Source organism: Pantoea dispersa, from assembly GCF_035783935.1.
Classification (GTDB): domain Bacteria; phylum Pseudomonadota; class Gammaproteobacteria; order Enterobacterales; family Enterobacteriaceae; genus Pantoea; species Pantoea dispersa_C.
The window spans coordinates 1-55,791 of sequence record NZ_JALKOV010000001.1 but is presented as its reverse complement, the minus strand read 5'-3'; the positions used below and the strand labels follow the sequence as shown (position 1 = coordinate 55,791).

59 protein-coding genes and 1 pseudogene (1 of these 60 only partly in view) are annotated in these 55,791 nt (G+C 55.6%); 32 read left to right on the top strand and 28 right to left on the bottom strand.

The window, feature by feature from the left end; genetic code table 11:
• From mrdA to MXF20_RS00265, 8 genes are all read left to right on the top strand, one after another.
• A protein-coding gene (mrdA, locus tag MXF20_RS00300) for a peptidoglycan DD-transpeptidase MrdA (RefSeq protein WP_325966994.1) crosses the window boundary here: on the top strand, positions 1 to 822 show its final stretch. 1,083 nt of this gene lie to the left of the window's left edge; the window shows 822 of its 1,905 coding nt (coding positions 1,084–1,905); its start codon lies off the left edge, out of view; it ends in the stop codon at positions 820 to 822.
• An 8-nt stretch (positions 823 to 830) separates the two neighbouring features.
• Positions 831 to 1,943, top strand: a complete 1,113-nt coding sequence (gene mrdB / locus MXF20_RS00295) for a peptidoglycan glycosyltransferase MrdB (RefSeq protein ID WP_325967915.1) — start codon at positions 831 to 833, stop codon at positions 1,941 to 1,943.
• A 10-nt stretch (positions 1,944 to 1,953) separates the two neighbouring features.
• The gene (gene rlpA, locus MXF20_RS00290) at positions 1,954 to 3,042 is read left to right on the top strand and encodes an endolytic peptidoglycan transglycosylase RlpA (protein WP_325966993.1); all 1,089 of its coding nucleotides are present in this window, start codon (positions 1,954 to 1,956) and stop codon (positions 3,040 to 3,042) included.
• Between the two features lie 118 nt (positions 3,043 to 3,160).
• Complete coding sequence (dacA, locus tag MXF20_RS00285) at positions 3,161 to 4,372, top strand: D-alanyl-D-alanine carboxypeptidase DacA (protein WP_021508587.1); 1,212 nt, start codon at positions 3,161 to 3,163, stop codon at positions 4,370 to 4,372.
• 93 nt (positions 4,373 to 4,465) lie between these two features.
• Entirely contained in the window at positions 4,466 to 4,729 is a 264-nt protein-coding gene (gene ybeD, locus MXF20_RS00280; RefSeq protein ID WP_010618866.1) for a DUF493 family protein YbeD, read from the top strand.
• Between the two features lie 69 nt (positions 4,730 to 4,798).
• Entirely contained in the window at positions 4,799 to 5,449 is a 651-nt protein-coding gene (gene lipB / locus MXF20_RS00275; protein WP_325966992.1) for a lipoyl(octanoyl) transferase LipB, read from the top strand.
• Between the two features lie 176 nt (positions 5,450 to 5,625).
• On the top strand, positions 5,626 to 6,591 hold the full coding sequence (lipA, locus tag MXF20_RS00270) for a lipoyl synthase (RefSeq protein ID WP_058781252.1): 966 nt from the start codon (positions 5,626 to 5,628) through the stop codon (positions 6,589 to 6,591).
• Positions 6,592 to 6,747: 156 nt separating this feature from the next.
• A complete protein-coding gene (locus MXF20_RS00265) occupies positions 6,748 to 7,791 on the top strand; it encodes a hypothetical protein (protein ID WP_325966990.1) in 1,044 nt (347 codons plus the stop codon).
• Positions 7,792 to 7,870: 79 nt separating this feature from the next.
• Here the strand turns inward: MXF20_RS00265 and tatE are convergent, their stop codons facing one another.
• From tatE to MXF20_RS00235, 6 genes are all read right to left on the bottom strand, one after another.
• Positions 7,871 to 8,074: a twin-arginine translocase subunit TatE gene (tatE, locus tag MXF20_RS00260; RefSeq protein WP_325966988.1), complete on the bottom strand. Its 204-nt coding sequence runs from the start codon at positions 8,072 to 8,074 to the stop codon at positions 7,871 to 7,873.
• A 97-nt stretch (positions 8,075 to 8,171) separates the two neighbouring features.
• Entirely contained in the window at positions 8,172 to 8,942 is a 771-nt protein-coding gene (locus tag MXF20_RS00255; protein ID WP_325966986.1) for an amino acid ABC transporter ATP-binding protein, read from the bottom strand.
• Positions 8,939 to 9,898, bottom strand: a complete 960-nt coding sequence (locus tag MXF20_RS00250) for an amino acid ABC transporter permease (RefSeq protein ID WP_325966985.1) — start codon at positions 9,896 to 9,898, stop codon at positions 8,939 to 8,941. Before MXF20_RS00250 ends, MXF20_RS00255 begins: the two co-directional genes overlap by 4 nt.
• Positions 9,895 to 10,782: an ABC transporter substrate-binding protein gene (locus MXF20_RS00245; RefSeq protein WP_325966982.1), complete on the bottom strand. Its 888-nt coding sequence runs from the start codon at positions 10,780 to 10,782 to the stop codon at positions 9,895 to 9,897. Before MXF20_RS00245 ends, MXF20_RS00250 begins: the two co-directional genes overlap by 4 nt.
• A gap of 22 nt (positions 10,783 to 10,804) precedes the next feature.
• Positions 10,805 to 11,599 carry a deaminated glutathione amidase gene (locus tag MXF20_RS00240; RefSeq protein WP_325966979.1) on the bottom strand — a complete coding sequence of 265 codons (795 nt, stop codon included), beginning with the start codon at positions 11,597 to 11,599 and terminating at the stop codon, positions 10,805 to 10,807.
• 2 nt (positions 11,600 to 11,601) lie between these two features.
• Positions 11,602 to 12,561 carry a nitrate ABC transporter substrate-binding protein gene (locus tag MXF20_RS00235; protein ID WP_325966978.1) on the bottom strand — a complete coding sequence of 320 codons (960 nt, stop codon included), beginning with the start codon at positions 12,559 to 12,561 and terminating at the stop codon, positions 11,602 to 11,604.
• Positions 12,562 to 12,697: 136 nt separating this feature from the next.
• Between MXF20_RS00235 and MXF20_RS00230 the strand changes: the two genes are divergently transcribed.
• A complete protein-coding gene (locus MXF20_RS00230; protein ID WP_325966977.1) occupies positions 12,698 to 14,053 on the top strand; it encodes an aminotransferase class I/II-fold pyridoxal phosphate-dependent enzyme in 1,356 nt (451 codons plus the stop codon).
• Here the strand turns inward: MXF20_RS00230 and MXF20_RS00225 are convergent.
• From MXF20_RS00225 to pagP, 3 genes are all read right to left on the bottom strand, one after another.
• Complete coding sequence (locus tag MXF20_RS00225) at positions 14,037 to 14,462, bottom strand: GNAT family N-acetyltransferase (RefSeq protein WP_325966975.1); 426 nt, start codon at positions 14,460 to 14,462, stop codon at positions 14,037 to 14,039. The two genes, MXF20_RS00230 and MXF20_RS00225, sit on opposite strands and share 17 nt — an antisense overlap.
• Before the next feature lie 358 nt (positions 14,463 to 14,820).
• Positions 14,821 to 15,030 (bottom strand): transcription antiterminator/RNA stability regulator CspE, encoded by a 210-nt coding sequence (gene cspE / locus MXF20_RS00220; RefSeq protein WP_010615627.1) that lies wholly within the window; start codon positions 15,028 to 15,030, stop codon positions 14,821 to 14,823.
• A gap of 150 nt (positions 15,031 to 15,180) precedes the next feature.
• Positions 15,181 to 15,753 carry a lipid IV(A) palmitoyltransferase PagP gene (gene pagP, locus MXF20_RS00215; RefSeq protein ID WP_418936818.1) on the bottom strand — a complete coding sequence of 191 codons (573 nt, stop codon included), beginning with the start codon at positions 15,751 to 15,753 and terminating at the stop codon, positions 15,181 to 15,183.
• A 957-nt stretch (positions 15,754 to 16,710) separates the two neighbouring features.
• On the opposite strand from pagP, the gene MXF20_RS00210 reads away from it, so the two are divergent.
• Both MXF20_RS00210 and MXF20_RS00205 read left to right on the top strand, forming a co-directional pair.
• Positions 16,711 to 16,956, top strand: coding sequence for a hypothetical protein (locus MXF20_RS00210; RefSeq protein WP_325966973.1), 246 nt, complete (start codon positions 16,711 to 16,713; stop codon positions 16,954 to 16,956).
• Between the two features lie 102 nt (positions 16,957 to 17,058).
• A complete protein-coding gene (locus tag MXF20_RS00205) occupies positions 17,059 to 18,141 on the top strand; it encodes a malate/lactate/ureidoglycolate dehydrogenase (RefSeq protein WP_325966972.1) in 1,083 nt (360 codons plus the stop codon).
• Positions 18,142 to 18,175: 34 nt separating this feature from the next.
• Here the strand turns inward: MXF20_RS00205 and gntT are convergent, their stop codons facing one another.
• Positions 18,176 to 19,492, bottom strand: a complete 1,317-nt coding sequence (gene gntT / locus MXF20_RS00200; protein ID WP_021508602.1) for a gluconate transporter — start codon at positions 19,490 to 19,492, stop codon at positions 18,176 to 18,178.
• Positions 19,493 to 19,769: 277 nt separating this feature from the next.
• Here gntT and MXF20_RS00195 point away from each other — a divergent pair, with 277 nt between their 5' ends.
• A complete protein-coding gene (locus MXF20_RS00195) occupies positions 19,770 to 20,915 on the top strand; it encodes an iron-containing alcohol dehydrogenase (RefSeq protein ID WP_325967913.1) in 1,146 nt (381 codons plus the stop codon).
• 34 nt (positions 20,916 to 20,949) lie between these two features.
• On the opposite strand, the gene MXF20_RS00190 is transcribed toward MXF20_RS00195, so the two are convergent.
• The 3 genes from MXF20_RS00190 to MXF20_RS00180 form a co-directional block, all read right to left on the bottom strand.
• Positions 20,950 to 21,777, bottom strand: a complete 828-nt coding sequence (locus MXF20_RS00190; protein WP_325967912.1) for a Cof-type HAD-IIB family hydrolase — start codon at positions 21,775 to 21,777, stop codon at positions 20,950 to 20,952.
• A 109-nt stretch (positions 21,778 to 21,886) separates the two neighbouring features.
• Positions 21,887 to 22,348 carry an RcnB family protein gene (locus MXF20_RS00185; protein ID WP_325966970.1) on the bottom strand — a complete coding sequence of 154 codons (462 nt, stop codon included), beginning with the start codon at positions 22,346 to 22,348 and terminating at the stop codon, positions 21,887 to 21,889.
• Between the two features lie 777 nt (positions 22,349 to 23,125).
• Positions 23,126 to 23,365, bottom strand: a complete 240-nt coding sequence (locus tag MXF20_RS00180; protein ID WP_325966969.1) for a DUF1272 domain-containing protein — start codon at positions 23,363 to 23,365, stop codon at positions 23,126 to 23,128.
• A gap of 200 nt (positions 23,366 to 23,565) precedes the next feature.
• Between MXF20_RS00180 and yhfZ the strand changes: the two genes are divergently transcribed.
• The 11 genes from yhfZ to MXF20_RS00125 all read left to right on the top strand — a co-directional run bounded on the left by yhfZ (position 23,566) and on the right by MXF20_RS00125 (position 32,818).
• Positions 23,566 to 24,459: a GntR family transcriptional regulator YhfZ gene (yhfZ, locus tag MXF20_RS00175; protein WP_325966967.1), complete on the top strand. Its 894-nt coding sequence runs from the start codon at positions 23,566 to 23,568 to the stop codon at positions 24,457 to 24,459.
• Positions 24,460 to 24,470: 11 nt separating this feature from the next.
• Positions 24,471 to 24,836: a PRD domain-containing protein gene (locus tag MXF20_RS00170; RefSeq protein WP_325966966.1), complete on the top strand. Its 366-nt coding sequence runs from the start codon at positions 24,471 to 24,473 to the stop codon at positions 24,834 to 24,836.
• Between the two features lie 51 nt (positions 24,837 to 24,887).
• Entirely contained in the window at positions 24,888 to 26,054 is a 1,167-nt protein-coding gene (locus MXF20_RS00165) for a YhfX family PLP-dependent enzyme (protein WP_325966964.1), read from the top strand.
• The gene (locus MXF20_RS00160) at positions 26,047 to 27,294 is read left to right on the top strand and encodes a phosphopentomutase (protein ID WP_325966963.1); all 1,248 of its coding nucleotides are present in this window, start codon (positions 26,047 to 26,049) and stop codon (positions 27,292 to 27,294) included. Before MXF20_RS00165 ends, MXF20_RS00160 begins: the two co-directional genes overlap by 8 nt.
• Before the next feature lie 18 nt (positions 27,295 to 27,312).
• On the top strand, positions 27,313 to 27,675 hold the full coding sequence (locus MXF20_RS00155) for a DUF2620 domain-containing protein (protein ID WP_166719951.1): 363 nt from the start codon (positions 27,313 to 27,315) through the stop codon (positions 27,673 to 27,675).
• Between the two features lie 66 nt (positions 27,676 to 27,741).
• Positions 27,742 to 29,022 carry a YhfT family protein gene (locus tag MXF20_RS00150; protein ID WP_325966962.1) on the top strand — a complete coding sequence of 427 codons (1,281 nt, stop codon included), beginning with the start codon at positions 27,742 to 27,744 and terminating at the stop codon, positions 29,020 to 29,022.
• Positions 29,023 to 29,138: 116 nt separating this feature from the next.
• A complete protein-coding gene (locus tag MXF20_RS00145) occupies positions 29,139 to 30,242 on the top strand; it encodes an AI-2E family transporter (RefSeq protein WP_325966961.1) in 1,104 nt (367 codons plus the stop codon).
• A gap of 284 nt (positions 30,243 to 30,526) precedes the next feature.
• On the top strand, positions 30,527 to 31,687 hold the full coding sequence (locus MXF20_RS00140) for a diguanylate phosphodiesterase (protein ID WP_325966959.1): 1,161 nt from the start codon (positions 30,527 to 30,529) through the stop codon (positions 31,685 to 31,687).
• Positions 31,688 to 31,806: 119 nt separating this feature from the next.
• Positions 31,807 to 32,100 (top strand): hypothetical protein, encoded by a 294-nt coding sequence (locus MXF20_RS00135; protein ID WP_325966957.1) that lies wholly within the window; start codon positions 31,807 to 31,809, stop codon positions 32,098 to 32,100.
• A gap of 167 nt (positions 32,101 to 32,267) precedes the next feature.
• Positions 32,268 to 32,528, top strand: a complete 261-nt coding sequence (locus tag MXF20_RS00130) for a hypothetical protein (protein WP_325966955.1) — start codon at positions 32,268 to 32,270, stop codon at positions 32,526 to 32,528.
• A gap of 92 nt (positions 32,529 to 32,620) precedes the next feature.
• Positions 32,621 to 32,818 (top strand): hypothetical protein, encoded by a 198-nt coding sequence (locus tag MXF20_RS00125; protein ID WP_325966952.1) that lies wholly within the window; start codon positions 32,621 to 32,623, stop codon positions 32,816 to 32,818.
• A 32-nt stretch (positions 32,819 to 32,850) separates the two neighbouring features.
• Here the strand turns inward: MXF20_RS00125 and MXF20_RS00120 are convergent, their stop codons facing one another.
• The 3 genes from MXF20_RS00120 to ycgZ form a co-directional block, all read right to left on the bottom strand.
• Entirely contained in the window at positions 32,851 to 33,117 is a 267-nt protein-coding gene (locus MXF20_RS00120) for a biofilm development regulator YmgB/AriR family protein (RefSeq protein WP_325966950.1), read from the bottom strand.
• Positions 33,118 to 33,252: 135 nt separating this feature from the next.
• Positions 33,253 to 33,522 carry a hypothetical protein gene (locus tag MXF20_RS00115; protein ID WP_325966949.1) on the bottom strand — a complete coding sequence of 90 codons (270 nt, stop codon included), beginning with the start codon at positions 33,520 to 33,522 and terminating at the stop codon, positions 33,253 to 33,255.
• 100 nt (positions 33,523 to 33,622) lie between these two features.
• Complete coding sequence (gene ycgZ, locus MXF20_RS00110; protein ID WP_325966946.1) at positions 33,623 to 33,865, bottom strand: regulatory protein YcgZ; 243 nt, start codon at positions 33,863 to 33,865, stop codon at positions 33,623 to 33,625.
• A 391-nt stretch (positions 33,866 to 34,256) separates the two neighbouring features.
• Here ycgZ and MXF20_RS00105 point away from each other — a divergent pair, with 391 nt between their 5' ends.
• Positions 34,257 to 34,496 (top strand): biofilm development regulator YmgB/AriR family protein, encoded by a 240-nt coding sequence (locus MXF20_RS00105; protein WP_325966945.1) that lies wholly within the window; start codon positions 34,257 to 34,259, stop codon positions 34,494 to 34,496.
• A 218-nt stretch (positions 34,497 to 34,714) separates the two neighbouring features.
• On the opposite strand, the gene MXF20_RS00100 is transcribed toward MXF20_RS00105, so the two are convergent.
• Positions 34,715 to 34,975, bottom strand: a complete 261-nt coding sequence (locus MXF20_RS00100) for a hypothetical protein (RefSeq protein ID WP_325966944.1) — start codon at positions 34,973 to 34,975, stop codon at positions 34,715 to 34,717.
• Positions 34,976 to 35,139: 164 nt separating this feature from the next.
• Positions 35,140 to 36,603 carry a sugar porter family MFS transporter gene (locus tag MXF20_RS00095; RefSeq protein ID WP_325966942.1) on the bottom strand — a complete coding sequence of 488 codons (1,464 nt, stop codon included), beginning with the start codon at positions 36,601 to 36,603 and terminating at the stop codon, positions 35,140 to 35,142.
• A 342-nt stretch (positions 36,604 to 36,945) separates the two neighbouring features.
• On the opposite strand from MXF20_RS00095, the gene MXF20_RS00090 reads away from it, so the two are divergent.
• Complete coding sequence (locus MXF20_RS00090; RefSeq protein ID WP_325966941.1) at positions 36,946 to 37,521, top strand: TetR/AcrR family transcriptional regulator; 576 nt, start codon at positions 36,946 to 36,948, stop codon at positions 37,519 to 37,521.
• A gap of 23 nt (positions 37,522 to 37,544) precedes the next feature.
• Here MXF20_RS00090 and MXF20_RS00085 read toward each other — a convergent pair whose 3' ends face one another.
• Together MXF20_RS00085 and MXF20_RS00080 are read right to left on the bottom strand one after the other, a co-directional pair.
• Complete coding sequence (locus MXF20_RS00085; RefSeq protein ID WP_325966939.1) at positions 37,545 to 38,324, bottom strand: BPL-N domain-containing protein; 780 nt, start codon at positions 38,322 to 38,324, stop codon at positions 37,545 to 37,547.
• Between the two features lie 199 nt (positions 38,325 to 38,523).
• Positions 38,524 to 38,979 carry a MarR family winged helix-turn-helix transcriptional regulator gene (locus tag MXF20_RS00080; protein ID WP_325966937.1) on the bottom strand — a complete coding sequence of 152 codons (456 nt, stop codon included), beginning with the start codon at positions 38,977 to 38,979 and terminating at the stop codon, positions 38,524 to 38,526.
• 77 nt (positions 38,980 to 39,056) lie between these two features.
• Between MXF20_RS00080 and MXF20_RS00075 the strand changes: the two genes are divergently transcribed.
• Together MXF20_RS00075 and MXF20_RS00070 are read left to right on the top strand one after the other, a co-directional pair.
• A complete protein-coding gene (locus MXF20_RS00075) occupies positions 39,057 to 40,136 on the top strand; it encodes an NAD(P)/FAD-dependent oxidoreductase (RefSeq protein WP_325966934.1) in 1,080 nt (359 codons plus the stop codon).
• A 400-nt stretch (positions 40,137 to 40,536) separates the two neighbouring features.
• On the top strand, positions 40,537 to 43,770 hold the full coding sequence (locus MXF20_RS00070) for an autotransporter domain-containing protein (protein ID WP_325966932.1): 3,234 nt from the start codon (positions 40,537 to 40,539) through the stop codon (positions 43,768 to 43,770).
• Positions 43,771 to 44,028: 258 nt separating this feature from the next.
• Here MXF20_RS00070 and MXF20_RS00065 read toward each other — a convergent pair whose 3' ends face one another.
• From MXF20_RS00065 to MXF20_RS00055, 3 genes are all read right to left on the bottom strand, one after another.
• On the bottom strand, positions 44,029 to 44,250 hold the full coding sequence (locus tag MXF20_RS00065) for a hypothetical protein (protein ID WP_325966931.1): 222 nt from the start codon (positions 44,248 to 44,250) through the stop codon (positions 44,029 to 44,031).
• 150 nt (positions 44,251 to 44,400) lie between these two features.
• Entirely contained in the window at positions 44,401 to 44,826 is a 426-nt protein-coding gene (locus MXF20_RS00060) for a cell envelope integrity TolA C-terminal domain-containing protein (RefSeq protein WP_325966929.1), read from the bottom strand.
• A gap of 363 nt (positions 44,827 to 45,189) precedes the next feature.
• Positions 45,190 to 46,734, bottom strand: coding sequence for a methyl-accepting chemotaxis protein (locus MXF20_RS00055; RefSeq protein WP_325966927.1), 1,545 nt, complete (start codon positions 46,732 to 46,734; stop codon positions 45,190 to 45,192).
• Between the two features lie 810 nt (positions 46,735 to 47,544).
• Here MXF20_RS00055 and MXF20_RS00050 point away from each other — a divergent pair.
• Positions 47,545 to 47,714 (top strand): annotated as a pseudogene (locus MXF20_RS00050) (integrase); the annotation flags it as partial.
• Positions 47,715 to 48,748: 1,034 nt separating this feature from the next.
• Positions 48,749 to 48,967 (top strand): hypothetical protein, encoded by a 219-nt coding sequence (locus tag MXF20_RS00045; protein ID WP_152391266.1) that lies wholly within the window; start codon positions 48,749 to 48,751, stop codon positions 48,965 to 48,967.
• A gap of 56 nt (positions 48,968 to 49,023) precedes the next feature.
• Here MXF20_RS00045 and MXF20_RS00040 read toward each other — a convergent pair whose 3' ends face one another.
• Together MXF20_RS00040 and MXF20_RS00035 are read right to left on the bottom strand one after the other, a co-directional pair.
• Positions 49,024 to 49,707 carry a VIT1/CCC1 transporter family protein gene (locus MXF20_RS00040; protein ID WP_136545616.1) on the bottom strand — a complete coding sequence of 228 codons (684 nt, stop codon included), beginning with the start codon at positions 49,705 to 49,707 and terminating at the stop codon, positions 49,024 to 49,026.
• 42 nt (positions 49,708 to 49,749) lie between these two features.
• A complete protein-coding gene (locus MXF20_RS00035) occupies positions 49,750 to 50,331 on the bottom strand; it encodes a cytochrome b/b6 domain-containing protein (protein ID WP_136545615.1) in 582 nt (193 codons plus the stop codon).
• 665 nt (positions 50,332 to 50,996) lie between these two features.
• Between MXF20_RS00035 and MXF20_RS00030 the strand changes: the two genes are divergently transcribed.
• Positions 50,997 to 51,680 (top strand): winged helix-turn-helix domain-containing protein, encoded by a 684-nt coding sequence (locus MXF20_RS00030; protein WP_168926244.1) that lies wholly within the window; start codon positions 50,997 to 50,999, stop codon positions 51,678 to 51,680.
• A 475-nt stretch (positions 51,681 to 52,155) separates the two neighbouring features.
• Complete coding sequence (locus MXF20_RS00025; protein ID WP_325966924.1) at positions 52,156 to 52,458, top strand: DUF1203 domain-containing protein; 303 nt, start codon at positions 52,156 to 52,158, stop codon at positions 52,456 to 52,458.
• Between the two features lie 579 nt (positions 52,459 to 53,037).
• On the opposite strand, the gene MXF20_RS00020 is transcribed toward MXF20_RS00025, so the two are convergent.
• Entirely contained in the window at positions 53,038 to 53,505 is a 468-nt protein-coding gene (locus MXF20_RS00020; protein ID WP_325966921.1) for a hypothetical protein, read from the bottom strand.
• A 319-nt stretch (positions 53,506 to 53,824) separates the two neighbouring features.
• Between MXF20_RS00020 and MXF20_RS00015 the strand changes: the two genes are divergently transcribed.
• On the top strand, positions 53,825 to 54,274 hold the full coding sequence (locus tag MXF20_RS00015) for a carboxymuconolactone decarboxylase family protein (protein ID WP_136545611.1): 450 nt from the start codon (positions 53,825 to 53,827) through the stop codon (positions 54,272 to 54,274).
• Between the two features lie 449 nt (positions 54,275 to 54,723).
• Here the strand turns inward: MXF20_RS00015 and MXF20_RS00010 are convergent, their stop codons facing one another.
• On the bottom strand, positions 54,724 to 54,954 hold the full coding sequence (locus tag MXF20_RS00010; RefSeq protein WP_058759805.1) for an EexN family lipoprotein: 231 nt from the start codon (positions 54,952 to 54,954) through the stop codon (positions 54,724 to 54,726).
• Between the two features lie 42 nt (positions 54,955 to 54,996).
• A partial coding sequence (locus tag MXF20_RS00005; RefSeq protein WP_325966918.1) for an MFS transporter occupies positions 54,997 to 55,791 on the bottom strand: 795 nt, incomplete at its 5' end.

Sequence of the window (55,791 nt, the reverse complement as noted above, 5' to 3'; positions counted from 1 at the left end):
CCCGGTTCGGAGAAGCGTTACCGCGACTGGAAAAAATGGGGCCACGGCCGCCTTAACGTCACTAAATCACTGGAAGAGTCGGCGGATACCTTCTTCTATCAGGTGGCCTATGACATGGGCATCGATCGCCTGTCGGAGTGGATGACCAAATTCGGCTACGGCCACCGTACCGGTATCGATCTGCCGCAGGAGAGTCCCGGCAACATGCCGACACGCGAATGGAAGATGAAGCGCTTCAAAAAGCCGTGGTATCAGGGCGACACCATCCCGGTCGGTATCGGTCAGGGCTACTGGACGGCAACGCCGGTGCAGATGAACAAAGCGCTGATGATCCTGATTAACGACGGCGTGATCAAGGTGCCGCACCTGCTGCGTGCCACCCGTGAAGGCAACACCATGGTGCCGTATCGCCAGCCGCCGGATGCGCCAATTGGTGACATTCACTCCGGCTACTGGGAACTGGCCAAAGATGGCATGTATGGCGTGGCCAACCGCGCCAACGGTACCGCGCACAAGAGCTTTGCCGATGCCCCGTACAAGATTGCGGCGAAATCCGGTACCGCACAGGTGTTTGGCCTGAAAGAGAATGAGACTTACAACGCGCATAAAATTGCCGAACGGCTGCGTGACCATAAGCTGATGACCGCCTTCGCGCCGTACGACAAGCCGCGCGTCGCCGTCACCATGATTCTGGAAAACGGCGGTGCCGGCCCGGCGGTCGGCACCGTGATGCGCCAGATTCTCGACCACATTATGCTGGGCGACAACAATACCGTGCTGCCTGAAGCGGCACCGATGCCGCCCGGCTACGAAGGTGAATAACGATGTCGATGAACGATAGTCCCCAGAAAAGAACGATCTGGACGCGTATCCATATCGACCCGCTGTTTATGCTGATTATCATCAGCCTGCTGGCCTACAGCTCCATTGTTATCTGGAGCGCCAGCGGCCAGGATCCGGGCATGATGGAGCGTAAGCTCGGACAGATTGCCATGGGCACCATCATCATGCTGGTGATGGCGCAGGTGCCGCCGCGCGTGTATGAAAGCTGGGCGCCCTATCTCTACATCGTCTGCGTGATCCTGCTGGTGGCGGTTGATGCCTTCGGCCACATCAGTAAAGGGGCGCAGCGCTGGCTGGATCTTGGTTTTGTGCGCTTCCAGCCGTCGGAAATTGCCAAAATCGCCGTGCCGCTAATGGTGGCGCGCTTCATCAACCGCGATGTGTGCCCGCCGACGCTGAAGAACACCGGCATCGCGCTGGTGCTGATTTTCATGCCGACGCTGCTGGTGGCGGCGCAGCCGGACCTTGGCACCTCAATCCTGATCGCCGCCTCCGGCCTGTTTGTGCTGTTCCTCTCGGGCATGAGCTGGAAGCTGATTGGCGTAGCCGTGCTGCTGGTGGCGGCGTTCATCCCGATTCTGTGGTTCTTCCTGATGCACGACTATCAGCGTGATCGCGTGATGATGCTGCTCGATCCGGAGAGCGATCCGCTCGGTGCCGGCTACCACATTATTCAGTCCAAAATCGCTATCGGCTCCGGTGGCCTGCGCGGTAAAGGCTGGCTGCACGGCACCCAGTCGCAGCTGGAATTCCTGCCCGAACGCCACACCGACTTTATCTTTGCGGTTCTGGCGGAAGAGCTCGGCCTGGTGGGCGTCCTGCTGCTGCTGGTGCTTTATCTGCTGCTGATCATGCGCGGGCTGGTGATTGCCGCCCGCGCGCAAACCACCTTTGGTCGCGTGATGTCCGGCGGCCTGATGCTGATTCTGTTTGTGTATGTTTTCGTTAACATTGGCATGGTTAGTGGTATCTTACCGGTGGTTGGCGTGCCGCTGCCGCTGGTGAGCTACGGCGGATCGGCGCTGATTGTGTTAATGGCCGGATTTGGCATCGTGATGTCGATCCACACTCATCGAAAAATGTTATCTAAAAGCGTTTAAGAGGCTGCACATGCGTAAGGACTGGCTTGGGGTTGCTCTGGCATCACTGGTACTGGCTGCCTGTTCCACACCGGAACAGCAGACGAACACGGCACCGCCGCAGCCGGCCTATAATGGTCCGGTGGTGGAGATTCCCGGCGTGGAGCCGCGCTATGAGCCGATCAATCCTTCTACCAGCCAGGACTACAGCGTCAACGGCAAAACCTACCGGGTGATTAAAGATCCGTCCAACTACAGCGAAGTTGGTCTGGCAACGTGGTACGGTGAAGAAGCACAGGGCAACCGCACCGCGCTGGGTGAAACCTACGATCCGGACGCGCTGAGCGCCGCACACCCGACCCTGCCGCTGCCGAGCTACGTGCGCGTCACTAACCTGGCCAACGGCCGACAGATTGTGGTGCGCGTCAACGATCGCGGCCCTTATACGCCGGGCCGGATTATCGACCTGTCGCGCGCCGCAGGCGATCGCCTGAATATCTCCAATAACACCCGCGTGCGGGTGGATTACATCAAAGTGGCGCCGGACGGTTCAGTATCCGGCCCGGGCACCATCGGCACCACCGTGGCTAAACAGAGCTATGCGCTGCCGGCGCGGCCGGATCTCAGCGGTGGCATGGTGATGACCGGTGCCAGCAGCGCGCCAGCGCCTGCCGCACAGGATGTCCGCGCGGTGGATAACAGTTCACTGCAGAGCAACGGTAACATCGGCGCACCGGTGCAGAGCAGCGGCTTTCTCGGCGCGCCGCAGCCGTTAGCCAGCGGCGTGCTGGAAGGTAGCGCCCCGGCGGCGGCACCCGTTGCTGCCGCGCCGGCTGTGGCAGCCAGCCCGGCGCCGGTCAGCCATAACGCCAGTGCCCATGCCGGCAGCGGTTTTGTGGTGCAGGTTGGCGCACTGAATGATGCCGCGCGCGCACGGCAGATGGCAGATAGCCTTGGCCAGCGTTTCGGCGTGCCGGGCGCGGTGGAAGCCAATGGCAATGTTTATCGCGTGCAGCTTGGCGGTTTCAGCAGCCGGGCTGAAGCCGCCGCGCTGCAGCAGCGCCTGAGCAATGAAGCGCAGATTAACTCCTTTATTACCACGGCCCGTCCGTCGATGTGACGCGCCGTGCCCTTACCTGCTGATACTGATGCGTAAAGCCTGATGTCGCACGATGGCCGCTTTGCTATAGTAAGGCACTTTTTTCACTCTTAACCCCACGGATGTTGTAGTCCTGAACATGAATACGCTGAAACCTTCTCGTTTTCTGAAACGCCTGACAGTGGGATCACTGGTCGCTCTTTCTCTCAGCCACGTTGCCTTTGCAGATGATGTTAATCTGAAAACCATGATTCCGGGCGTGCCGGACATCGATGCCGAAGCTTACGTGCTGATCGACTATAACTCCGGCAAAGTGCTGGCAGAAAAGAACGCTGACGCGCGCCGCGATCCGGCCAGTCTGACCAAAATGATGACCAGCTACGTCATCGGCCAGGCGGTCAAAGCGGGCAAAATCCATCAGGATGATATCGTTACCGTCGGTAAAGATGCCTGGGCCACCGGCAATCCGGTGTTCAAAGGCTCTTCGCTGATGTTCCTCAAGCCGGGCGATCGCGTACCGGTCTCCCAGCTGACGCGCGGTATCGTGCTGCAATCCGGTAATGACGCCTGCGTGGCGATGGCCGATTATGTTGCCGGCAGCCAGGACGCGTTCGTTAACCTGATGAACAACTATGTGGGTGCACTGGGCCTGAAAAATACCCATTTCCAGACCGTGCACGGTCTGGATGCTGACGGCCAGTACAGCACGGCGCGTGATATGGCGCTGATTGGTCAGGCGCTGATTCGCGACGTGCCGGATGAGTACGCGGTCTACAGAGAGAAAGAGTTCACCTTTAATAACATCCGCCAGATGAACCGTAACGGCCTGCTGTGGGATACCAGCCTGAACGTCGACGGCATCAAAACCGGCCACACCGAAGCTGCCGGTTATAACCTGGTGGCATCAGCGACCGAAGGCCAGATGCGTCTGATCTCGGCGGTGATGGGCGGTCACACTTTTAAAGGCCGTGAAACCGAAAGTAAAAAGCTGCTGACCTGGGGCTTCCGCTTCTTCGAAACCGTGGCACCTCTGAAAGCGGGCAAAGAGTTTGCCTCTGAGCCGGTATGGTTCGGTAACAGCGATCGCGTGCAGCTCGGCGTGGAAAAAGATGCCTACCTGACGATTCCGCGCGGCCGCATGAAAGATCTCAAGGCCAGCTATGTACTGAACAATACCGAACTGCACGCGCCGCTGCAGAAAAACCAGGTGGTGGGCAGCATCAATTTCCAGCTGGATGGTAAAACCATTGAACAACGTCCGCTGGTGGTGCTGAACGAAGTGCAGGAAGGCGGTTTCTTCAGCCGCATCATCGACTATATCAAACTGATGTTCCATCACTGGTTCGGCTAAGGCGCGCTTGAAAAATCGCCAATCCGTCCCCAGATAAGCTACTATATTGCTCCCGCTTCGGCGGGAGCCTGTTTTTTATGCACCGGAGTTAATATGAAAACCAAACTGAATGAACTGCTCGAATTCCCGACGCCTTTTACCTACAAAGTGATGGGCCTGGCGCAACCGGAGCTGGTTGATCAAGTGGTTGAAGTGGTGCAGCGTCATGCGCCCGGCGACTACAGCCCTGACGTAAAGCCCAGCAGCAAAGGCAATTATCACTCGGTCTCGATCACCATTAACGCGACCCACATTGAACAGGTGGAAACCCTGTACGAAGAGCTGGGCAACATCGAAATCGTGCGCATGGTGCTGTAATGCTGACGCTGGTAAAGGCCACTTTGCCAGCGTTATACTCTGCCCTCCACCCGCTACCGGACTTCTGCTTTGTCTGCTAATACGCTTCTTGTTCGTCAGCTTGGCCAGCGCGACTGGCAGCCCGTCTCCGATGCCATGCATCACTTTACCGATCGGCGCGACAGCGCCACCGCCGATGAAATCTGGCTGGTGGAACACCCTGCGGTGTTTACTCAGGGCCAGGCGGGCAAAGCCGAACATCTGCTGGTGCCCGGTGATATTCCGGTGGTACAGAGCGATCGCGGCGGCCAGGTAACCTATCACGGTCCGGGCCAGCAGGTGATGTATGTACTGATTGACGTTAAACGCCGCAAGCTGGGCGTGCGCGAGTTGGTGACGGCGCTGGAAGAGACGGTGATCGCCACGCTGGCCGATTACGCCATCAGCGCGCGCGCGCGCGCGGATGCGCCCGGCGTCTATGTCGATGAGGCCAAGATCTGTTCGCTCGGCCTGCGCATTCGCAAAGGCTGCTCGTTTCACGGACTGGCGCTCAACGTGGCGATGGATTTGTCGCCCTTCCTGCGCATCAATCCCTGCGGCTATGCCGGCATGCAGATGACGCAAATCAGCGCGTTCCAGCCTGGGGTTACGCCAGCGGATGTACAGCCGCGCCTGGTGCAGCATTTCGCGCGCCTGACCGGCTTTACCGACACGGAATGGCACAATGAAGCCACGAACTGACCTTGACTGTACGTGCGTATTTACAAAATTGTAACTTCTGCCACCGCTTATCGGCTGCTTCTGCCCCGGCGAGATGATATAATTTTTGCAATTTTTTCAAATAAAGTTGAAAGCCTGGTTCTCAGTTTGAGTGAGGAAGCTTTCAAATCGCAATCCCGACCGGAACCTGCAGATTTATGAGTAAACCAATTCAGATGGAACGTGGCGTCAAGTATCGCGATGCCGACAAAATGGCGCTGATTCCGGTAAAAACCGTGGTCACCGAGCGTCAGGAAATCCTGCGTAAGCCGGAGTGGATGAAGATCAAACTGCCCGCGGATTCCAGCCGCATTCAGGGCATCAAAGCGGCGATGCGTAAAAACGGCCTGCACTCGGTGTGTGAAGAGGCCTCCTGCCCTAACCTCGCCGAATGCTTCAACCACGGCACCGCCACCTTCATGATCCTCGGTGCCATCTGTACCCGTCGCTGCCCGTTCTGCGATGTGGCACACGGTCGCCCGAATGCACCGGATGCCAACGAGCCGCTGAAGCTGGCGCAAACCATCGCCGATATGGCGCTGCGCTATGTGGTGATCACCTCGGTGGACCGTGACGATCTGCGTGACGGCGGTGCACAGCACTTTGCCGACTGCATCAGCGCCATCCGCGAAAAAAGCCCGAGCATTAAAATTGAAACGCTGGTGCCAGACTTCCGCGGCCGTATGGATCGCGCGCTGGAGATCCTCACGGCGACTCCGCCGGATGTGTTCAACCACAACCTGGAAAACGTACCGCGCGTCTATCGCCAGGTGCGTCCGGGTGCCAACTATGAGTGGTCGCTGAAGCTGCTGGAGCGTTTTAAAGAGGCGCATCCGGACGTGCCGACCAAATCCGGTCTGATGGTCGGTCTCGGGGAAACCAATGCGGAAATCATCGAGGTGATGCGCGATCTGCGTCGCCACGGTGTCACCATGCTGACCCTCGGCCAGTATCTGCAGCCAAGCCGTCACCATCTGCCGGTGCAGCGTTACGTCAGCCCGGCGGAGTTCGATGAGATGAAAGAAGAAGCGCTGGCGATGGGCTTCACCCATGCGGCCTGCGGTCCCTTCGTCCGCTCGTCTTATCACGCGGACATGCAGGCCAAAGGCCTGGAAGTGAAGTAATTCCCTGCAGCGATTGCGCCCTTCCGCGGCGCAATCGCAAAATTTCTGCTTAAACCGCTTAATCCCTGTCTCAAATCTGTCGCTTTAACCGCTGAGGCCATAAGAGCCTGTTTATTATTTTTTATTTTCTCAGTGTTTTTTTATAAAGGTCAGATTATGCAACCATCCTTTCATATCGATGAGCTCGAGGTTATGCGAGCGGCGGATGTGTCAGGTCCATCCTCTGGTATACCGCGAAGCGGCGCGTCTGGCGAAAGCCTGGATGCGCTAAAAGCGCGCACCACGCCCATGGATATCACCAATCCGTTCGTGACGCCCCATGCGTCGTGCGAACTGGCGTTTCTTGCAACCGCCATCAGCATCGACCATCGCTACGACGAAATTCATCTGCAACTGCCGCAAAGCGTACAGCCTGCGCCCGCGCCGGCGCTGCCGTTCACCGCGCTGCGCAGCGTAACGCCGGATGAAATGCCGTTGCTGCCGACGGCGCAGCCGCTGTGGTCAGCGCCGTCGGCCGTCGGCGAGAATGTCTGGCACAGCCTGCCTGAAGTTCCGGCGTTCAGCCCGGCGCTGCCGCTGGTCGGCGCGCTGCCTGCGGCATTGTATCTGGCAGAAGGTCAGACGCTGCATCCGCAGCAGCACCACGCACCCGTCGCACAGCATTCGGTCAGCCTGCCTGAGGTTGCCACGCCGCGCGCACTGCCGCAGCACGACTTTGCCGTACAGTACGATGACAGCGGTGAGCCGCAAATGTTTAGCGGCGTGCTACCCGCGGGCGCTCAGGTCCATATCTATATTGATAATGTGCTGATCGAGGTGATGACTGGTGACGAACAGGGTCACTGGCAGTTTGCCCAGCCAGCAGACCTGAGCGCGGCACAGCATGTTTTCAGCGCCGAGTTGGTTGATCAGCAGGGCAACGTCAGCGGCCGTTACAATAAGCTGATTACCGTGCTGCCGCAGCCGGCTGCCGTTATCACGCCGATTGATGACAGCGATCTCAGCGCCATTGATATCGCACTGATTGAACTGGCAACCCAGCAGGATGATATTGCTCCTGCCATTCTGCCGCTGACCTTCAGCGACGCGTGGCTGAACGAGTGGCACAGCGCGGACAGCGCCATGCTGGCCAGCAGTGACCTCGGTGGTATGCGATTAACGTGGGATGAGCCAGCAGAAAGCCATATCGTCTGGCATTAAAAACTAAAAACCAGACTGCGGCAGTCTGGTTTTTTTCAGGGTAATAAATATTTACACTTATTGACGTTCAGCGCAGAGATTACTCTTTATGGCCGACGCGGTCAGCAGGCGTTTCTTCGGCGCTGCTTTTGGTTGCGGTGGATTCATCATCTTTCATGGCTTTTTTGAAGCCCTTGATTGCGGAACCCAGATCGCCACCCAGTGAACGTAACTTGTTGGTGCCAAAAAGCAGTACGATAAGCGCACCGATGATCAGCAGTTTGGCAATACTGATACCTTCCATATTTTACCTTTCAACCTTCGCGAAAAACGGACAGGACTATTAACGCGCAGTTATTCAGCACGCTCAACTGCAATCTGTAACAGAGTGAGATCCCCGTTCAGATAAAGCGGCTGAGAAACGCCTGAGTGCGCGGATGCTGCGGATTGCCAATCACCTGCTCCGGCGGGCCCTGTTCTACCACCACGCCGCCATCCATAAACACCACGCGGTCCGCGGCTTCACGCGCAAAGCCAATTTCATGCGTCACCACAATCATGGTCAGGCCGCGATCGGCCAGCGTGCGCATGGTGGCCAGCACTTCACCCACCAGCTCCGGATCCAGCGCCGAGGTCGGTTCATCGAACAGCATCAGCAGCGGTTTAATTGCCAGCGCACGGGCAATCGCCACGCGCTGCTGCTGACCCCCTGACAGATGACGCGGCCAGGCGTCCGCTTTATCGCTCATGCCGACCGTCGCCAGCAATTCGCGCGCATGCTGCAGCGCTTCATCGCGTGGAAACTTGTGCACGCCAATCGGCGCCTCAACGATGTTTTGCAGCACCGTCATGTGCGGATAGAGATTGAACTGCTGAAACACCATGCCGATTTTCTGCCGCTGATGGGCAATTTTCCGCGCCGACAGGCGATGCAGCAGGCCGCGTTTCATTGCATAGCCAATCTGCTCGTCGCCCACCCTAATTGAGCCGGCATTCATCTCTTCAAGATGATTAATGCAGCGCAGAAAGGTGGATTTGCCCGAGCCGGATGGCCCGAGAATCACCACCACTTCGCCCGGAAACACATCGAGATCGATGCCTTTGAGCACCGCGTTATCACCGAAGCTCTTTTGCACATTACGCGCACAGACCAGCGGCTGCACTTCACTCATACGTCCTCCTTCAGGCGAGTCGCCGTGGCCAGCGCCGTGTCGCGGCTGGCGCGCCGCTTGTTCACCACCACGGTGCGTTTACTGCCGCGCGCGTAGTAGCGCTCGATGGCGGACTGTCCGACGTTGAGGATCGAGGTAATCAGCAGATACCAGATCACCGCCACCATCAGCATCGGGATGATTTCAAAGGTGCGGTTATACACCGCCTGCACCGAATAGAGCAGATCGCCCATGGCGATGACGCTCACCAGCGACGTGGCTTTGATCATGCTGATCAGCTGGTTACCGGTCGGCGGGATAATGGCGCGCATCGCCTGTGGAATGATGATACGCCGCAGCGCGCGACTGCGGCTCATGCCAAACGCCTGAGTGGTTTCCACCTGGCCGTGATCGACCGACAGCAGGCCGGCACGGATAATTTCTGCCATGTAGGCAGCCTCATTGAGCGCCAGACCGGCGATGGCGGCGGTCAGCGGCGTGATCAGATCGTTGGTGTTCCAGCTGGCAAAGGTGATATCGGTCCACGGCACGGTGATCGACAGCGTGGGAAACAGCGTCGACAGGTTGTACCAGAATATCAGCTGTACCAGCAGCGGCGTACCGCGAAAGAACCAGATGTAGAGCGCCGATACGCCGCTCAGCAGTTTATTTTCCGACAACCGCCACACCGCCAGCAGCAGCCCCAGCAGGGTGCCCAGCACCATCGACACCACCGTCAGCCCGAGCGTCACCTGCAGCCCTTTCAGCACCGAGCCTTCGGTAAACCACTGCAGCACCACGTGCCACTCGAAATTGGGATTGGTCGCCACCAGCCACAGTCCATTCGCCGCCAGCGTCAGGACCACAATCCAGCTGATCCAGCGTCCGTACGCCGGCGCGCTGCGGGCAAAAGCAACGTCGCGCTGCGCCACGTCAGCCTGATCCGTGGCGCGCGCGTTGTGGCCAACGCCACTCATTTTACCGTCTCCTGCGCCAGATTACGTCCCGGCTGCGGCAGCATGTTGCCGTCCAGCTGCCACTTTTTCATGATGGCCGCGTAGGTGCCGTTGGCGAACAGCTCTTTATAGGCATCCAGCACCACCTCGCCCAGCGGCGAGCCTTTGGGGACGACCGTGCCCTGGAAAATATCGCCAAAGCCGTTTTTCTGCCCCTGCCCCGACAGCTCAAGCTGCCCCTGCGCCTGCTCAATAAAGTAGGTCAGCGGCGCCTGCGAGGAGAAGAATGCATCGGAACGCTTCGAACGCACCGCCAGTATCGACGACGGCTGATCGGTAAAGGACTGCACCACCACCGCCGGTTTGCCCGCAGCCTCGCAGGCGGCGGATTGCTTACGGATCACCTGCTCCGCCGAGCCGGCCGCCATCACCGCGATGCGCTTGCCACAGGTATCCGCCAGGCCGTTGATGTGCGCCGGATTCCCCTTTTGCACGCCGAACACCACAAACTCCTGCACGTAGTCGATAAAGTCGACTTTCTGCTGGCGATCCGGATAGTCGCCGATCGGCCCGATGGCCATCTGATAGCGCCCTGAATTGATGCCGGCCAGCACGCCGGAGAGACCGCTGACCGTTGCGTGTTCGATTTTCACGCCCAGCAACTGGCCCAGTGCCACGGTAAGGTCGGCCGACGCGCCATCCATTGCGTGCGGCCCGTTGACGATCTCATACGGCGGAAACGAGCCGTTATTTACCGAGATCATTTTGCCTGCCTGTTTAATCTGCGCCGGCAGCCGATCGTGCAGCGCCGCATCCATTTTTTGCGTGGGAATGGCGTCCGCTGCCTGCGCGCAGCTCACCGTCAGGCCGGTCGCCAGCGCGATGGCGGTTAAAAGCGTTTTCATCAGTCAGTTTCCCCCTGGCAGGTTAAAGTGATTGCAGTTCCGGACGGGCAAAGCGGCGATTTTCCAGTACCGGCAACACGCTGCGCGCGTAAGCGATGCGCGCTGGATCGAGTTCGGCAAACACCAGTGCAGCACACTCTGGCGCCTTAGCAATGACTACGCCGAGCGGATCGATCACCAGACTGTTACCAATGTTGCGCGGTCCGCACTCGCCCACCGCCACCATGTAGCAGGTGTTTTCCAGCGCGCGCGCACTGGTCAGCAGCTCCCAGTGCATCTCCTTGAGCGGCCCTTTAACCCAGGCGGAAGGCAGCACCAAAACGTCGGCGCCGTCCAGCACCAGCCGGCGCGCCAGCTCGGGAAAGCGCACGTCGTAGCAGGTCATCAGGCCGACGTTCATGCCAGCCACCTTAACCAGCGGCGGCACGTCATTGCCCGGATTGACGCGCTGCGACTCCTGCATGGCGAAAGCATCGTACAGATGCAGCTTGACGTACTGCGCAATGATTTCACCGTTGCGCAGGGCAATCAGCACGTTGTGCGCTTTGTTATCCTGCGTCGGCACGTGCACGCTCATCATGGTGGTCAGCGCGTTACCTCTGCTGATCTCCAGCAGCTGCGTGACAAACGGCCCGTCGAGTGGCTGAGCGGCTTTTAATACCAGATCGGGATCGGCGATATCACGCGCCAGTACGCCTTCCGGCAACACCAGCAGATCGGCGCCCGCCGCCAGCGCATCCTGCATCAGGCCGCGACAAATGGCGGTGTTTTCCTGCCAGTCACGGCTCACGGCAAACTGCCCCATGGCTACTTTCATCTTCACTCCCCTCTGGCCGCCGCCGGGAAAATCTCCTCGGGCGTGAGCAACGTTGTGGTTAAGCCCTGCTGATACAGCTCACGGGCAAAGTCGGCAATCATCCTTTTGTTAGCGGTAAATCCGTTCTGATTCCAGTCGGCAGGTAATTCCTGCGCGGTGCGTCGCAAATCATCCAGCAGCCACGGCGTGGTATCCGCGTACTTCTCGCGTTTACGCATCCACAGCTGATACGCCCGATCGATCACCTCACTCAGCGCCTGCGGCAGCCACGGATGTGCGGCCGCCAGCGCCGGCTTCAGCGCCAGCAGATGAATACCGGGCACATAGCCGACGCGGTTGAAGTAATCGCGCTCGGCGCTGACGAAATCCTCCTGCAGCTGACGCAGACCAGAATCCTTCAGGAAAAAGCCCTCAGGCATAAACGGCGTGAACACCGCATCCAGCTCGCCGGCCTTTAACAGCTCAATCAGCGGACGCTCGTCCGGGGCCGGTTCAATGCGCCCCGGGCGGCCAAATCCCGCCAGCCGATCGACAACCGGATGGTCAGCGGTCAGGCGTCCGGCAAACCAGAATGCGTCGTCAATCCCGACGCCGGCTTCGCGCAGCACGGTGCGCGTCCAGGTATTGCCCGAATCCTGCCAGCCGGTGACGCCAATTTTTTTGCCTTTCAGCTGGGCCGGCGTGGTCAGCGGACTGGCGGCGGTCGTGATGATGCAGCGCTGGCGAAAGCCGCGCATCAGAAAGTGCGGCAGGCCCAGCAGTGACGTGTCGCCGCGCGCCCGCGCCTGTGCATAGCGGCTGAATGATACTTCACCGCCTTCGTAGTGTTCGCTGCTGGCCAGGTTATCCACCAGCGTGCCTACGCGGTCTATGACCAGCCTGAAGCCCTCCGGCTGGATATCGCCCAGCGCCAGCGGGGTGAAGTAGTCCCAGTCACGCACCGCCAGTCTGATTGTGATCATCGTTGTGCTTCCCCGTTTGTTCAGCCGCCACGCTGGCGCTGTGCATTTTTTCCGCAAATTGTGCTTGAATTTGAGTCTAAAACGCGAATACTAATCTGAACAATCATTTCTTTGTTACTGAACAAATTATTTTCTTATGGCACACATTGTGGATGCAGAATGGCTCAGCCAGCAGATTAGCGATGCTTCGGTGAAAGGTATTACCCTCGCCGCGTCGACCTTGATTCGTGACGGGCAGATCGCTGTGGGCATGCAGATGCCCGCGGTGCGCGACCTGGCGGAGCGGCTGGGCGTAAGCCCGGCGACGGTGTCGGCGGCCTGGGCGCAGCTGAAAAAGCAGAAGGTGCTGGCGGGCAAAGGGCGCAGCGGTGTCTGGGTGTGCGGCAATAGCGTCATGCCGCGCCCGATCCGCTTTGAGAAAATTGGCAACTACGGTGAAAACGTCAAAGCCGCGCTGGCGATGGCCGGGCCCGATCCGGCGCTGCTGCCGGACCTGCGCCAGGCAATGCTGGCCGGGCTGGCGTCACCGCAGCTGAACAGCTATCAGCGTGAGGCGATATCGCCACAGCTGCAGGCGGCGATCGCGCCACGCTGGCCCTGTCCGGCGGAAGCCTGGCTGGCAACTGACGGTGGCTTTGATGCCATGAACCTGATCGTGCAGACGCTGCTGTCGCCCGGCGATCGGGTGGTGATCGAAGATCCCACCGCGACGCGTCTGCTGGATATGCTCGACAACATCGGGGCGGAAATCCTGCCGCTGCCGTGTGATGAGCAGGGACCGCTGCCTGCGGTACTGGCAACACACCTGCAGAAAGCGCCGGCCTTGTTCATTTACCAGCCGCGCACCCACTCCGCGACCGGTTACAGCGTCAGCCAGCAGCGCAGCGCGGAGCTGGCGCAGGTGCTGGCCAGCAGCAGCACCATCATTGTTGAGGATGACGGCATTGGCGACCTGTCGCGCTGGCCGGTGTGGAGTCTCGGCCGTTACTATCCGCAGCGTACGCTACACGTGCACTCGTTCTCCAAAGCCTACGGGCCGGACCTGCGGCTGGCGGTGCTATCCGGCACGGCTGAGATGGTGAAACGGCTGCAGTCGTGGCGTAATTTCGGCGTCAGCTGGACCAGCCGTATTCTGCAGGATGCGGTGGCGTGGATGCTGAGCGATGCGCCCACTCAGCAGGGCATACAGCAGGCCAAAGCCACTTATGCCGCGCGCCGTCAGCAGCTGCTGGCGGCCCTGGCACGGCGCGGGCTGGTGCTGGAAGATCGCGACGGGCTGAGCGTGATGCTGCCGGTGGCGTCAGAGCAGTATGCGATGATCACCCTCGCCGCACGGGGCATTGCGGTGCTGCCGGGGGAGCGCTGCAGCATCAACAGCGGGCAGTTCATCCGCGTCAGCATCGCGCGGCTGCCGGCCGACCAGCTCGACAGCATCGCCGATGCGCTGGTAATTGCCTGCGGGCGCGAGCTGAATATCAGCCCAGATCTTTGATGTGATAGCGCGGCGATTCAACGTAGCCCTCGCGCGCGTAAAACTGGTTGGCTTTGAGACGCGAGGCATGGCAATGCACTTCCATGCGATCGCAACCCCGGGCGCGCGCCAGCTGCTCGGCGTGATTCAGCAGCTGCTGACCGCTGCCTTTGCTGCGCTCGCCTTCAGCGATGCAGAAATAGCTGATGCGCGCGAAATCGCCCGCTAATGCCAGCTGCGGAATAAAGTGCAGCGAAAGAAATCCCAGCACCTGATTGCCGTGTTCCGCCACCAGCAGCGTCTCGTCCGGATGTGCGCACAGCTGCGCCAGGCGCCCGGTAATAAATTTTTCCGTGCCGCGATAACCCAGCTCGGTTAACAGCGCACTCAGGGCAAAGCTGTCTTTGGCTTGTGCTTCACGTATGTTCATCCTGCCTCCTCCGTTCCCTGACTGCTGTTATATAGCGTTGCCGGTAAAAAATCTGCAAGTAAGGTTTGTTATGAGTATGTTACAGGAATTATCTGTGAGCGACGCCGCACAATGTGCCTTGTCATGCCGCTGTCACGCAGGCTTAAGGCTGGCTTAATCTTGCTTTGCCATGCTGGCTTAAATGACGCAGCGAGGCATGACACATGAAAAATCTGGTACCGCACTGTTTGAATGAATGGCTGGCGCTGTCGCTCAGTATGCTGGTGATCGTCGCCTGGGCTTTTAGCTGGTGGCAGGGCTGAAAAAGGCACAAAAAAAACCCGCCATCAGGCGGGTTTTTAAAATTCTGACTGTTAACTTACAGAGCGGTAACGTTAGCAGCAGATGGGCCTTTAGCGCCGTCGGTGATTTCAAACTCTACACGCTGACCTTCAGCCAGAGTTTTGAAGCCGTTGCTCTGGATAGCAGAGAAGTGTACGAATACATCTTTGCTGCCATCTTCTGGAGTAATGAAACCGAATCCTTTGGACTCATTAAACCACTTAACGTTACCTTTGATCTTGGACATCTATATTACCTTTACATGAAAAATGGACACTAAACTGTGTCGGCATCTAGTACAGCAATTGCAGTGACATTTGTCCAGCGCGAATTGATGAAAAAGTGATAAATATCGATTTTTTCCATGCTCTTCACACTTTCTGCGCATCTTCAGCGATTAAAACTGAAACCGTAGCCAGGCAAAATAGACGTTGCCGTTATTATAAGTGCCTGGAATGTAAGTCATTTGAAAAGTTGCCGGGCCGTATCCAACCGATGCCAGCGGCAACACCAGCGGAACCGGGATGTATCTCCAGTTATCTCTGGCCGTCACGCCTGCGGTGTAACCGGCACCGAGGTGGAAATTCTGATCGTTCAGCGGTCGCCAGGTGGCCTCCCAGCCGTAGCCGGCAATCGGCTCCCACTTGTTAAATGAGTCTTTGAACACCATGGCATACAGGCCGTGCCAGTTGCCCTTTTCATCCCAGCGCGAAACGCCGCCGCCCGCGCCCCACGGCCGCTCATTGTACTTTTTGATGTGTTCATCATCGTAAGTAAAACGGTTGTGCCAGGTGATAGCCGGGATGTAAAGATCATAGTTTTGCGGTTGGTTCCAGGTTTGCGCGACGTTACCGGAGAAGGTGTTCCAGCCCGATTTGATCGCTTCGCCTGCGGTTGCCGCTGGTGCCGAAAAAGAGACCGATGAGGTCAAAATACAGCCGCAAAAGGCGGCAGAAATACGCCAGTTCACAACAATGCTTCCTGTTAAATCTTCCTGTATCGGACAGTCACCGCGCAGCACACTTTCTCGCCGCACCGCCCTGCCGTGAGTGAATGGCTGAAGCCGCAGACGCGTCATGCATACGCGCCACACCGGTGTCTCTCGCACCTGCCTTTACGGACAATCAGCTGGTTAATTTTACCTCACTGTGCGCCGATAGTCGAAACGGCAAATAAACAAAACGCAAAGGACAAAAGGTGCAGAAAATGCACTCCACTACAGATGATTACCCAAAGTGATTACTTAATATTCAGCAACTTATCCGTGAAAATTGATTACATGAATAAATTAATAAAATTTATCAATTGAACTGACCGTATGAATAAGATAAATCTCACGACTCCAGGACGGAGAAAGGAGGAACTGAGATGACAATTCGTTGCAGCCGCTGCGGTTGCGCCAAATTTTTTTATACAGTACCGGGCAGGGAAAACGCCGATGCTCCCGATCATCACGGTGCCTGTTGCGCCGCATGCGGTAAACCGATCAGCCTGCGCGATCTGATTCCGCTTTCATCCTCTTGCGCTGCGTCCGCCACCGGCCACGCCGAATCATGATATCAGGCACCCGGTGGGTGCCTGAACGCGTCAGAAAATCAGTTTAAACACGCCAGTAATCGTCAGTAAGCCGACAATAAAGATGATGGCGATGATCCACAGTATTATTTTCATAGTTCGCTCCTTCAGGATGAAAAATAACGCATCGTGCAATCAGTATAGATGATTATTCCGGCTTAGCGCGCTGCTGCGAGCCCGATCGCAGCCACCTGCCGTATACGGTGTCGCTTCAGATTATTTTCTGCGAGACGGGTCGCAGCTCACCGCTTTAGTCTGCGCCGGGCCGCACGCACAGCGTGAGGATTGTCTAAAATTACAGCGCCTGTAGCGGGCGCAATGGTTCGCTATGCCGACGCAACAAGGAGACGATATGAGCACGATTAATACCAGCATGGGTCGTTACAGCCTGAAGGCAAAGGATTATGGCAATCACATTCGTGGCAGCATTGCTATCAATGACGAAGGCGGTACGCAGCTCACCCTGCAAGAGTTTGAAGAGCACTATCTTGACGATGTCGTCAACAACGTTATTTATCCGATCACGGGTGGGAACCGTGAAATTGCACGCGCACTGCGTGAACAGATGGTTAAAGCCGGCTTCGAACAGCCGCACTGAGTACGTTGGGCCACGTGTTGTGGCCCTTTACCCGCCCTCACTTGCGGTTATTATGCATTTCAGCACAGGATGATCTCTTCCCCCAATAAGGAGATTAACCGCGTGACTCAACTGCATCGTGTTTCCCCTTCCCGTTTACATCAGTTTGTGCAAGCCATCTGGCTGCATGCCGGCAGCAGCGCCGACGAAGCGCGCCTGGTAGCCGACCATCTGGTGGCCGCCAACCTTGCAGGCCATGATTCCCACGGCGTTGGCATGATACCGAGCTATATGGCCTCGCTGACGCAGGGCTTTTTGCAGCTCAATCAGCACGTCAGCATCGAAAAAGATGCGGGTGCCGTAATGACCCTCAGCGGCCAGCAGGGCTTTGGCCAGGTGGCCGCGTACGAAGCCATGCAACTCGGCATCGAGCGGGCGAAAAAGTTTGGCCTTGCGGCGATCGGCCTGCACCACGCGCACCACATTGGCCGCATCGGGCACTGGGCGGAACAGTGTGCCGCGGCGGGCCTGGTTTCTTTTCATTTCGTGAATGTGATGGGCGATCCGATGGTGGCGCCGTTTAACGGCAGCGATCGCCGCTTCGGCACCAATCCGTTCTGCGCGGTGTTTCCGCGTCACAACGGCGAACCGCTGCTGCTGGACTTCGCCACCAGCGGCATTGCCTACGGGAAAACGCGCGTAGCGTACAACAAAGGTCAGCCGGTCGCGCCGGGCTATCTGATTGATGAACAGGGCCAGCCGACCACCGATCCGGGTGTAATGCATCAGTCGCCGTATGGCGCGCTGACCGCCTTCGGCCTGCACAAAGGCTATGCGCTGGCGACGATGTGCGAAATCCTCGGCGGTGCGCTGTCCGGCGGTCGCACCACGCATGACGCCACGCTGCTTACCAACACGGACGCCATTTTTAACGGCATGACCACTATAATTCTCGACCCCGCTGCGTTTGACGCACCGGCGATGCAGCAGGAAGCCGAAGAGTTTCTCGCGTGGGTCAGGCGTTCACCGCAAAGTGGTGAGGCGGAGATTCTGGTGCCGGGCGAATGGGAAACGCGCAACCGTGTTGAGCGCGAACGCGAAGGTATTCCGCTGGACAGCAACAGCTGGCAGCAAATTTGCGCGGCAGCCCAGCAGGCCGGCATGCCGGAGGATGAGCTGGCGGCCTTCCGCGCGTTAGCGCAGTAAGCCGCCGGGGCTGAGGCGCAGCGCCTCAGCCTGGTTACAGCGCAGCCGACAGCAACAGACAGCCCAGCAGACCGCACACTGAAATGATGGTTTCCAGCGCCGACCACGAGCGAATCGTTTCCCCGATAGTCAGGTTGAAGTACTCCTTGAACAGCCAGAAGCCCGGATCGTTCACGTGCGAGAAAATAACGCTGCCGGAGCCCACAGCAATCACCATCAGCTCCGGGCTGGCACCGCTGGTGGCAATCAGCGGCGCCACAATACCGCCAGCGGTGATCGCTGCCACCGTGGCAGATCCCAGCGCAATACGCAGTACCGCCGCAATCGACCACGCCATAAAGATCGGCGAGACGTTGGTTTCGTGCATCATGCCGGCGATGTATTTATCGACGCCGCTGTCCACCAGTACCTGCTTGAAGGCTCCGCCGCCGCCGATGATTAACAGCATCATGGCGATGATTTTGATCGAATCGGTGATGGTGCCCATCACCTCATCCATGCTGCGACCGCGATTAAGACCAAAGGTGAAGATGGCGATCAGCACAGCAATCAGCGTCGCCATGATCGGATCGCCAAAGAATTCCGCGTACGGCAGCAGCACATGGCCTTTCGGCAGCAGCATTTCGGCCACGGCGCGCAGCGCCATCAGGATCACCGGCACCAGCGCCGTCCACACGCTGACGCCAAAGCCAGGCATTTCCGCTTCGCTGAAGGTTTTCGGGTTCCACAGCCCTTCCGGAATCGGTTTATCAATGCCTTTCAGAAAACGCGCGTACACCGGACCGGCCAGAATCACCGTCGGGATCCCCAGCAGCGTACCGTACAGCAGGGTTTTGCCCATATCGGCATTAAACAACGTGGCGATGGCGGTCGGGCCCGGGTGCGGCGGCAGGAAGCCATGCGTCACCGATAAGGCTGCCGCCATCGGCACGCCGACATACAGCAGCGGCACGCGCGCCGACGCGGCGATACTGAACACCAGCGGCAGCATCAGCACGAAGCCGACTTCATAAAACAGCGCGAAGCCGACGGTGAAGCCGGTCAGCACCAGCGCCCACTGAATGTGTTTCTGACCGAATTTCTCAATCAGCGTGGTTGCAATACGCTGCGCACCGCCGCAGTCGGCCAGCAGTTTACCCAGCATCGCGCCAAAGCCCATGATCAGCGCCAGGCTGCCCAGGGTGCCGCCGACGCCGGTTTTGATCGATCCGATCACTTTATTGACCGGCATGCCCTGCATCATGCCCACCGCCAGTGCGACCAGAATCAGCGCGATAAAGCCGTTGAGTTTGAAGCGAATCATCAGCAGCAGCAGTAACGCCACGCCAATTGCCACATAGAGTAATGGCATAATTTTTCTCCACTTTTGCGCGCGGCGTTGTACCGGCAGCGGTTTGTTGTAATGGGACAAAGGGGTTATCAGTGCCAGATGTTTCAGAATACGACATCCTGTTACCGGTATCATGTTAAGGGTAACATTGACGGGAAAGCACCTGGTGCAGCGGGTGAATTTCTGTTTTGCGAAGGTGATCAACTTTTTGTCGGAGGGTTATCAGAATGTTTGCCCCGGAAGCGGCGCGGCTTTTGGTTACACTGAATGCTTTATGCCAACCGATAAGGATCTGCAGGTGAGTGAGCATCTGATTGAGCTGTACAGTAATCAACAAACCCTGTTTGGCCGTGGCAGCATCGACCGCCTGGTGCCGCTGCTGGCGGCAAATCCGCAGCCTACGCTGCTGTTCTGCGGCCGCTCATTTCTTAACAGCCCGGCGTGGACGCGTCTCGGCGCGACGCTGAACGATCACATTCTGGGCTATGAAATTGTCAGCCACGAAGCCTCACCGGACGAGATCGATAACTGGGTAACGCGCTGGCGCGGACACGTCGATCGCGTTGTCGCCATTGGCGGCGGCAGCGTGCTGGATGCGGCCAAAGCCTTCAGCGCCATGATGCAGCATCCGCTGAACATCGCGCGCTACCTGGAGAAAGTGGGTGACACGCCGGTGCAGGCGGTGACGCTGCCGCTGATCGCCATACCCACCACTGCCGGCACCGGCAGCGAGGTGACGCAGAATGCGGTGGTGACCGATCAGCAGCACATTAAGGTGAAAGCTTCGCTGCGCCATCCGGTGTTTGTGCCGCAGGTGGCGATTCTCGATCCCGATCTGCTCAAAGGGACGCCGGATCGCGTGCTGGCGACCTGCGCCATCGATGCCTTCACCCATCTCTTCGAGGCCTATCTGTCGCGCAAAGGAAACCTGTTCAGCCAGCAAAACGCCCTCAATGGTCTGCAGCTGTTCATGCAGGCGTGGCCGCACCTGCATCGCGATGACAGCCGCGGTGATGCGGCGCGTGAGGCGATGATGATGGCGTCGTGGCTTGGCGGCGTCAGCCTGAGCAGCGCGGGTTTGGGGGTGATTCACGGTATCGCCGGGGAACTGGGGGCCATCAAACCGTTCCATCACGGCGAAGTATGCGGTCGCCTGCTGTTCCCGTTCCTCGATGTGCTGGCTGAAAGCGCGCACCCCGAACAGCAGCGGTTGATGACGGCGCTGGCGGAACGCCTGCTGCCCGATGAAACGGCACCACCGGCGCTGGCGCTGAAAGCCTGGCTGCAGCAGCATGCCATCATGCCGTTCTGGCTGGAAGGACCAACGCTAACCGCAGATGAGGTCGAGTGGATTGTGGCGCGCGCCAACAGCAAAAACGGCTGGGTTGATTATGAGCCCGCCACGCTCACGGCGATGATTACCGCCGCGTGGCGCGTCGTCTGAGCCTTTCGGGCAGCGGATGCTGCCCGTTGCTTATTCAGCCAGCAAACGGCCCTTCTCCCGCCAGCATCTGCTCAATGACCTGCAGCACGCCTTCCTGATTATTCGACGCTGCGCCATAGCGTGCGGCGTCTTTTACCCGCTGCGGCGCATTGTGCATGGCAAAGCTGAAGCGCGACTGCACCAGCATCTCCAGATCGTTGCCGCCGTCGCCAAACGCCAGCACCTCATCGCTGCTGATGTTCCAGCGCTGCTGCAGCAAACGCAGGCCGTTAGCTTTGTGTAAGCCGGGCACAATCAAATCCACCGAGCCGTGCCCGCTGGAGGTCGCCGCTGCTGCGCCCTGATGCAGACGCTCAATATCGGCCATCAGAATATCGACATAATCATCGGAGAGATTCAGCGCAAACTTGAACAGCCGGTCATCGCCCACGTCAGCGAGGCTGTCGATCGCCCTGAGACGATGGCAGTAGTGACGCATTTTCACCAGCCACTGCTCGTCCATGGTGTTGAAGTGATAAGCACTGTTACGGCCGCAGAGGATATATTTCAGGTTGGGATAGTTACCGCGCTGCAGCGTATCCAGCACCGCATTGACATCCTCGCGGGAGAACGCGCCGCAGAATAACTCTTCATCACCCTCAAGGATCCACGCGCCATTTTCGGCAACAAAGGCGATTTCATGGGCAATGTCAGGAAAGAAGGATTTGAGCTGGTAATACTGATTGCCACTGGCGACCACAAATTTGATGCCGCGCCGCTTCATCTCCTGATAGCAGGCGTGAAAACGCGCCCGGTTGTACTGTTTTTTATCGTCGAGAAAGGTGCCGTCCATATCCACCGCCACCATTTTTACCACGGTCATCATGACTCCTTAACGCGTTGAAAGGAAAAACGGGTTGCCTACAGAATAACCTGGTGAGCAGCGAAAGCAGAGAGAAACACGGATGGCTTGCGCCATCCGTCAGAGAAGATCAGTCAAACGCGTTATTCAGCAGAATGGCGGTGATGATGCCGGTCGCGGCCGCCACTAACACATAGTTGCCGTCAATAAAGGCCCAGTGCTCGCCGCGCGGCGGCTCATACAGACCGCGTGCCCGCCAGTCGTCGACGCGATAGTGTGGACCACGGAACTCCGGCGGTGCCGGATAACCACGGCGAAAATCATGGCCGCGCCAGGCAAAGCGGTCGCCGCCGCGATGCCCTTCCGGCATACGGTGGTCAGCATAGTGGTCGTGACGATCCGGGCCCGGTCCGCGGTCGAGGCCAAAGTCGCGACGGTCATGATGATCGGGGCCCGGACCGCGATCCTGATGGCGGTCGCCGCCGTGCGGATCCCAGCGATGGTCACCGGGACCGTCGGCCCAGGAGACGCTGGAAAACAGGGTGCTGCATGCAATAAGTGACGCAATAATCGTAAGTGTTGTTTTTTTCATGATGTTACCTCCAGGGATAACGGCAGTCTGCGCGCCGTTGATCCTTACTATTGCTTAAACAAAGCTAAAACAGCATGTCCAAAACTCTTAAAAATCGGCGACTTACAATACATTACGCCCTGTTAGCGCTTTCTTAACGATTATGGAGACTTTAAGGAGGTGTGGCACGAAAAGGCCAGCGGGAAAATAAACGGATAATTCAAAGGGAATAAAGAAAACCCGATCGCGAGGATCGGGTGGACAATGCTATTGTCATAAAATGCATAAAGCGGGAAATCCCTGCTTAAAAGAGGGTAAAACTGAAGCACACAACGCCACATCACTAGCATTGCCCGGAAAGAATACCATTGAAGCCGGCAAAATACTTTCAGAAAACTTCTATTTTCAGAAAAAACCGTAAAAAAGTTAACGGTAGCGGAAATAACCGTCGAAAGCGGGTAAAGCGAGATGAAATAAGGTCCGTGCTCTGACCAGCCGTCACAAAAAATATCGCCAGCGCGAACAAAATCTCAGCAAGAAATTCTAATGCATTGAATTTTACCAATAAAAAACAGAGCAGTTCGTTTTCTGGTTATGAAACAATTAAAGCCGACCGGCAGCCTTGTTCGTCAGGTTATTTTTCTCAACCCGGTGAAAAAGTATCACTCTGGCAATTAATCGATAAGCGTGATTAGTATAACGCTAATTTTCTGCCAGACCCGCTTCGCCGTCCAAATTAGCGGCAACGTGGCGCAGGATAATTATGCGCAGCCTGTAAAGCCAATTCCCCTGACGATGTTAACCACGCGATGGGGATAAAGGATATCGCTGCGTGCCAGCCGGATGGCGCAGCAGCGCCTGTGCCGGACGCACCGGCCGCCGCACCAGCTCTCCAGCGCAGTTAGGGCAGCGCTGCGCCAGCACCCCCTCAGCGCAGTCGACGCAAAACGTGCACTCATACGAGCAGATGCGCGCGTCGGGCGAGGCCGGCGGCAGATCTTTATCACAGCATTCGCAGTTAGGGCGTAATTCCAGCATGACACTCTCCTTCCGATTTGTGGCTATCATCGCCGCCACAGCAGCGCCGCGCCAGCCTGAAGCCGGACATCAGGCGGACAGATCCGGACAGCCTGTCGCGCTGCGCTTTTGTGATCCTTCTCCCACATCGCTTCTTTCCCGCTTGCCGGCCGGGTTAAAATGAAACATGATTTAAATGTTCATAAAATTGAAGATTAAGCATGAGCAAAGCCTTTATTAAGAAAGAGGGAGTCGCGCGGGTCAGTCTGGCACGCTATCTGTTTGGCCTCAAACCTGGCGAACGGCTGAAAACCATTGATGTGCTCTCCAGCGAGCTGGCGCTCTCAGTGGGCGTGGTGCAAAACGCGCTAAAAAGTCTGGAGGCCGAACAGTGTGTAACACTCGATCGCCGTGGACGCAATGGCACCCTTTTAAGCCAGATGGATTTTCCGCGTTTGCTGGAGCAGGCCGACATCGGCAACATTCTTTGTGCTATGCCGCTGCCTTATACCCGGCTTTATGAAGGGCTGGCCAGTGCGATCAAAACGCAGTTTACGGGCTATCCGCTCTATTTTGCGCACATGCGCGGTGCAGAAGTGCGTATTGATTGCCTGATCGATGGCGTCTACGACATGGCCGTGGTGTCGCATCTCGCGGCGGAAAGCTATCTGCGGCAGGGCGAGGTAACGGCAGTGCTGAACTTTGGCCCGGGCAGCTATGTTGCCGGCCACCGACTGCTGTATCGCGCCAGTCGTAAAGGAGCCATCCGTCGCGTTGGGCTCGACCCGCGCTCACCGGATCAGCGGCTGCTGACCGAACGGATTTTTACCGGGCAGACCATCGAACGCGTCGCCCTGCCCTACAACCTGACACTGACGGCGCTGCAGCGCGGCGAAATTGATGCCGCAGTGTGGAACCACAGCGATGAAGCAACAGAAGGCATTATTCAGCAACCGATTGACCACGCCGACGCGGTGAAAGCCTCCGAAGCGGTATTACTCATACATAACAACGCCAAAGTGATTCAACATTTAGTGCAGTCGCTGATTGATATTCCACAGCTGCTGCGCCATCAACAGGATGTCGCGCTCGGCATCAGGGAACCCAGTTATTAACAGGTAGCCACATGGAAACACGCTTACAGATTCTGCACGACGCACAGGTGATCGACGAGGAGATTTATCACGGCATGCTGGCGGTAGTCAGCCGACTCGAACAGCACTGGCAGCTGCGCATTCGTCATGCGCAGGGCGAAATGCTCATCACCCACATGGCGAATGCGCTAATGCGCACACGTCGTGGCGAGATTATTCCGGCGCTGGATGCCGAAGTACTGGCAGAAATCGCCGAGTCCGCGCGCTATCCCGCTATCCAGACGCTTCACCAGGATCTGCTCAGCCTGTTTGCTTTCGAGGTACCGCAACATGAACAGGGCTATCTTCTGGCCAATCTGTTCGGGCTGGTACTGGCACAACAGGAAAGCGCGGCGTGACATTTTAATGCACCTAAATATTCAAAAAAATGAAAATAAAGGGAGTTGCTGATGTTTCTTAACGCGCTGGAAAGACAGAATCCAGCCCTGATGGAAGCTGCATTACGCTTCTGGCAGCGCGGTGAAATTCGTCCGGACTGTTATGTGATCGACGTTGACCAGGTGCTGGCCAATGCGCGTCTGCTTCAGGCCACTGCGCAGGCACATGGCCTGAAACTTTACCTGATGAGCAAACAGTTTGGCCGTAATCCCCTGCTCAGCCAGCTGATTCTGCAACAGGGTTTTGCAGGTATGGTTGCGGTGGATTTTAAAGAGGCACAGCGCCTGTGGCAGCACGGTCTGCCGGTGGCCCATGTTGGCCATCTGGTGCAATTGCCTGAGCAGTTGATTGATACGGCCGTGGCGCAGCGCCCGCAGGTGATTACCGTTTACAGTCTGGAAAAAGCTGAGAGCATTGCCGCCGCCGCCCGGCGCCAGCAGTGGGTACAGCCGTTACTGCTGAAGGTGGTCAATCAGGGCGACGTGGTTTATCCCAATCAGGAGGCGGGTTTCAGCCTGGCCGAATTGCCGGCGGTGCTGGCGCACTTACAACGGCTGGCGGGAGTGCGCGTCGTCGGCGTGACGCACTTTCCGTGCCTGGCGTTTTGCAACACGTCACAGCAAACCGAAGCCACCGCAAATCTGCGCACGCTGCTGGCGGCAAAAACACTGCTGACGCAGCACGGGATTGAGGTTGAACAGGTTAATGCGCCATCCGCCAGCAGCGTCGCGACATTGCCGTTGCTGGCCGCTCAGGGCGTGACCCATGCTGAGCCGGGCCATGCGCTGACCGGTACGCTGCCATCAAACCAGCACGGCGACGGCGCGGAGAAAATCGCCATGCTCTATCTCTCCGAAATCTCGCACAACTATCAGAACACCAGTTACTGCTACGGCGGCGGACACTATCGCCGCAGCCATATGCAGCATGCAGCGGTGTGGCATCAGGGCTGGCAACACTGCGCGGTGCAGCCAGTGGACAGTGACAGCATCGATTACACCCTGCCGCTGGCCGGTTACTGGCCACCGGGCAGCGCGGTGGTGATGTGTTTTCGTACCCAGGTGTTTGTCACACGCAGTGACGTGGCGCTGATCGGCGGGCTGCACAGCGGCGAACCGACGCTGCTGGGTTTATTCGACAGCCTCGGTAATGTCCTGCCAGGAGCATGCCATGAATAAATTTTTAGTGCTGGTGATCGACAGCTTCGGCGTCGGTGCCATGGATGACGTACCGCAGGTGCGCCCACAGGACAGCGGCGCCAATACCTGCGGCCATATTCTGCAGACCTTCCCGGCGCTGCGGCTGCCCACGCTGGAGCAGTTGGGGCTGATCAACGCACTGCAGCTGGCTGCCCCGCACTGTGATCACAGCGTGATGCGCGCCAGTCCGGCAGCGACTTTCGGTGTCGCGCAGTTACAACATGAAGGTGGCGATACCTTTATGGGCCACCAGGAGATCATGGGCACACTGCCGCTACCACCGTTGCGCATGCCGTTCTCAAAGGTCATCGATAAGGTCGAAGCCGCGCTGCTGCGGGCCGGCTATCACGTGACGCGTCATCCTGACGGTGAGCTGGCGCTGCTTTGGGTCAATGATGCCGTGGCGATTGGCGATAACCTCGAAGCGGATTTAGGCCAGGTATTTAATATCTGCGCCAACCTGTCCGCTGTGCCTTTTAGCGAAGTTGAGAAGATTGGTCGTATCGTCCGCGCACAGGTCGAAGTGGGCCGCGTCATTGCTTATGGCGGTCTGCTGGCGAGCAGCGCGCAAATTCTTGCTGCGGTCGAGAGCAAACAGGGCTGCTACATCGGTATTAACAGCCCAAGAGCTGGCGTTTATCAGCGCGGCTTCGAAGTGGTGCACTTAGGTTATGGCGTGGATGCCAGCGTGCAGGTTCCCGCCAGGCTCCATCAGCAGGGTATTACCAGCGTACTGGTGGGCAAAGTGGCGGATATCGTGGCCAACCCGCACGGCCGCAACTATCCGCGCCTCGTCGATTCGCAAATCATTCTCGACATCACACTTGAGGAGATGCAGCGACCACAGGCGGCGTTCATTTGCACCAACATTCAGGAGACCGACCTCGCCGGTCACGCCGAAGACACCGCGCGTTACGCCGAGCGCCTGCAGCTGGTGGATAACGCACTGGCACGCATCATCGCACACATGGATGTCAGCGACTGCCTGGTCGTCATGGCCGATCACGGCAACGACCCCACCGTGGGCCACAGCAAACATACACGAGAACAGGTGCCGCTGCTGGTCTATCGCCGCGGCCAGCAACCCTGTGCGCTCGGCATCCGCCGCACATTGTCGGATGTCGGTGCCACCGTGTGCGAATTTTTCCACGCCCGCATCCCGCAAAACGGGGACGGTTTTCTGGCTGCACTCAATGCGGCCGGTATTCAATCAGCTTAACCATTACAGGTGACCACCATGTACAAAATTGCCATTGGCGGACAGTTAAATAAAAACGAAATCAAAGCATGCCTCGAAAGCATCGGTAACGGTCAGTTCAGCGCTGATATTTTCACCGACATGGATGCCGCCATGAAAGTGAAAAGCGGCAGCTATGACTACTACCTCGGTGCCTGTCAGAGCGGTGCCGGCGGTGCGCTGGCGATGGCCTACGCGCTGATTGGTCGCGATAAGTGCGCCACCATCGCGAACGCCATCACCCAACCAAGTACGGAAAAAGTGGCCGAACTGCTGGCAGGCGGCACCAAAGCCTTTGGCTTCACCAACGATCGCGCCGAGAACGCTGTAAAAGCCTTCGTCACGGCCCTGCAGCAACAATAACAATCTGGCGGCTGCGCCCCGCTGCCGCCGCTTAATGCGCTAAGCCGACCTTTACAGGGTGACACCATGGATTCTATAAATCTGATAAAAATCATACTTTTTGCGCTGATGGGCGGCTACGCCACCTTTCTCGCCAACCGCTCAATTGCGGTCTATCACGACGGTCTGCGCCCGATCATGCCCGAGTTTATGAACGGCAACATGAGCCGCAAAGAGCTGGCCGGTATTTCATTTGCCATCAGCATCGGTTTTATTACCGGCTTTGCCATGCCGATTACCCTGGCCACCGGGGTGATTGTGATTCATATCGTGTTGCTGACCGCCGACATTATTGGCGTGTCCTTTAACAACACCAAACTGGCGGTGCTGCTGGGCACCGTATACGGTGCGCTGGTCACCGTGGCGCTGGATGGCATCATCAAAGGCTTTGCGTATTTGCCGTTAAACTTTCTTGATGCCCTGGCTTCGGTAGGCGATCCGATTATTTACGCCTTTGTGGCATTCCCGGCCATTGCGGTTGGCTATCAGTTTGGTAAGAAGGCGGGCCTGATCACCATTATCTGTTCTTTTCTCGGTCGCGTGGTGATTGAGCGCATTAACCCGTTAACCATCGCCGGCAATGAAATCTCGCTCAGCCCGGAAGGCATCGCCATGCTGGTTGGCATGATCTGCCTGCTGATGTTCGCCTCGCGTGATAAGTCGCGCGGTGAAGAGATCGAGCACAGCCTGTTTGATGACAACATCAAACGTATCCGCAAAAACATCTTCTACCTGATGCCGATGGCAGCGCTGATTGCCATCACCGCGCACTATCACTGGCTGGCGGGTGAACCGATTGCCGCTGCGCTGGTGGGCAAAGGCAACATGACGTCAGCGGCGATTGTTGCCATTGTGCAGGCGATCGCCTTTATGCCGCTGATCATTACTACCGCCATGATCAGCGGCGTGTATGGCACTAATGGCTGGTGCGACTGGTTCCTCGGCCTCGGCTATCTGGCACCAAATCCACTGGTAGCGGGTGTACTGGGCGCGGGCGCAATGGGGCTGGAGGTGAAAAGCCTGAGCCGCATTGGCAGAGCGATGAATCACTTTCCGGCGCTGAAAATGTCCGGCGATAACATCCGTACCTCAATGACGCAAATCCTGGAAATCGCCCTGCTGGTGGGCGGCGTCAATGCCGGTAATCAGATCTGGGCCGGTACCGGCATGTTCGTGGTGGTCAGCCTGTATATCCTTAATGAAATCAGTGGCCGCCCGGTGATGAAACTGGCTGCCGGCCCGATTGCGGCCATCATCGTTGGCGTACTGGCGAATATTTTCGCCGTGCTCGGCCTGCATGTGGTGTGAGTTAACCTGCGGGAGGTCATCAAGGCCTCCCCTGCCCTTCATCTGCGCTAAAAACATTACATTCCGCAAAAGCCGTTCTATAGTTCATTCGCTACGTTTATCTGCGAGGCTTTTGCATGCGTGTTAAAGGTTTAAATATCGGTTTCTTTATCGTGATTCTGGCGATTGTCACCATCGCGTTTTTTGATGTGCTGGCGCCTTATTTCTCCGCCATCCTGTGGGCGGCGATCCTGGCGGTGATCTTTGCACCGCTGAAGTCGCTGCTGCGGCGCAAAATGGGCGACCGTAACGGGCTGGCCTCCTTTGTGACCCTGTTGATCATCTGTCTGATTGTGTTCACGCCACTGGCGATCATCACCTCGTCGCTGGTGGTGGAACTTAATATGGTATACACCAAACTGCAATCCAACTCCGCGCAGTTCCCGACGGTGTTTGCCCAACTGCTGCAGCATCTGCCGGACTGGGCGCAGACTTATCTGGTGGACCACAATCTGAATAACGCCGCGCAGATCCAGCAGAAGCTCTCCAGCTTTGCGCTGAAGGGCGGTCAGTATATGGCGGGCAGCGTCTTCCTGATTGGCAAAGGCACGTTTACCTTTACCGTGGGTTTCGGTGTGATGCTCTATCTGCTGTTTTTCCTGCTGAAAGACGGCGCCTGGCTGGTTGGACTGATCCTGGAAGCGCTGCCGCTCTCCACTTACGTCAAACATCACCTGCTGATGAAATTTGCCGCCGTCTCGCGCGCCACGGTTAAAGGCACGGTGGTGGTGGCCGTGGTTCAGGGGGTGCTGGGAGGCTTCGCCTTCTGGATCACCGACATTGACGGCAGCCTGCTGTGGGGCGCACTGATGGCGTTCCTGTCGCTGATTCCGGCCGTTGGCTCAGCCATTGTCTGGGTACCGGCAGCCATCTTCTTCTTCGCGACCGGTGCGCTGTGGAAAGGCCTGTTCCTGGTGGGCTTCTTCGTGGTTGTGGTCGGGCTGGTGGACAACATCCTGCGTCCGCTGCTGGTCGGTAAAGATACTAAAATGCCGGATTACCTGATTCTGATTGCCACGCTGGGCGGCATGGAAGTGTACGGCATCAACGGCTTTGTTATCGGTCCATTGATCGCCGCGTTGTTCATCGCCTGCTGGAATCTGCTTTCCGGTCGCGACAACCGTGAAAACGTTGAAGAGATCGACGAAGAGTTTATTGAAGAGGGGAAAACCCGCGAATAGCGGCCAATGGCTCAATCACCGACAAAGCGAAGGTGATTGACCGGATATCCTGATGATGTGCAGCGGCGCCGGAGAGCGCCGCTTGCCATTTAAGTGCGGCCTGTTTCGCGTCGTGTCCCTCCGGTTATGCCCTCTTTCTGTCTACACTTTCAGCGTGGCATACATAGTCACCGGCGACCCGGAACAGACGTGCCCGCGAGCCATAGCGCTCAGTCCTTACATTTCACAATTCATCCCATGCTGTTAAGGTGTCACACGACAATCGCGACAATCTGGAGCGTACCATGCTTACAACGATCATTTATCGCAGCCACATCGCTGAAGATGTTCCCGTCAGCATCCTGCCGGGGATGGTGAAAAAAGCGAGTCTGCTCAATGCAGAGCATCAGGTTACAGGCATCCTGCTGTTTAACGGCACGCACTTTTTTCAGATCCTCGAAGGACCGGAAGAAGGCGTTCTCGATATTTACGCCCGCATCTGTGCCGACCCGCGTCACCACAATGTCGTCGAGCTGATGCGCGACTACTCTCCTTCCCGTCGGTTTGGTAATGCCGGCATGGAACTGTTCGATTTGCGTAATCACCACAGCGGCAGCGTGCTGCAGGCCGTGCTGGATCGCGGCACATCAAAATACCAGCTGACGTACGACGATCGCGGATTGCAGTTCCTCCGCACCTTTGTTGAGGCGCGCGAAAAAGAGAATTACTTTGAAGTGCTGCCGGCTGATTTCTGGGATTTCATTCCCGCTGCAGCTCACTCTCCCGCGCCGGCCAGTGGCGTGAGCTTCCGCCCGGTTGTTGATCCCCTCGGCCGCGAAGTGACGGCCATCGAGGCGATTCCGCAGCAGCAGCCCGCCGGACTGCAGGAGCACGAACGTTATACGCGTGACCTTAACGTCGTCATGGACGCGCTGCGTAAAGCCGGCCGGGCCTGCCCCGATGGCATGACGCTGTATATCAGTATCCTGCCGATGACGCTGGTTTATCTGCCCGATGCGGTCAGTAAACTGGTCAGCGCCATTGAAGATGCGGAACTGGTGCCGCAGCAAATTATCCTTGGCGTCAGCGAAACGGAAGTCATCTCCCGGCTCGAAGGCTTTTCCACAGCGGTCAGACAGCTGAAAGAAGCCGGCATCAGCCTTTCAATCGACAACTTCGGCGACGGTTCGGCAGGTCTTTCATTGCTGGCTCATGTCCAGCCCGATCGGGTGCGTATCGGTGCGAATATTGTGCGCGACATTCACCGCAGCGGTCCGAAGCAGGCGGTAGTGCAGGCGGTGATCCGCTGTTGTTCAGCGCTGGAAATCAACGTTATTGCCGCAGGCATTGAGCGTCCTGAAGAGTGGATGTGGCTGGAAGCGGCGGGGATCATTGATTTTCAGGGCAGCCTGTTTACCTCCGAAGGCGCGGCCGTGGCCTGGCCTGAGAGCCGCGAGGCGATGTAAAAACGGGTTAACCTGATGACGCCGGAGCGTAAATCGACCATCGTCATGTGCCGCTTGCCCCGGCAGGCAGCCATCCGCAGCAAGTCGGGTAAAGGAAAAGGTCATGCTTTCAGGAGAAGATGATGCTCAGCGATAGTCGACTGGAATTTATCTCCAGCCATCCGGAGGAGAATGAACCGGAGGCCGTATCAATGGCGCGTGAGCTGCTGCGCTACCGCAGCGCGCTGGCGCGGCCATGGGCTGTCGTGGAGGAACTGGGGGTTAAGTACGTGGAAGACGGCAACGCGGCGATGATTTGGCCGGCACGTTACAGCGAGCGCGGCGACACCTTACTTTATCGCCTCGAACTGGCGGCGTCAGAAGCAAACGGGCGTGCTGAAGAGGCAGAACAGGTCAGAAAGCCGAAACGCTGAGGCTGATTAAAACAGTGCGCTGGCTCTCTGCGCGTCAGCCCGTCACGAGACGTATCATCGCCCCGATAACCACAGATGGGGTTAAATGCCAGGGATTGATCAGCCCAATGTGCCCTGCTGCTATTCCTGTGATAAGCTCGTTGCCCTAACCGCAGCCGGACAGACTGATGAACAGTAATTTTGACGATAAAATGGCGGATATCATCATCGGAGAAGCCGTGACGGCATTACTCGATGATGGCGTAGCCGTAAGCTGGGTGGCCCTTAACGACAGGCTGCAAGCCATGCTGGACGGTGAGACAGACAGCGATCGTGTGCGTGCAGTGCTGCGCGTCATTGAGGACGTCAGGCGCGAGATGGAGATGAGCGCCGTGAAGAAAGAGGCTTCCACGGCCGGACACGTCGCTTTCTCCGGCACCCTTCACTGATTGCGGGATGATCATCGGCAGCAAATGCTGCAGTGCCTGCGCCTGGTGTTTCTGCTATACTGTATGCTTATCCACCAACGGATGGAGGTCATTTGAGCAATGACACCACCGCCGAAGATATCTACGCCGTTATTGGAACGGTCGTGGCACGCCTTCTTAAGCCGGACCAGCACCTGACACTTCAGGAAATCACCCACGGCCTGCACCATCTCAGCGAAACCGCCAGTGAAGATGAGATGCGGCAAGCCTGTTTAAACGCCATCAGTATGCTAATAAAGCAGATGCACTAAAGCTAAGCCGCTGTTCCGGGTCAGTGAACGTTTCAGAACCCTTCATCATCCGGCGTTCTGCCGACAACGATTTCCAGCACGTTGCGCAGCACATCCAGTCTGACGACATCGGTCGTCATCTCAAGCTCTGCGATGAGATAAAGAATGATGGTTTTGCTCGTCACTTTCTGCCCGTGAATGACGATGTCGCGGATGACGCTGTCCAGTACCGCTGATTCAGCAGCAAAACGTTCGCCGCCGCTGCGAAAATGTTGAATGAGTGCCGCTTCAGCGCTGAAATGTTGTTCGTTCTGTTGCATGTGTCGTTATCCTGGCCCGGGGAGCAGAGCTTCATCCCGGCTGGTCGCCAAAAAAATCGGCCATCCTGAGATGGCCACCTGGTGCCTGGCGTCCTGCCGCATTCCGGTTACTCAGGAAAATTATCATCCCTGCGTTTAATGCTTTTTACCGGCTCTGGATGGGGTTGCCATGCCCATGGTAGCCAGCGATTTTTCACGGTCTTCCCTGACAGCTGCCTGCATCTGCAGTTCCGTGATGGCAAGTTTAATCGCCTCCAGGCGATCGGGATTAAATTCCTCTGTGGCCATCGCGCGCAGTCGTGACGATACGCTGGCCACATTAATCCGATCATTATTATCCAGCAGCTTAACCACTGCCTCGCCCAGAACGATTTCGGTTAAACGTTCAATAGACTTTCTCTGCATGCCCACCCCCTGCGGGACCGTGCCCTTCCGGACCAGTGGCTGACCCCTTCCCGGAGCCATAAAGCGCATGCTGCAGGTACCACCGATTTACCTTTTCGTATCAGCGTTCGAACAGCATGCCAATCAGCGTATGGTAGTGACGCTCTTCTTCATGATTAGCCGCAACCTCAAGGCGTCTGAGCAGCCGGGAACAGATAGCCTTGCGATTGAGGTTTTTTCCTGCGCGCAGGATCTCAACCACAATCTGCCCCAGCGTTTCCTGCTGAGTCGGTGTCGCAGCCCGGCTAAAGTACTGGGCGATCTCGCTGGCGCTATCTGGAAATTTTGTGACGTTCTGACGCATGGTGAACCTCTCAGATGATTAAAATACAGTCGGTTCTGTCTGTGCGTAAACTTATACAAATATTTAAAACTTGTACAGGAAATCTGTTTCTGTATTAGCATCATTCTTGTGCAAAAAATGCTAACGCTAATTTCTCAGGGATTTAGAGCGGTTATTCGCTGGCATGATGCCGGTTAAAACAGCACTGGGAATGTACAGATTTATTCAAGACCGCCATCGGTGGTGGTGAAATTTCGCACCGCGGGCAGCATCCTGCGGTTCTTCCCTGCCCTGCTGCGTTGACAGAAAATCGCCGACTAGCTGAAAAACCTTTACGGATTGATGCTGTACAGACGATATCGTATCGGTTACTTTGCGCCCTACAGGATCATCGTGTTCTTCAGGTGGACAAATGAGAGAGAACGGGCTGCCGCCTTGTAATAAAACCGGGCTGACCGGTTACTTCAATCAGGTGACGGATCCCCGGCAGATTGCGCTACTGGGACGCATCACGGTGGACATTTTGCGCCAGGAGCGCCGGCTGACACGCGCAGCCATTTGTCTCAAGCTGATCGGCCACCTCAATGACACGGATGATGAGGTCGAGGCGGAACAGGCGCGCTCGCTCCTCGCGATGCTGTTTGGTCGCTGATCACGTCATCGGCTCGCATTTCACACCCGCAGTGATGGCACTGCGCACCCATTGGTTACGTCAGAATCCATTGTCACAGGTCAGCGTCTGAGCGACGTTTCAGGATTGCGGAGGCGTCATCCCTGACAGATTTCTCCGGCCGGTTCACGCTTACGCGTGTCCGATGAGGTCATCTACGTTGTCGTCTTCCGGCCAGAGCCGGACTACGTCCTTTGGCGTCAGTTCTTTTCGTCGTTCAGGCCTGCAAGCGTCTGCAGGTACGGCACATGGTTCGCTGCCTGCTCTGGCTCATCAAAGCTTCTGAGCCAGTTGATGGCCTCTGAAATGGCTGCCAGACGTGTATCGCTTCCGCCAGCACGTTTCATGTGTCTGAGCTCGTCGATAAGCGTCGTAACACTTATCTTCTTTTTGCCCAGCGCCAGGCTTAGTGCCGCTTCGCCAATAATGACGTGCCCTTTCCCGTCGTGTTGAATAGACAAATGCACTTCCTCCATTTCACGTTGATGAGAACCTCACGTCACACTGTAGACCCTTATGAGCGAACCGGCGCAGGTAAGTGCCGAAATGAAGCCTGTAACAGGCATTATTTAACAGAGGATGGCGATAATGCCGCGGCGGGTGCCGCGGCACAGCATGCAGGGGATCAGGTTGATGACGCGACTTCATCCGCAGGTTCACCAAAATGCTCGCGCATGTGGGACTCAATTTCTTCCAGCGATTTCCCGCGGGTTTCCGGCAACATCACCGCGATAAACACCAGAGAAGCCACATTGATTGCGGCAAAGATAAAGAATGCCTTATTACCAACCAGCGACAGCAACGGCGGAAATGCCAGCGCGACCACGGCGTTACATATCCACTGAAACGCTACCGCTGAACCGGTTAACACCCCACGCACTTTCATCGGAAACAGCTCCGACATCAGTAACCAGTAAACCGGGGAAATGCACATTTGCATAAAGAACAGAAACACCAGAATGCAAGCCAGCGCCAGCAGGCTCTGCGTCAGGCTTTGGGGCATGAGAACCAGCACCGTACCCAGCGCCAGCTGCATCGCAATAACCACCGACAGCCCGGTCATCAGCATCGGCCGCCGGCCGAAGTGACTGATGGCTTTAATGCCGGCAAAGGTGGCCAGTACCGATACCACGCCGTTGCCGATGGTTGCAGCAATCGCTGCACTGGTGCCCAGCCCGGTGCTTTTCAGAATGACCGGCGTGTAATACATGAAGGCGTTGACGCCGGTGAACTGCGCGACAATGCCCATCCCACAGCCCAGCAGCAGCAGACGCACGATCCATTTTTCTTTCAGCAGTTCGCGCGCCGGTGGCCCCTGACGGGCTTCCCGCGCGTTCTGGCGCATCTCTGCCATCTCTTTTTTAATTTCGCGCGGATTTTCCCGCAGTTTGCGCAGGATACGCAGCGCCTCATTAAAGCGCCCTTCCGCCACCATCCAGTGTGGTGAGGCCGGGACAAAAAAGGTGCCAACGAACAGCAGAATGCCGGGGATCATCGCCAGCGACAGCATATAGCGCCACATACCCGGATCGTGCAGTAACAAACTCATGGCGGCGCTGACGACGTAAGCCAGCAGTTGCCCTGACACAATCATCAGTTCATTGCGGCTCACCAGCGGTGCCCGGCGCTTTGGACCGGCAATTTCAGCGATAAAGACCGGAACCGTTGACGATCCGCCGCCCACCGCGAAGCCGAGAATAAAGCGCATCACCACCATGATTTCCAGGTTCGGCGCAACCGTAGTGCCTAACGCTCCGGCGATGAACAACAGCGCAAGGCTGCGTAACGCGATACGGCGTCCAAAGCGATCCGAGACATAACCGCTGATAAATGCGCCGAGCGCAGAGCCAAAGGTGAGCGCAGAGGTTACCAGCCCTTCGGTAAACGGCGTGAGATCGAGACCGCCCTGCGCGGCGGGCAGCGTCATGTAGGGCAGCGCGCCGGAAATAATACCGGTGTCGTAGCCAAACGCGAGCGCGCCCATCGTGGCGACTAACACCACAAAAAACAGGCGCTGCTGGACGGTAAACGTCAGGCTGCTGCCATCATCTGATTGAGATTGCGAAGGATTTTGCTTGCTATCGTCCATGGGTAATTCAAGACCTGGTTGGAGACGGGATAAAAGGAGGTTTGAGTATAGTCAGAAACGAGAAAGTGTGAGGGTGGTCACGATTTTTGCCGGATGGCGACGGAAAGAAATAATCCTGCAGCGCCATAACTGCACAGCGCATATTTACGCAGCCGCGCCCTCGCACTGCGGTCAAGCCGTAGCTGGCCGGCTGACATCCTGCCCCCGACAGGGGGAAAAATATCTGCTAAGGTACGCTGGCTGGTTAACGAGAAACACGCTGAGGCGTAACGCAGAAAGGCAGGTCCGGCGAACATTTACTGAAATTATCAGGACAACGCTGTCTGGCCTTTAAGGTTGAATGTGAAAAAAGAAACGGTTAAGAAAAATATCATTCTCGCAGCGCTGCAGCTTTTCCGGGAGCGCGGCTTCAACAATGTTTCAACCCGCGATCTGACCAATACGCTGGGCCTATCCCGCAGCCATATCTATCACTACTTCAAAAACTGGGATGCGCTGAAGCTGGATTCTCTTGGTTTCATGCTGGATGAGGACGTTGCCGCGTTTTCAGTAGTGAGTGAACAGATCGATGATTCACAGCATGACGCCTATTTTCGTGCGCTGGTGAACTATCTGCTGCCCGACGGGCCGGCTTCTCACTGGTTAATCTATCTGGAGTTGTGGCCGCTGGCGGCAAGAGATCAGCAATATGAGCAGCTGCTGCTCTCCAGCACCGAGAGGTGGACGGGAATCGTCCGCCAGGGCTTATCCGGCCAGGCATTCGGCCACCTCAGCGAAGCCAATAAAGACGAGGTGGCGCGTAATCTTCACGCCCTGATTGACGGTTACTCAAGCGCGCTTATTCTTAACTACTCGGCGGATAAGCGGACCCATTTTTTTCTTGAGATAATGGCCGCCTTCGAAAAACTGTGTCGCTAGCCGGGATGTGTCCATAAAGCGGCTTACCTTTCGGGCTTTAAATCATTAAACAGTCTGGCCATCTTGCTGCCGGCTGAAGTGTAAGCCGGATTATTTTCCTCCGGCTGCATCCAGCTTTCGTCCGCTTCCGGATGCGGTCCGCTCAGGAGCACCGTGCCTTTGCCATAAGTATATTTCGCCAGCGCGATATCCCCGTTGGCATAGCGCGCCAGGGCGACAAAGCCGTGCGCGTCTTCGGCATTGAGGTAAGGACCATCCTGATAATAAAATTTTTCGGTTTTCCCCTGCCAGACAACATCGACAACGTAGTCGCCTTCGTCGGGTATGTGGGTTCCCTTGCGCATCACTTCAGAGTCCAGCGATGAGGGGATCAGCCCCAGCCAGTTTTCATCGGCCAGATAGGCGCCCATGCACAATCCGAGAAAACTTTTTCCGTTGCGGACAAAGTTGCGTATCGCCCCGGCCCCTTCCTCGCCCAGAGAGGCAAAGGCGCCGGGAATGTCCTGCCCGCCGCCGGGCTGGATATAGACGTCAAAGGGAGCGAGATTTTTATCCGTAAGCGTTATTTTTTCCTTCTCACCGACATAAGCGATGTCCAGCGGCAGACCGCTCTGCTCCAGCGATTTCCGGACCATTTCGGAGCAGCCCGGGCAGCCTGCACCGCCGCGATAGATAGCGACATGAGTGATTTCAGCACTGACCGCATTCACAGCTGATAACCCGCCGGCAAGCAGAATGGCAGCATACGTCAGCAGCTTCTTTGTCTGATAACGCCAGAAACGGGAGGAGGCTCTCAGTAACATTGTTTTCACCATTAGTGGCAGGGCTGGGCTCAAAATTAGAGCGACTGCTCAATTTAGAGTTAGCCCGAAGAGACTGTCAACAGTCTGACCGCGCGAAAAATACAACCCACTGATTTAATTATTCTTTAAGATTATCCCGTCAACAGCTTCCGCTGTTGGCCGTTGGCAGAAGGGCTGTCTGAGCCTGACCTGCCGGGAATTATTCGATAAAACCGCTGGCAGACTGGCGTAACCGCCCGGTGATAGCGATCAGCGCCTCGACATCTTCTGGCGTCAGCAAATCGAGAAAATTTCGCCGCACGCTTTGAGCATGTATCGGCCGCGCCTGGGCGAGCAGCTGGCTGCCCGCGTCGGTCATGCTGACCGATATACCTGCCGGATTGTCACGACGTCGCGCGACCAGGTCCCGGGCGGCCATACGTGCAAGCTGGTGTGAAAGCCGCGACTTGTCCCACTCCAGATACTCCAGCAGTTCACGCTGCAGCAGTGCCCCCTGCGGGCTTCGGTTGATCTCCATCAGGATCATGAAATCCGCTGCGGATAACCCGGTAGCCTCATTAATGTCCCTGACAATACGCCCTGTGATGATCTCACCCAGCCGGCGATATCCGCGCCATGCCAGCCACTCTGCGTCTGAAATTTCTGTGCTGCCCATTCTTTATCCAGCCCTGTAGTTGATATGTCAACTTTGCGATTATACAGTATCCGCTTTCGCATCGGGGGGGAAGAAGCATGTCGGACAAACTCACTATCGCCATCACAGGCGGAGGCCCGGCTGGCCTCACGGCGGCCGTGATACTGCAGCGCAACGGTTTTAACGTAACTGTCTTTGAGGATGAACCGGCTGAATCGGCACGTAGTCAGGGCGGATCGCTGGATTTGCATGCTGACAGCGGCCAGGAAGCGCTGCGCAGAGCGGGTCTGCTGGAGCAGTTCATCAATATCGCCAGGCATGAGGATCAGGAAAGCCGGATGCTGAACTACCGTACCGGCGACATTGAAGGCGACATTTTTGCGCCGGAAGGAGAAATGGATAAACCGGAAATCGATCGCGGCGAGTTGAAAAGCCTGCTGCTGAGCGCCCTTTCACCGCAGACCCTAATGTGGGACCACAAACTGCATTACGTTGACTATGGCCTGCAAAAAGCGCACGGGCTGGTGTTCAGAAACGGCAGGCGCTATGAAGCAGACATCGTCATCGGTGCAGATGGCGCCTGGTCGCGGGTCCGCAGTTACCTGACGCCGGTACGTCCGGTTTACACCGGCATTACCTTTTTCGAAGGCTGGATAGATCACCCTTCCGGCCAAATCGACAGCATTGCCGGCAACGGGACCGCGTTCAGCTTTGGCGGTGCGCAGGCGCTGGTCACGCAACGCAACGGCGGCGGAAGAATATGCGTGTATGCCGCGATGAAGCGCGACATTGATGTCATCGATCAGCATATAGCGTCTCACGGCATCAACGCCTGGGTACGTGACGGCTACCGTGACTGGGCCCCTTCCCTGCAGTCGGTAGTAAACGCCACCGGTGACTATATCAGGCGTCCTATTTACAGCCTGCCCGCCGATTTTGGCTGGGCACCACGTCCGGGCATCACGCTGATTGGCGATGCCGCTCACCTGATGCCGCCGGTTGGCGTAGGGGTCAACCTGGCGATGCTTGATGCTGCCGATCTGGCTCAGGCACTGTGCGAAGCCCCGCACCCGCAGAACGGACTGCGCTCTGCGGAGACCCTGATAATGGAACGCGCCCGCGACATGATGCCTGATGCAATAGCGGGGTTTCAGAACTGGTTCGATGAGAAAGCCTGACCCGATCTGACAGCATGAGTTCAGACGAGGCAGGCAACGCATTCACGGCCTCATTGCCTAACCCGCGTGATAGCCGATTTTTCCGCTCTTAATTACGCCTTTGTCTTAGCCGCGTCCCGGTAACATAAAAATCATAAAAATATTAATCATCTCTGGGTCACGCATGAATGCTTCTTTAACCTGTCGGCGTATTTACGCCTGGCTGCTGACGGCTGCTTTTTTTTGGGGTATCACTCCGTCAGCCTCAGCGCTATCTAACGGCTGTGCTACCGTCAATGCCCTGTCAGGCTCCACTTCTCTGTCCTACAGCGCCAACAGGTATCCTGCCTCGGACTTTGCCGCTGGCGACGCGTTGACGCTGAGCTTTACCGACAGCGGTTCTGCCGCGGGCGGCCCTCCCATGAACGCCGACAGTCTGAGCCTGGCCCGTTTTGACCTGAGTAATGCTCAGACTTACAACGCCGCAAATTCAACCACAACCTCTCCCCACAGCGTGACAATCACCGTACCGGCCGGCAGTCTGGAGGCCAACGGGCTGACCGTGCGGGCCACCACTTCGCATGGACAACTTAGTAACCTCGTATTTAACTGTACCAGTGCATCATCGTCATCCGGGGATGCCACGCTGTCAGGCCTGTCATTGTCTGCCGGCGCACTCTCACCGTCTTTCAGCGCCGCCACCAGCAATTACAGCGCATCGGTTACGTTCAATGTCTCGTCGGTGACGGTAACGCCGGTAGTGAATGAAAGCCATGCCACGGTGACGGTTAATGGCTCGTCAGTGGCTTCGGGTTCGGCCTCGCAAGCCATCGCCCTCAACGTCGGAAGCAACACTATTTCCGTGGTAGTGAGCGCGCAGGATGGCACCACCCGCGGGTACAGCATCAGCGTAACCCGCGCAGAAGCGCCGCCAGCGTCGGCAAACAGCAGTTCAACCGTTGCGGCCAACAGCACCAATAACACTATTTCGCTGGCGCTCAGCGGTGGGACGGCGACTTCGGTAACCCTCGTGACGCCTCCGGTGCACGGTAGCGCTACGGTTTCAGGCACTGACGTGATGTATACGCCGGCGGCAGGTTACTCCGGCAGCGACAGCTTTGTCTGGCATGCAGCAAATGGGGGCGGAACGTCTGCGGATGCCACCGTAGCGCTGACTGTTAGCGCTCCCGCGCTGGCGCTTTCGCCAGCATCCGGTGCGCTGCCCGCCGCGACTGTCAGCAGCTCCTGGTCGCAGACGCTCACTGCCTCCGGCGGCACGGCACCCTATACCTGGAGCAGTACCGCGTTGCCGCCTGGCCTGGTGCTGAACGCAGCCGCCGGCACGCTGTCCGGAACGCCTACAGCGGCAGGAAATTATCACTTCCAGGCCATCGCGACGGACGCCCACGGGGCCAGCGGCTCAGCCAGCTACGCGCTGACTATCAGCGCTGCGGCTCCCCTTGCCAGCAACAGTGCCACCACGGTTACAGCCAACAGCAGCAATAATACGCTGCCCCTCAGCCTTTCCGGCGGCGTCGCGACATCCATCACCATCATTACTCCGCCTTCACACGGCAGCATCACCGTATCCGGCACCCACATAACCTACCAACCAGTTGCAGGATTCTCGGGAAGCGACAGTCTCACTTATACCGCCAGCAACAGCAGCGGAACCTCCGCCAGCGCGCAGATCTTAATCAGCGTGTCGCAGTCCGTCCTGACGCTTTCGCCACCTGGCGGAACATTGCAGCCTGCAACCGCCGGCAGCAACTGGACAACAACGGTGATCGCAGCAGGCGGGACGGCCCCCTATTCCTTCAGTGCGGTTAACCTGCCAGCCGGCATCAGCCTGGACAGCCCGACAGGCAAACTCTCAGGCACGCCTGAGGCGGCGGGAAATTACCGGTTTCAAATCACCGCAGCAGACAGCCTGGGTAACCACGGCACAGCCAGTTATGTCCTGACGGTCACCGCAGCCACGCCGTCAGTCCTGCTGCTCCAGCCCGCAGGCGGTCAGTTGCCACCGGCTGAAGCAGGTAAAATGTACGCCCACACGTTCAGTGTGACGGGAGGAACCGCGCCTTATCACTGGCAGGCTGGCGGAACGCTGCCTGCGGGCATGACGTTATCTGATGGACAGCTCAGCGGCGTGCCGCAGGCAGCCGGTATTAGCCAGTTCAGTGTTCAGGTTACCGATGCTGCCGGTAGTACCGTGCAGGTTAATTATGCTCTGTCAATTAAGGCTGCCGGGCCTCAGGCCACTGACCACAGCGCCACGCTCGTTGCCGGTCAGTCGGTCATGGTGAACCTGACCAGCGGTGCGACGGGCGGTCCGTTCACCGGCGCGCAGCTGCTTGATCAACCGGAAAGCAGCCTGGGCAAAGCCGAAATACGTGCGTCGGGAAGTGAGTTTCAGCTGTTTTTTGCCGCAGCCGCACAGGCCAGTGGCAGCGTCGCACTCCGCTATGTGCTGACCGGCCCTGCCGGCACAACGCCGCCGGCCAGCGTGACGTTCACTATTACCGCCCGTCCCAATCCTGCGCAGGACGCAGATGTCGTTGGTCTGGTCAGCGCCCAGTATCGTGCCGCGCAGAGTTTCGCTCGCGCGCAGCTACGAAACTTCAGCGACAGGCTGGAACAGTTACACAGCGGCGGTGAGTTGCCTTCGGATATGAACGGCATCCGCTTTACGATGCCCCCGGCTCAGGCCGAACATGATGCCGACGAGAAAATGTGGGCAACCGCGTGGCAGCAGAAAGCCTTCCCTGATCAACGCCCGGCGCAGCCCTCTCTCCCCGCGCTGCCCTTCTCCACCCGCAGCCAGGCGCAGCGCCTGTCTTACTGGACAGGCGGCTATGTAGACTTTGGTGGCGACAACGCCGGCGGCGTGCGCTTCAGTCATACCACCGTGGGCGTGTCTACCGGTGCGGACTATCGGTTCACTTCCGCCGTCGCGGCAGGATTAGGTATTGGCTTTGGCCGTGACGTCAGCGACATTGGCGACAGCGGCACGCGGACCAACGGACGCGCATTCAGCGCAGCGCTGTATGGCAGCTATCATCCTGGGACGTTCTTCGTGGACGGCCTGCTGGGCCATGGCGTGATGGACTTCGATAGCAAACGCGTCATCACCGGCACCACCAGTGAAGCTCGCGGCAACCGGTCCGGACGGCAGATCTTCGCCTCGCTAACCTCAGGCTATGAACTGCGAACCACAGATAGCCTGTTATCACCTTATGGCCGCCTGCAGTATTACCGCACATGGCTGGATGGCTATAGTGAGTCCGGCGCAGGTGCTTATAGTCTGGCTTATGCACCGCAAACGGATTCTCAGGTCATTGGTGGTGCCGGGCTGCGCGGTGAGCATCGGGTAACGAGCGGCCGGATCGCGCTGCGTTTGCAGGGCCGTGTCGAGTACGCGCAGACACTCAGCAACAACGGTATCGCTCACGTGGGCTATGCCGATACCGGCAACGATACGTGGCGAGTACCGCTGACCGAACCGAGCCGCCAGACATTAACGGAAGGCACCGCAATTGATTTTCTGCTGCCGCACAATATCACGCCCGGAATCGCTTACCAGGGAACGCTGGGTCTTGATGCACAACGCACCCGCGATCAGATGATCATGATTCGGGTGAATATTGGATTCTGAGTGGAGAGTTGCGGGGTTGGATAACTTACTGGTGAGGTAAAGACTCATCACAAAGCAGAAGACCCCAGCTGGAAGCTGCAGCTAGTCAGCTCCATACACTGTCGATGTAAAGCCCAGCCTCTGACAGCAATACCCAAAAAGCGTCCTTCACGCCGCTTTTGATATTTCCCAGACGTACTCCTGGCGAAGTGCTTAATCAAACATCACTCTCGCCAGTCGCAAAAGATTATCACCCGCTCTGAATATGGTCGCCGCGGTTTACTGTTGCTGTTGCTTTTGCTCCGCCTCTTTCTGTTTTTTGGCGGCCATGTGGTGGCCCACCGCGCAGCCAGCAGCCGCTCCGGCAACGCCATGATGCACCAGATGACCTGCCACACCGCCAGCAACGGCGCCTTTCAGGCACCCTTTTGCCTCTGCCTGGGCGCTAACGACTAAAAGAAGGCCTGCCGCTGTCAGGGCCGCAATCCACTGTTTTTTCATCGCCGTAAATCTCCATAAAGATAAGTGTTATGTCAGTGATGCTGAGCATAGCCTGGCCGGGCTGACGGCGTGATATACAGCGGTTAAACGGCGAACTTTGTAACCTATGGTTACGCTTGTACAGCAATGGTCTGAACAGGAGAAAGCCAGTCAGGGCGCAAAACGCACCGGCATCTTTTCTTTCAGATACGCTGGTCGCATGGGAAAGGTGTTGGCATCTATCGCCTGCTTTACCGCATCGATAGCGACGGCGCACAGTTCAGCATCTCCGCCCTGTGCAGTGACGTTTGTTGGTGGCTGACCTAAGGGTTGCGTAATGATCAAATCACATGTCTTACCGTGATATGCATCCGCGTCAAAAAACCGATACTGTATTGCGGAAACGACCTGACAAAGCCACAAATGGGTATCCTTATTCGCAACTTGCGAGGAAGTTTGCGATTCGCACTGGCTTCTTATCTCTGAAGCAGTTGGAAACCTGAATGATTGCCTGGCTATTTGTTTCGAATGGGACTGGCAACCGACCAATAACATGACGGCGATAAGTGAGAGTGTCTTTTTCATCATGGCTTCCATGCAGATCATTTATGCATTTATAGCATCCCGGATATATTGCGGAAACCGTGCCTGCTATCGGATTGCTTTGGCATTGGCAGCGAATACTCATAACTCAGCAACCGACCGCATTCCCGATGTGAGAATAAACAGCGTAACGTCTTAAGCCAGTTCGCAGCCCCCATCAAAGGTTGCGAAATAAGGCCGGCGCGTTTTGGCCAGCCTGACATGGCAGGATAGGTTTAGGTTGGCAGATCGGGACAGCTGCAGAATAAATTCAGCAAACATCTTTCTGCCCCGCCCGACTCAATCCCCAATACGGACGTGATTGATTAAGCGTCCTTAGTCTGATTTTCTACTCAGGAACGCTGTGCCCCTTTTACGTCAGACACGAAATGTGTCCACCATCCCCCGCAGAGCGTGCGCCTGCTCAGAGAGCGACTGAGACGCCGAAGAGGACTCTTCAACCAGCGCAGCGTTATTCTGCGTGACACCGTCCATCTGACTTACCGCAATGCTAACCTGAGAAATGCCCTGCATCTGTTCTGAGGAAGCCAGTGAAATATTATCCATGGCTTCTGCCAGTTCGCCCACCATGCTGACAATCTTCAGTATGCTCTGCCCTGTCCCTGCTGCCACCTCAACGCCGCTTTCAACCTGCTCAACGGCCTGTTCAATCAGCTGTTTGATGTCGCGAGCAGCATTCGCACTGCGTTGTGCAAGCGTTCTGACTTCACCGGCAACCACGGCAAAGCCGCGTCCTTCTTCACCGGCCCGGGCGGCCTCCACCGCTGCGTTGAGCGCCAGAATGTTGGTCTGGAAAGCAATGCTTTCGATGACAGAAGTGATGTCCCGCACCTTTGTCGCGCTCAATGAGATCTCATTCATGGTTTCAGACATACGCTGTACGTCGGCCTCACCGGCGCGTGCCAGCGTTGCCGCATCCCGGGCAGTCCCAGCGGTCTGCTGCGCGCCGGCCGTATTACTTTTCACGGTGGCGGTAAGCTGCTCCATACTGGCCGCAGTTTCCTGCAGTGCTGCTGCCTGCTCTTCGGTGCGGGATGACAACTCTGTATTGCCCTGTGATATCTCATCCGCAGCCAGCGCCACTGAAGCAGCAGAGTCCTTTATCTTTGATACCAGACCACGCAGGTTTGCCTGCATGCCATCCAGAGAAGCCATCAGGCTGGTTCTGTCATTGTTTTGCAGCGTTACAGGCGTCGTCAGGTCGCCAGAAGCAATGGTCGCCGCAAGAGTCTGCGCCTGTACTGGCTCGCCGCCCAGCTGGCGCATCAGTACGCGAATGGTCATAACGCACGTTCCCACTGCCAGCAGTGCTGATGCGGCCGCGAGCAACATCAGTATCAGCGATGCCCGGCGTGTCGCCTGACTGTTAGTTTCAACAGCGGACTGTGTATTTTTCATCTGAACCAGCGTCATGTCATTAAGCGCTTTGAGCAAGGTACTCTGCACCGGGCGCGTGACGTTCAGCAGATAGGTGGTGGCTTCCTCAGCACGATTTTCAAGCCCGAGCCGGCCAGCCTGCTTCAGCGAGGCAAGTGCAGGCTCCTCGGCTTCAGTAATGCGGCTCATGACTTCCCGCCCCTGCGGTGTTGAATCTTCCTGCATCACCTCAGCCAGAGCCTTGCGGCTGGCTATATACTGCGCTTCTTGTTTTTGGACGCGCTCCCATTCAGGCTTCATTGCCTGAACATCGGTCAGGAGCGCCAGGTTACGAACCGCAATGCCCATATCCCTGATGCTGCCTCGCATATCCAGCACCAGCTGATACTTTTTCATTTTGACGTTGACCGCATCGTCCATGCCTTTGGTCGCACTACTCAGGGCGTTGAGCGCAATGCCGGTACAGATAATAAAAAGCACAATAAGCAGGCCAAAGCCCGTTGCAAGCCGGGTAGATATTTTCATATTAATTCTCGCTGTGAGTAGATGAGAGTGTCAGATATGAATGTGTTATCGGCATTGTGTGACGCAGATTCATCACCCGGAATAGTTAATTTTAAAATTTATTTCAGACCTGTTATTCAGATTGACGCGGGCTGTATATCGCTATATTAGTGACACTCTCAATATAAAATTAACCAACGGCTTTTTGAGAGAAATAATTCTTGCATGCAAATAATCAATACCTGGCTCAAAACCGTCCGCAGCTGAAAATTTTTCACCGATATGCTACCGCTGACACCCCGTTCATTTCCTGGGGCAATAATTCTGAACCCGCCGAGGATAAATAATAAAAGCCATTGATTTTAATGCAAAAAATGATGAGTGCATTTTCCTGAATTGTCCTAAAATCGTGCCAACGTTAAACACCTGTTATCATCCAGCCGTAACGCCACTAAACCAGAACGAGAAAAATAGCCCGCAAAGTTTTTATAAAAGGTTAATTATTATTTACTATCCCCACTTAAAAGGTGACAGGTTGATATTAACGGCCGTAAGTATTTAGCAGTAATGGCCTGAAGCGCTCCCGAGTCAGGTGCCATAATTATTTCAAGAAAAATTTTAATGAATTTCGTCATCCGCGCCTGACTGACAGAGATTCAGAAAATCTGCCTGGCAGGAAACCTCGTATTTATCCTGAATGGTCAGGTTAACGTATATAAATCCGGCCTGAAAAGGCATCGCGCGTTGGCTGTCAGCGGGAGTATTTCATCAGGGCGCAGAGGTCACATAGGCCACAATGAGCTGGCGTTTTGTCGCGTCACGCCGTGCTGTAGCCTCAGCACAGAGATGAGCGGATGGGAAAGCATCGAAATGATTCGCAGGTATGCATATCTGGCACCTAACCATCTGACAGAGCACGCGAGGCAAATTGACGCGATTTTGGCAGTCGTGTCCCAAATCTGTCCCACGGTCAAATTTTGAAGGTTGAAGGAGGTTGTTAAGTGATTGATTTTGCATGGCACGCCCTACAGGATTCGAACGAATACAACAAGCACATGATTTTTAAGAAATATACTGTATTCGATATTTGTTCATACCCCCATAAATACCCCCAACTGACCAATGTCTCAGATATGCCCACTATTTATAATGAAATAACGAGCTGAATTTTAGCGTTCGTAAACAACCTTCCTGTATGTATAAACCTAGTTCGAAAATGATTTGCTAAATAAAGTAGCCCGGCCCTTTGACGCTCTTCAGGCTGCATTTCACCACAAACGAATTTAGGTTCCTTTTGCCAGCGGGTACACAGGTGTGGTGTTTGCATAAACCAGGATGGGATCCCCTGGTGACAAAGGTTGCCGATTTTACGCACATCCGATGTAGGCAGCTCAACCTGGCAGGTGAAAACCATTTTTATTGATTAATTTCAGTAACTTAAAAACTGGTCTAATGACACCCCCACAAAAAAATTGTACAGGTGATCACGAAAATTATTCTTTATTTTCATTGGGTTAAGAGACCTGCCGCCGTCGCCATGAAAATGCAAAAATCAGCCGTTTTCCGCGGGGCCGCCGCCTCGTGGACAGGGTACCCTGCCGGGAGGACCCGCTCAATTTTCCACGTCCTGCTGGCCACAGTGATTGATCATCAACAAGCTGTTGGTCGGTTAAGAAAATGAAAGTCAGGCCCGAAAGGGTTTTGCCGAAACAGTGCAAAACCTTCAGGTTGTTGCAATGACTTCTCAGAAAGAGCGAACACTCCAACAAAGCCTAAGCCTTTAATTTGTTCGCGACCGTCACTTTTCTGCCTTAGGAGAGCTGGAAGCCAGATATTTAATGAATAACTCACTGATTTTATTACGAGTGGTCACAGTGACCACCCGCGTCCTGAAGCTTAATCCAGCCCCCTCGTTTGAGGATAGCCCTGCTCTTCGGCCAGGTATAAATCTGTGAGCTGTTGTTTATATCATCAATTCTCACTTTAAGGATAAAGGCCATTCTGTCAAAGATTTCGTTTTTTATGGCGTCGGGGAATGTTTGATACTTCGCTCACGTCAGCACGCTCAGCCATCATCTGGCTGGCTGGCTGCTCAGGGGATGATTTTTTTCTGAATGAGGTTTTACCCGAAAAGTGCAAAACCCCAGACAGCGGCATTGCCTCTCATTTTGCTAATGCTCAACTGGAACTTAAGTCATTGATTTTTCCATTCGCCGTCACTTTGGCCCCGCCCGGATTGATGTCGACGGAATAGTCGATTAATACCCCTCAGATTTCAGTATCGAGGGGACTAGCGATCTCTCGCCTCACTTACCCTGCAAAATGCCCAAACATCACACCTGTTATTCCTGATAAACCCATCGCCAGGCTACTCCAGAAACTGATGCGAATGATACTGCGCATCACCGGTGCGCCGCCCACGATCGCAGCTAAAGCCCCCAGAAATACAAGCGCCAGGAGAGCTGCTAAGACAATAACGGCTATACCTGAATACGTCATTGCCACAATCAAAGGAATCAGCGCACCCGCGGTAAAACTGCCTGCGGAGAACAGCGCAGCCTGAAGTGGCCGTGCACTGAGGGTATCGGATATGCCGAGCTCATCACGGATATGTGCATCAAGGGCGTCGTGTTTCATCAACGCGCTGGCAACCTCCAACGCCAACTCCTTACTGAGTCCACGATGCACGTAAATGGCAGCCAGCTCGTGTTTTTCAGCCTGGTAATCACCCTCCAGCTCGGCCTGTTCCTCTGCAATAGCGACGCGCTCCGTGTCTACCTGTGAAGAAACCGAGACATACTCACCGGTTGCCATGGACATCGATCCTGCGACCAGCCCGGCTACACCAGCCAGAAAAATGCTCTGCGGCGAGCTGCCTGCAGCAACTACACCGGTCAGCAGGCTGGCGGTAGAAACAATGCCATCATTGGCACCCATTACCGCTGCACGCAGCCTGCCTGAACGTGAAATTTTGTGCGATTCTCCAGACACCATAGTATTACTCCGGTCATTACCCTATCCAGGGGATGCGCAGGATCAGGTTTTTTCAGTCCCGGATGCCGGGGTCTTTCTTACCAGGAGCATATGTAATAACCCCATCAGGCCGTGCGCGTAAAAATAAATCTCGATGAACGTTGTCAGAAATTTGTGCAGACGGAGATAATATTCTGCTGCATCGGATGCATTTTTCAACAGTGTCTCTGCAAGAAACCAGACTCCTCCTGATGAAGCAACGAGAAGCAGTGCAAGAACGCCAAGTCCCTGTACGGCGGCAGCAATACCTCCCTGCGCAGCCTCGGGCAGTTTGCGCTGACTGATCAGTTTAATATCGCGTCTGATGCCATTAAAATCCAACATCATCCACGCGTAATACCAGCGGAATCCTCTTTGTGACAGCATCCATGCCAGTAGCGTCAGGCCAAGGAAAATCAGCAGAAAACCAGAAACTACGTGGAGCCAGGTTATCACGCCCTCAACACTGCTATCGGTAAGCAGCTCAGCCTCAATAAAATTGGAATTTATAATCTGAGATAAAATAAGCACCGCCACAGCAATATGTAGCACGCGAAAAAAGGGGGCGTAGCTATAGGGAATTGCATTTATCAATTTCAGTTTCATGTTCACCTCAGCGTAAAGAACATTTCAAGAAATACTACTGCAATGTTAATTTATCCTTAAGTGCGCAAATGAAATGGTTACAATAATGTTTGGGCAACACCCTTATTACGTAAAACCTTCGCATCCTGTTGAGACAACACATTTACAGGCAATTATCGACAACCCGGGACGATTCTTCATTACAGAACGGTCGCTTATAGCCGCCAGATCGTTTCAGACGGAGTTTATAAATATTTCATTACTGCTGTGATATGACTCGTATAATTCTTGATATTTATTTTCATTTGATGAGGTGAGTAGTGATCTCGTGTCAGCCAAACCAGTGTTTAGGTCCGTCACTCACGACGAAACATTGAGAAAAGCTAACATTCGCATATGATTAGTCAGGCTCACACTCTGCGAGACGCCCATCACATTTGCAGCATTATGATATTGACATTAGTTATCATTAATAATTACTACCAATTTTTGGCTTGCAAGCATCTGATTATCACCTCTCCACTCAGAGCCAGTCAGGCCACCACCAGCTAAACCACTGAAAAAAAATAAAATTACCCACTAAAAACACACCTACCCTCCGTTAAAATAAATTTTTCATTTGACATTATGTGCTGAAAAACTAGATTAACATTAATTAAACTTAACGTTACATGTCGGGCAAGTCTATGCGCATTCTGATATTTGACAAAAATCAGGCTTCATCCGGTTATGCGCCTCTTTTGATGTCCCAACCGGGCGTTGTGACAGAGACATTTTCAGATATTGATAATGCACTTCGTTCTCTCAATAAGTTTCACCCTGATGTTTTTATCATCAGCACTCCTCTGCTGTGCGAAAAACACTGCGCGCTTATTCGTCGATATCGTATGAGAGGGTACATCACCCCCGTCATCGTAACGGCTACTGGCAGCACGATGGCAATAAGGATTGCCGCTTATGACGCTGGAGCGGATGACGTTGTATCAGGTGACATTCAGCCGGAAGAGTTTGTAGCACGTGTCAGCGCAATTGAGCGACGGGGACGTGGCCTCTCGTCAAACTGCATAAAACTGCCACCTTATGAACTGGACTTGTTTGGCAAACAGATTTTAAGGGATGGGATGCAAGTACAGCTGACTAACTGTGAATATCTTATCGCAGCGTTGCTGATCAAGCAGAATGGAAAAGTCGTCACCCGAGACCAGTTAATGGGTCAATTATACTCAGACGCTGATTTAAAAAACCAGGACGTTATTAATGTTCTTATATGCCGGCTTAAGAAGAAATTGTGTCAGGACTCCGGGTTTAAGATAAAAAGCATTCGTGGGTTAGGATATGTCTTCCAACACCATGAATTTATGTCGTCGTGAATGGTAATGCTCTACATGCGAAAAATGTAAATAAACCTCAATTAAGTCGTTCGATGTCAGCAAGGGCAATCGTGCGCGAAAGGCCAGCGTTTTGTTCATTAACTTCACCCAAACGTGCCAGCGATACCCCCCCAACTAAGGATTTGTCACAAAGCAGATCCCCATGAAGGTCGGTAACTGCTAACTGCTTTGAACGCCGGGCGGACCTACTCATGCTCATTTTGCAGCAGTCATTTACCTGTCCGAAAACAGCGAGCAACGCTTAACAAGATGACGCTATCGTCTGCTGACTATCACAGGAGGCAAACATGCAATTCAGAATTTCAGGGCTTGATGTAACCCCCTTCCTTCATCTCTTTGGGCAGGATGAACATTACTTAAAAAAACACGGTGCGCTAAGAAGAGACGTCGACAGTTTTCCCGGCTATCCCGACAGAATTTCATAAGTGATATTCCTGTCGGTGAGACAGCGATATTGATTAATCATACCTATCAGCCTGCTGATACCCCCTATCACGGCACACATGCAATTTATCTCCGGGAAGGCTGTACTCATCAGGGGGTATATATCAATGAAATTCCAGAATCACTCGCTGTCAGGCTCATTTCACTAAGGGCCTTCGATGAAAACCATTTTATGCTGGAGGCGGGTATCTGTGACGGTGCGGCGGCGAAAAGTCGGCTGAATCATTTCTTTGACGATCCCACAGTCAGCTACGTCCATATTCATTATGCTAAGCAGGGATGTTACGCCTGCCTTGCCGAGCGTGTTCAGTGATTGCCCGCTCCAGGTTGAGCATCACATCATGCTGTTTGCAACGTCTGGAATTACTGAGGCAACCAGGTGCGATGGTTTCGTCTCGCTGCAGGGAAAAGTTTAGGAGGGCGAAGGCATATACCTCCGTTGACGGCCTGAGTGCCCCAGTGCTTGCCCGCTTTTTACCTTAATGTAGTCAGAGCGTTCTCCGTTTTCCTGTTCGTAAAGAGCGGCTCAGTTGGACTGGTATCAATTTCGTTCGCCGTTAAACCACAGCGTCGTGAACGCCCGTTGTCAAAAGCGGGCTCGGACATGCACCCTACTGAATGACGATTAAGCGCACGTTAAGGTCTACATGGCATGCCGCCGGTTGTTCCGCCCCGACACTTCCTCACTTGCTCCTCACTTTTTCGGTTCCTCACCTCTCCTCACCTGATTTTCTCAAAATCGCTCCCAGCCCAGTCATATCAGGGGTTTCAGGAACTCTCCTCACTTCCGCTGTGTATATGTGAGGAAAGTGAGGAAAATTCTCCCTCTTCCTCACGGCTCCTCACCTTTCCTCACTTCACTCCTCACATTGCCGTCTGGTCATCAGCGTCATCACTCCGCCCCAACCGTAAGCAGTGCTTCATTTTCAGGCTTGGCTACCCAGCGACTGAAGTTTTTAACGTCAAGCCCAGGCGCTTTCTTATCATCCCGGATGACTGTATGCGTACAGATTTCGTTGTTCATGGTCCGACTGCGGATCAGGTTCGAACGTGCAATGTGATTATCGGTAAGTTTTGCGCTGTCACTGAGTTCAGGTGCCAGCTCTGAAACCTCGCGTGAAACATCCCGCACGGTCAGTGAATGGATTTCGTCTCCCTCTTCATCCGTGAACAGCCTGACCGGCTGCAGATCGTAAGGCCGGCGCTTCGGCTCCTCGGCCTCCTTCATTTTGGTGCAGGCCAGAATCAGGGCGATGTTCTCATCCTCGCGCTTCACCTGAAACTCAGCGTCCAGCGCCGCGCGAAACGCGCTTGAGCCCCGCGCCCCTGTAGCCTCGTCTTTACCTGAGCGGTAAGCCACCAGCTTTGCTGCAAGGCTGGCACCTTTTGGAGCAGTATTATCTGCTGTCCGCTATGCGCGAGAAACGGACATTATCGTGGTTTTTTTCAGCACAAAATGATTGCTTTCAGAAAATGGCTTCCCTCTTTTACTGGACGAGATCCCCCTATGATTGTCCTACCGTTTAACTCATTTCTTGCCTCTTTTATCTACGACTTTAATGGCTAATATCACAATGTCTGAGCAGACGTACGAATTTAAATTCAGTCGTAGCGGTTCTGTGACAGACCATGATGATTAACAAATACTTACTTAAACATCTCAATAAGAGGATATAAGGATGAAGCGTCCAAACTGGTTTCAAGTTTCCGCTGAAGGTGGCAAGGCTATAGGAGCGCTCCATAATTACGCCATTACCGGGACAAGTTTGCCAGATGATCTGATTCATTTAATTTTTTTAAGAGTTTCACAGATCAATGGTTGTGCACACTGTATAGATATACATGCTCGCGATCTTATTAAGAGTGGCATGTCCGTCGAGAAGATTGTATTGGTGCCTGTCTGGCGAGAATCTACCTATTTATTCTCGGATATAGAGCAAGCTGCGCTCTCATGGGCGGAAGAAGTTACCCGTGTAAGTGAAACGCATGCTTCTGATGAAGCATATTCCGCAGCGCTTTCTGTATTCGGTGAAAAAGATTTGGTTGAACTTACCATTGTTATTGCCACTATGAATGCCATTAATCGTATGGGGATTAGTTTTCGAATGAAGCCGCTAGCTAAAGCCTGACAGATGTAAGCTACTCCTAAAATAGACTCTGGAGCCGTATTAAAGTCCGCTTTTGGCACAAAGCGGACGGGATCAGATAAACGTCCGCTCTGAGCGAAAAACGGGCATTACTTTAATGTAAATAATGGCATTTTTGATAGATGTTTACCGCTGTACGGTTTTCAAAACGAGATGTATATGCCGGCGGCTGTAAATCGCATTGTGCTCAAGCCACTGTTGCCGGAATTTTATCCAATCAAGTAGAGGAGAAGCCGGCGTATTTCGCCTGGTGTTGGCCGCCTGGTCCCTGTTATACCTTGAGATGGTATCGTCAGCCGCCGGCAAAATCACAATATGTACTGTTCCAGGGGGTAACGCCAGGGTCAGTTGACGGATTAGGTGGAACAGGCGTTCTATGGAATCGCTGAAGAATGACGTAAAAAAGCCGCCTCATGGCGGCTCGTATGGTTTTACCAACCCTTTTCTGGACTCTTTGTAAATTGGCCCGCGTGTACATCGGCATCAATCGCGTTGCGACAGTCTTCGGTGCCGCGCGGATTGGGTTCTTTACGGCATTCTTCATATTTAGATTTGCGCTCTTTGTTGTGAGCCTTGTACCATTCCTCGCTCTTTGCGCCCTCGTCGCAGCCGGTGAGCAGAATGGAAGTCAGCAGTCCCAGTGAAATCAGTCCAGTTTTCATCGTATCTTCCTTTTAATTAATGAATTGCGACAGCAATTACAGTCACCTGACGTGTCCAGTTTCACGTTTCGGCGGAATTGAAGCTTTCTGTCCAACCGGCGAGGAATGGAGACGCCAGATCATAATGGAAATCGCCGTAATGAACAGGGTAATGATGGCAGATAAAAGCAGCGTGCCGGATGTGCCGTATCGCTCCAGCAATATGGCGTAAGCTGAGGGAGCGACCGCCGCGAGGAAAAAAGCTGGTGACAGCAGCACGCCTGTTCTTCGGGCATAGTGCTTCGGATCAAACAGCACAAGAGGCAGTAAAGCTTTAACTACCGTACTCATTCCGTTCACAGCTCCATAACCCAGAATAAAAATGGCTGCAGCCACAGGGGTGACATTACCTGCAAGGCCGACCAGAAAACAGACTGGCAGCAGAACGCCGGTAACCAGACTCAGGCGGAGCGCAGATGTATTTGCGCCATAAACCACGTCCAGCAGTCGGACACTCACCTGCCCCCCACTCCACAGCATGCCCGTCACGGCAGGCATGCCATAAGCGGCCAGTATCTGCGGAAAATGAGTGGATACGCCGGTAGAAACAAAGCTTATTAGCGCTATTAGCGTGGCATACCACAGGCCGCTGATGAATGCTTCTCGGTCTTCTGCTTTTCCGATCGCTGGAAAAGTGGGCTGCCCGGCAACGGGTGGTTGACTCCGGTTGCCTGCCGGAATGGCGGACAGAAAAAGCAGGCTGACAATGCCCGCACAGCCGTAAACGATAACCGCATACCGCCAGCCGGTAATGTGCAGTAGCGCAGCCCCAGCAGGCCAGAACACGGCTGAAGCGAG

What these genes read in the sequence shown, in the direction of transcription:
- MXF20_RS00135 (WP_325966957.1), top strand. Translation starts at nt 31,807, where the DNA reads ATGATGCTCAGCGATAGTCGACTGGAATTTATCTCCAGCCATCCGGAG.
- MXF20_RS00160 (WP_325966963.1), top strand. Translation starts at nt 26,047, where the DNA reads ATGAATAAATTTTTAGTGCTGGTGATCGACAGCTTCGGCGTCGGTGCC.
- lipA (WP_058781252.1), top strand. Translation starts at nt 5,626, where the DNA reads ATGAGTAAACCAATTCAGATGGAACGTGGCGTCAAGTATCGCGATGCC.
- MXF20_RS00065 (WP_325966931.1), bottom strand. Translation starts at nt 44,250, where the DNA reads ATGAAAAAACAGTGGATTGCGGCCCTGACAGCGGCAGGCCTTCTTTTA.
- ycgZ (WP_325966946.1), bottom strand. Translation starts at nt 33,865, where the DNA reads ATGCGTCAGAACGTCACAAAATTTCCAGATAGCGCCAGCGAGATCGCC.
- MXF20_RS00145 (WP_325966961.1), top strand. Translation starts at nt 29,139, where the DNA reads ATGCGTGTTAAAGGTTTAAATATCGGTTTCTTTATCGTGATTCTGGCG.
- mrdB (WP_325967915.1), top strand. Translation starts at nt 831, where the DNA reads ATGAACGATAGTCCCCAGAAAAGAACGATCTGGACGCGTATCCATATC.
- MXF20_RS00070 (WP_325966932.1), top strand. Translation starts at nt 40,537, where the DNA reads ATGAACGCCGACAGTCTGAGCCTGGCCCGTTTTGACCTGAGTAATGCT.
- MXF20_RS00150 (WP_325966962.1), top strand. Translation starts at nt 27,742, where the DNA reads ATGGATTCTATAAATCTGATAAAAATCATACTTTTTGCGCTGATGGGC.
- MXF20_RS00240 (WP_325966979.1), bottom strand. Translation starts at nt 11,599, where the DNA reads ATGAAAGTAGCCATGGGGCAGTTTGCCGTGAGCCGTGACTGGCAGGAA.
- MXF20_RS00230 (WP_325966977.1), top strand. Translation starts at nt 12,698, where the DNA reads ATGGCACACATTGTGGATGCAGAATGGCTCAGCCAGCAGATTAGCGAT.
- MXF20_RS00130 (WP_325966955.1), top strand. Translation starts at nt 32,268, where the DNA reads ATGAACAGTAATTTTGACGATAAAATGGCGGATATCATCATCGGAGAA.
- MXF20_RS00210 (WP_325966973.1), top strand. Translation starts at nt 16,711, where the DNA reads ATGAGCACGATTAATACCAGCATGGGTCGTTACAGCCTGAAGGCAAAG.
- MXF20_RS00115 (WP_325966949.1), bottom strand. Translation starts at nt 33,522, where the DNA reads ATGCAGAGAAAGTCTATTGAACGTTTAACCGAAATCGTTCTGGGCGAG.
- MXF20_RS00190 (WP_325967912.1), bottom strand. Translation starts at nt 21,777, where the DNA reads ATGACCGTGGTAAAAATGGTGGCGGTGGATATGGACGGCACCTTTCTC.
- MXF20_RS00265 (WP_325966990.1), top strand. Translation starts at nt 6,748, where the DNA reads ATGCAACCATCCTTTCATATCGATGAGCTCGAGGTTATGCGAGCGGCG.
- MXF20_RS00245 (WP_325966982.1), bottom strand. Translation starts at nt 10,782, where the DNA reads ATGAAAACGCTTTTAACCGCCATCGCGCTGGCGACCGGCCTGACGGTG.
- MXF20_RS00120 (WP_325966950.1), bottom strand. Translation starts at nt 33,117, where the DNA reads ATGCAACAGAACGAACAACATTTCAGCGCTGAAGCGGCACTCATTCAA.
- MXF20_RS00140 (WP_325966959.1), top strand. Translation starts at nt 30,527, where the DNA reads ATGCTTACAACGATCATTTATCGCAGCCACATCGCTGAAGATGTTCCC.
- MXF20_RS00075 (WP_325966934.1), top strand. Translation starts at nt 39,057, where the DNA reads ATGTCGGACAAACTCACTATCGCCATCACAGGCGGAGGCCCGGCTGGC.
- MXF20_RS00165 (WP_325966964.1), top strand. Translation starts at nt 24,888, where the DNA reads ATGTTTCTTAACGCGCTGGAAAGACAGAATCCAGCCCTGATGGAAGCT.
- MXF20_RS00225 (WP_325966975.1), bottom strand. Translation starts at nt 14,462, where the DNA reads ATGAACATACGTGAAGCACAAGCCAAAGACAGCTTTGCCCTGAGTGCG.
- MXF20_RS00060 (WP_325966929.1), bottom strand. Translation starts at nt 44,826, where the DNA reads ATGGAAGCCATGATGAAAAAGACACTCTCACTTATCGCCGTCATGTTA.
- MXF20_RS00035 (WP_136545615.1), bottom strand. Translation starts at nt 50,331, where the DNA reads ATGAAACTGAAATTGATAAATGCAATTCCCTATAGCTACGCCCCCTTT.
- MXF20_RS00235 (WP_325966978.1), bottom strand. Translation starts at nt 12,561, where the DNA reads ATGATCACAATCAGACTGGCGGTGCGTGACTGGGACTACTTCACCCCG.
- tatE (WP_325966988.1), bottom strand. Translation starts at nt 8,074, where the DNA reads ATGGAAGGTATCAGTATTGCCAAACTGCTGATCATCGGTGCGCTTATC.
- ybeD (WP_010618866.1), top strand. Translation starts at nt 4,466, where the DNA reads ATGAAAACCAAACTGAATGAACTGCTCGAATTCCCGACGCCTTTTACC.
- yhfZ (WP_325966967.1), top strand. Translation starts at nt 23,566, where the DNA reads ATGAGCAAAGCCTTTATTAAGAAAGAGGGAGTCGCGCGGGTCAGTCTG.
- MXF20_RS00030 (WP_168926244.1), top strand. Translation starts at nt 50,997, where the DNA reads ATGCGCATTCTGATATTTGACAAAAATCAGGCTTCATCCGGTTATGCG.
- MXF20_RS00055 (WP_325966927.1), bottom strand. Translation starts at nt 46,734, where the DNA reads ATGAAAATATCTACCCGGCTTGCAACGGGCTTTGGCCTGCTTATTGTG.
- MXF20_RS00155 (WP_166719951.1), top strand. Translation starts at nt 27,313, where the DNA reads ATGTACAAAATTGCCATTGGCGGACAGTTAAATAAAAACGAAATCAAA.
- MXF20_RS00180 (WP_325966969.1), bottom strand. Translation starts at nt 23,365, where the DNA reads ATGCTGGAATTACGCCCTAACTGCGAATGCTGTGATAAAGATCTGCCG.
- MXF20_RS00250 (WP_325966985.1), bottom strand. Translation starts at nt 9,898, where the DNA reads ATGAGTGGCGTTGGCCACAACGCGCGCGCCACGGATCAGGCTGACGTG.
- MXF20_RS00185 (WP_325966970.1), bottom strand. Translation starts at nt 22,348, where the DNA reads ATGAAAAAAACAACACTTACGATTATTGCGTCACTTATTGCATGCAGC.
- MXF20_RS00045 (WP_152391266.1), top strand. Translation starts at nt 48,749, where the DNA reads ATGTTTGATACTTCGCTCACGTCAGCACGCTCAGCCATCATCTGGCTG.
- MXF20_RS00255 (WP_325966986.1), bottom strand. Translation starts at nt 8,942, where the DNA reads ATGAGTGAAGTGCAGCCGCTGGTCTGTGCGCGTAATGTGCAAAAGAGC.
- MXF20_RS00170 (WP_325966966.1), top strand. Translation starts at nt 24,471, where the DNA reads ATGGAAACACGCTTACAGATTCTGCACGACGCACAGGTGATCGACGAG.
- MXF20_RS00095 (WP_325966942.1), bottom strand. Translation starts at nt 36,603, where the DNA reads ATGGACGATAGCAAGCAAAATCCTTCGCAATCTCAATCAGATGATGGC.
- MXF20_RS00040 (WP_136545616.1), bottom strand. Translation starts at nt 49,707, where the DNA reads ATGGTGTCTGGAGAATCGCACAAAATTTCACGTTCAGGCAGGCTGCGT.
- rlpA (WP_325966993.1), top strand. Translation starts at nt 1,954, where the DNA reads ATGCGTAAGGACTGGCTTGGGGTTGCTCTGGCATCACTGGTACTGGCT.
- MXF20_RS00015 (WP_136545611.1), top strand. Translation starts at nt 53,825, where the DNA reads ATGAAGCGTCCAAACTGGTTTCAAGTTTCCGCTGAAGGTGGCAAGGCT.
- gntT (WP_021508602.1), bottom strand. Translation starts at nt 19,492, where the DNA reads ATGCCATTACTCTATGTGGCAATTGGCGTGGCGTTACTGCTGCTGCTG.
- MXF20_RS00010 (WP_058759805.1), bottom strand. Translation starts at nt 54,954, where the DNA reads ATGAAAACTGGACTGATTTCACTGGGACTGCTGACTTCCATTCTGCTC.
- dacA (WP_021508587.1), top strand. Translation starts at nt 3,161, where the DNA reads ATGAATACGCTGAAACCTTCTCGTTTTCTGAAACGCCTGACAGTGGGA.
- MXF20_RS00085 (WP_325966939.1), bottom strand. Translation starts at nt 38,324, where the DNA reads ATGTTACTGAGAGCCTCCTCCCGTTTCTGGCGTTATCAGACAAAGAAG.
- MXF20_RS00080 (WP_325966937.1), bottom strand. Translation starts at nt 38,979, where the DNA reads ATGGGCAGCACAGAAATTTCAGACGCAGAGTGGCTGGCATGGCGCGGA.
- cspE (WP_010615627.1), bottom strand. Translation starts at nt 15,030, where the DNA reads ATGTCCAAGATCAAAGGTAACGTTAAGTGGTTTAATGAGTCCAAAGGA.
- MXF20_RS00105 (WP_325966945.1), top strand. Translation starts at nt 34,257, where the DNA reads ATGAGAGAGAACGGGCTGCCGCCTTGTAATAAAACCGGGCTGACCGGT.